This window comes from Leptospira interrogans, assembly GCF_900156205.1.
Lineage (GTDB): Bacteria > Spirochaetota > Leptospiria > Leptospirales > Leptospiraceae > Leptospira > Leptospira interrogans.
The window spans coordinates 1-57,671 of record NZ_FTNA01000013.1 but is presented as its reverse complement, the minus strand read 5'-3'; the positions used below and the strand labels follow the sequence as shown (position 1 = coordinate 57,671).

51 protein-coding genes and 1 pseudogene (1 of these 52 running past the window's edge) are annotated in these 57,671 nt (G+C 35.7%); 9 read left to right on the top strand and 43 right to left on the bottom strand.

Annotated features, from left to right (window positions below; translation table 11 throughout):
- Positions 1 to 2,662 carry the 5' portion of a chromosome segregation SMC family protein gene (locus BW942_RS11915; RefSeq protein ID WP_000281020.1) on the bottom strand. It extends 113 nt beyond the left edge of the window, so 2,662 of the gene's 2,775 nt are visible here — the first part of the coding sequence; it begins with the start codon at positions 2,660 to 2,662; the stop codon falls past the left edge of the window.
- A 90-nt stretch (positions 2,663 to 2,752) separates the two neighbouring features.
- On the opposite strand from BW942_RS11915, the gene BW942_RS11910 reads away from it, so the two are divergent.
- A complete protein-coding gene (locus BW942_RS11910; protein WP_000019139.1) occupies positions 2,753 to 4,582 on the top strand; it encodes a motility associated factor glycosyltransferase family protein in 1,830 nt (609 codons plus the stop codon).
- A 1,556-nt stretch (positions 4,583 to 6,138) separates the two neighbouring features.
- Here the strand turns inward: BW942_RS11910 and BW942_RS11900 are convergent.
- From BW942_RS11900 to smpB, 5 genes are all read right to left on the bottom strand, one after another.
- Complete coding sequence (locus BW942_RS11900) at positions 6,139 to 6,351, bottom strand: hypothetical protein (protein ID WP_000910567.1); 213 nt, start codon at positions 6,349 to 6,351, stop codon at positions 6,139 to 6,141.
- A gap of 88 nt (positions 6,352 to 6,439) precedes the next feature.
- Positions 6,440 to 7,240: a hypothetical protein gene (locus BW942_RS11895; protein ID WP_000615986.1), complete on the bottom strand. Its 801-nt coding sequence runs from the start codon at positions 7,238 to 7,240 to the stop codon at positions 6,440 to 6,442.
- Entirely contained in the window at positions 7,215 to 7,865 is a 651-nt protein-coding gene (plsY, locus tag BW942_RS11890; RefSeq protein ID WP_001010595.1) for a glycerol-3-phosphate 1-O-acyltransferase PlsY, read from the bottom strand. Before plsY ends, BW942_RS11895 begins: the two co-directional genes overlap by 26 nt.
- A complete protein-coding gene (gene der, locus BW942_RS11885) occupies positions 7,862 to 9,331 on the bottom strand; it encodes a ribosome biogenesis GTPase Der (RefSeq protein WP_001029804.1) in 1,470 nt (489 codons plus the stop codon). The genes plsY and der overlap by 4 nt, the downstream gene beginning before the upstream one ends.
- A gap of 24 nt (positions 9,332 to 9,355) precedes the next feature.
- Entirely contained in the window at positions 9,356 to 9,838 is a 483-nt protein-coding gene (gene smpB / locus BW942_RS11880) for an SsrA-binding protein (RefSeq protein ID WP_000239366.1), read from the bottom strand.
- Positions 9,839 to 10,407: 569 nt separating this feature from the next.
- Between smpB and BW942_RS11870 the strand changes: the two genes are divergently transcribed.
- A complete protein-coding gene (locus tag BW942_RS11870) occupies positions 10,408 to 12,846 on the top strand; it encodes an ankyrin repeat domain-containing protein (protein ID WP_000093912.1) in 2,439 nt (812 codons plus the stop codon).
- Between the two features lie 387 nt (positions 12,847 to 13,233).
- Here the strand turns inward: BW942_RS11870 and BW942_RS11860 are convergent, their stop codons facing one another.
- Entirely contained in the window at positions 13,234 to 13,812 is a 579-nt protein-coding gene (locus tag BW942_RS11860) for a DUF1564 domain-containing protein (RefSeq protein WP_000515990.1), read from the bottom strand.
- A 543-nt stretch (positions 13,813 to 14,355) separates the two neighbouring features.
- Positions 14,356 to 17,387 (bottom strand): annotated as a pseudogene (locus BW942_RS11855) (AAA family ATPase).
- Between the two features lie 1,182 nt (positions 17,388 to 18,569).
- On the opposite strand from BW942_RS11855, the gene BW942_RS11850 reads away from it, so the two are divergent.
- The 4 genes from BW942_RS11850 (at position 18,570) to BW942_RS21500 (ending at position 21,998) form a co-directional block, all read left to right on the top strand.
- Positions 18,570 to 19,670: a pyridoxal phosphate-dependent aminotransferase gene (locus BW942_RS11850; RefSeq protein WP_000895444.1), complete on the top strand. Its 1,101-nt coding sequence runs from the start codon at positions 18,570 to 18,572 to the stop codon at positions 19,668 to 19,670.
- A complete protein-coding gene (locus tag BW942_RS11845; RefSeq protein WP_000909040.1) occupies positions 19,654 to 20,505 on the top strand; it encodes an A24 family peptidase in 852 nt (283 codons plus the stop codon). Before BW942_RS11850 ends, BW942_RS11845 begins: the two co-directional genes overlap by 17 nt.
- Before the next feature lie 357 nt (positions 20,506 to 20,862).
- Positions 20,863 to 21,342, top strand: coding sequence for an SWIM zinc finger family protein (locus BW942_RS11840; protein ID WP_002146333.1), 480 nt, complete (start codon positions 20,863 to 20,865; stop codon positions 21,340 to 21,342).
- Complete coding sequence (locus BW942_RS21500) at positions 21,339 to 21,998, top strand: hypothetical protein (protein WP_223809841.1); 660 nt, start codon at positions 21,339 to 21,341, stop codon at positions 21,996 to 21,998. Before BW942_RS11840 ends, BW942_RS21500 begins: the two co-directional genes overlap by 4 nt.
- Before the next feature lie 439 nt (positions 21,999 to 22,437).
- Here the strand turns inward: BW942_RS21500 and BW942_RS21495 are convergent, their stop codons facing one another.
- From BW942_RS21495 to BW942_RS11790, 7 genes are all read right to left on the bottom strand, one after another.
- Positions 22,438 to 22,851 carry a hypothetical protein gene (locus BW942_RS21495; RefSeq protein ID WP_000402055.1) on the bottom strand — a complete coding sequence of 138 codons (414 nt, stop codon included), beginning with the start codon at positions 22,849 to 22,851 and terminating at the stop codon, positions 22,438 to 22,440.
- Between the two features lie 428 nt (positions 22,852 to 23,279).
- Positions 23,280 to 24,497 carry a hypothetical protein gene (locus tag BW942_RS11815; protein ID WP_000118751.1) on the bottom strand — a complete coding sequence of 406 codons (1,218 nt, stop codon included), beginning with the start codon at positions 24,495 to 24,497 and terminating at the stop codon, positions 23,280 to 23,282.
- Between the two features lie 63 nt (positions 24,498 to 24,560).
- Positions 24,561 to 25,274, bottom strand: coding sequence for an ABC transporter ATP-binding protein (locus BW942_RS11810; RefSeq protein WP_001161019.1), 714 nt, complete (start codon positions 25,272 to 25,274; stop codon positions 24,561 to 24,563).
- Between the two features lies 1 nt (position 25,275).
- Positions 25,276 to 26,514 (bottom strand): FtsX-like permease family protein, encoded by a 1,239-nt coding sequence (locus tag BW942_RS11805; protein ID WP_000264232.1) that lies wholly within the window; start codon positions 26,512 to 26,514, stop codon positions 25,276 to 25,278.
- On the bottom strand, positions 26,514 to 27,329 hold the full coding sequence (locus BW942_RS11800) for a hypothetical protein (RefSeq protein WP_001100379.1): 816 nt from the start codon (positions 27,327 to 27,329) through the stop codon (positions 26,514 to 26,516). The genes BW942_RS11805 and BW942_RS11800 overlap by 1 nt, the downstream gene beginning before the upstream one ends.
- A gap of 30 nt (positions 27,330 to 27,359) precedes the next feature.
- On the bottom strand, positions 27,360 to 28,115 hold the full coding sequence (locus tag BW942_RS11795) for a TetR/AcrR family transcriptional regulator (RefSeq protein ID WP_000378131.1): 756 nt from the start codon (positions 28,113 to 28,115) through the stop codon (positions 27,360 to 27,362).
- 233 nt (positions 28,116 to 28,348) lie between these two features.
- The gene (locus BW942_RS11790) at positions 28,349 to 28,576 is read right to left on the bottom strand and encodes a hypothetical protein (protein WP_000376317.1); all 228 of its coding nucleotides are present in this window, start codon (positions 28,574 to 28,576) and stop codon (positions 28,349 to 28,351) included.
- A gap of 159 nt (positions 28,577 to 28,735) precedes the next feature.
- Between BW942_RS11790 and BW942_RS11785 the strand changes: the two genes are divergently transcribed.
- On the top strand, positions 28,736 to 30,724 hold the full coding sequence (locus BW942_RS11785; RefSeq protein ID WP_000487747.1) for an LTA synthase family protein: 1,989 nt from the start codon (positions 28,736 to 28,738) through the stop codon (positions 30,722 to 30,724).
- A 1,128-nt stretch (positions 30,725 to 31,852) separates the two neighbouring features.
- Here the strand turns inward: BW942_RS11785 and BW942_RS11775 are convergent.
- On the bottom strand, positions 31,853 to 33,766 hold the full coding sequence (locus BW942_RS11775; protein ID WP_000231004.1) for a phosphoethanolamine transferase family protein: 1,914 nt from the start codon (positions 33,764 to 33,766) through the stop codon (positions 31,853 to 31,855).
- Positions 33,767 to 34,363: 597 nt separating this feature from the next.
- Between BW942_RS11775 and BW942_RS11765 the strand changes: the two genes are divergently transcribed.
- Together BW942_RS11765 and BW942_RS11760 are read left to right on the top strand one after the other, a co-directional pair.
- The gene (locus tag BW942_RS11765; RefSeq protein WP_001007332.1) at positions 34,364 to 34,864 is read left to right on the top strand and encodes a hypothetical protein; all 501 of its coding nucleotides are present in this window, start codon (positions 34,364 to 34,366) and stop codon (positions 34,862 to 34,864) included.
- Positions 34,865 to 35,885: 1,021 nt separating this feature from the next.
- A complete protein-coding gene (locus BW942_RS11760; protein WP_001284494.1) occupies positions 35,886 to 36,332 on the top strand; it encodes a transcriptional regulator in 447 nt (148 codons plus the stop codon).
- A 135-nt stretch (positions 36,333 to 36,467) separates the two neighbouring features.
- Here the strand turns inward: BW942_RS11760 and BW942_RS11755 are convergent, their stop codons facing one another.
- The 27 genes from BW942_RS11755 to infC form a co-directional block, all read right to left on the bottom strand.
- On the bottom strand, positions 36,468 to 36,734 hold the full coding sequence (locus BW942_RS11755) for a hypothetical protein (RefSeq protein WP_001158645.1): 267 nt from the start codon (positions 36,732 to 36,734) through the stop codon (positions 36,468 to 36,470).
- A 52-nt stretch (positions 36,735 to 36,786) separates the two neighbouring features.
- Positions 36,787 to 36,936: a hypothetical protein gene (locus BW942_RS21490; RefSeq protein ID WP_002079741.1), complete on the bottom strand. Its 150-nt coding sequence runs from the start codon at positions 36,934 to 36,936 to the stop codon at positions 36,787 to 36,789.
- A 94-nt stretch (positions 36,937 to 37,030) separates the two neighbouring features.
- Positions 37,031 to 37,210: a hypothetical protein gene (locus BW942_RS11750; RefSeq protein ID WP_000272228.1), complete on the bottom strand. Its 180-nt coding sequence runs from the start codon at positions 37,208 to 37,210 to the stop codon at positions 37,031 to 37,033.
- Positions 37,211 to 37,431: 221 nt separating this feature from the next.
- A complete protein-coding gene (locus BW942_RS11740; RefSeq protein ID WP_001254329.1) occupies positions 37,432 to 37,710 on the bottom strand; it encodes a hypothetical protein in 279 nt (92 codons plus the stop codon).
- Between the two features lie 147 nt (positions 37,711 to 37,857).
- Positions 37,858 to 38,121 (bottom strand): hypothetical protein, encoded by a 264-nt coding sequence (locus BW942_RS11735; RefSeq protein WP_000706575.1) that lies wholly within the window; start codon positions 38,119 to 38,121, stop codon positions 37,858 to 37,860.
- 457 nt (positions 38,122 to 38,578) lie between these two features.
- Entirely contained in the window at positions 38,579 to 39,586 is a 1,008-nt protein-coding gene (gene plsX / locus BW942_RS11730; protein WP_000990052.1) for a phosphate acyltransferase PlsX, read from the bottom strand.
- Between the two features lie 5 nt (positions 39,587 to 39,591).
- The gene (gene rpmF / locus BW942_RS11725; protein ID WP_000290471.1) at positions 39,592 to 39,792 is read right to left on the bottom strand and encodes a 50S ribosomal protein L32; all 201 of its coding nucleotides are present in this window, start codon (positions 39,790 to 39,792) and stop codon (positions 39,592 to 39,594) included.
- Between the two features lie 26 nt (positions 39,793 to 39,818).
- Positions 39,819 to 40,001, bottom strand: a complete 183-nt coding sequence (locus BW942_RS11720) for a hypothetical protein (RefSeq protein ID WP_000899440.1) — start codon at positions 39,999 to 40,001, stop codon at positions 39,819 to 39,821.
- Positions 40,002 to 40,088: 87 nt separating this feature from the next.
- Complete coding sequence (gene hisG / locus BW942_RS11715; protein ID WP_000956489.1) at positions 40,089 to 40,706, bottom strand: ATP phosphoribosyltransferase; 618 nt, start codon at positions 40,704 to 40,706, stop codon at positions 40,089 to 40,091.
- On the bottom strand, positions 40,706 to 41,449 hold the full coding sequence (locus BW942_RS11710; RefSeq protein ID WP_000833112.1) for a tetratricopeptide repeat protein: 744 nt from the start codon (positions 41,447 to 41,449) through the stop codon (positions 40,706 to 40,708). Before BW942_RS11710 ends, hisG begins: the two co-directional genes overlap by 1 nt.
- A 24-nt stretch (positions 41,450 to 41,473) precedes the next feature.
- Positions 41,474 to 43,156, bottom strand: coding sequence for a 30S ribosomal protein S1 (locus BW942_RS11705; RefSeq protein WP_000182263.1), 1,683 nt, complete (start codon positions 43,154 to 43,156; stop codon positions 41,474 to 41,476).
- A 52-nt stretch (positions 43,157 to 43,208) separates the two neighbouring features.
- Complete coding sequence (cmk, locus tag BW942_RS11700; RefSeq protein WP_001005055.1) at positions 43,209 to 43,898, bottom strand: (d)CMP kinase; 690 nt, start codon at positions 43,896 to 43,898, stop codon at positions 43,209 to 43,211.
- On the bottom strand, positions 43,891 to 45,213 hold the full coding sequence (gene aroA / locus BW942_RS11695; RefSeq protein ID WP_000612432.1) for a 3-phosphoshikimate 1-carboxyvinyltransferase: 1,323 nt from the start codon (positions 45,211 to 45,213) through the stop codon (positions 43,891 to 43,893). Before aroA ends, cmk begins: the two co-directional genes overlap by 8 nt.
- Positions 45,194 to 46,111 (bottom strand): prephenate dehydrogenase, encoded by a 918-nt coding sequence (locus BW942_RS11690; protein WP_000763025.1) that lies wholly within the window; start codon positions 46,109 to 46,111, stop codon positions 45,194 to 45,196. The genes aroA and BW942_RS11690 overlap by 20 nt, the downstream gene beginning before the upstream one ends.
- Positions 46,108 to 47,199 (bottom strand): prephenate dehydratase, encoded by a 1,092-nt coding sequence (pheA, locus tag BW942_RS11685; protein WP_001281293.1) that lies wholly within the window; start codon positions 47,197 to 47,199, stop codon positions 46,108 to 46,110. The genes BW942_RS11690 and pheA overlap by 4 nt, the downstream gene beginning before the upstream one ends.
- Positions 47,192 to 47,755 (bottom strand): SMC-Scp complex subunit ScpB, encoded by a 564-nt coding sequence (gene scpB, locus BW942_RS11680; RefSeq protein WP_000439024.1) that lies wholly within the window; start codon positions 47,753 to 47,755, stop codon positions 47,192 to 47,194. The genes pheA and scpB overlap by 8 nt, the downstream gene beginning before the upstream one ends.
- Entirely contained in the window at positions 47,722 to 48,507 is a 786-nt protein-coding gene (locus tag BW942_RS11675; RefSeq protein WP_000426654.1) for a segregation and condensation protein A, read from the bottom strand. The genes scpB and BW942_RS11675 overlap by 34 nt, the downstream gene beginning before the upstream one ends.
- A 17-nt stretch (positions 48,508 to 48,524) precedes the next feature.
- Positions 48,525 to 48,887, bottom strand: coding sequence for a response regulator (locus BW942_RS11670; RefSeq protein ID WP_000101124.1), 363 nt, complete (start codon positions 48,885 to 48,887; stop codon positions 48,525 to 48,527).
- A 1-nt stretch (position 48,888) separates the two neighbouring features.
- Positions 48,889 to 49,962 (bottom strand): protein-glutamate methylesterase/protein-glutamine glutaminase, encoded by a 1,074-nt coding sequence (locus BW942_RS11665; protein WP_000612786.1) that lies wholly within the window; start codon positions 49,960 to 49,962, stop codon positions 48,889 to 48,891.
- Between the two features lie 5 nt (positions 49,963 to 49,967).
- Complete coding sequence (locus BW942_RS11660) at positions 49,968 to 53,180, bottom strand: chemotaxis protein CheW (protein WP_000907362.1); 3,213 nt, start codon at positions 53,178 to 53,180, stop codon at positions 49,968 to 49,970.
- Entirely contained in the window at positions 53,180 to 53,674 is a 495-nt protein-coding gene (locus BW942_RS11655; protein WP_000200285.1) for a chemotaxis protein CheW, read from the bottom strand. The genes BW942_RS11660 and BW942_RS11655 overlap by 1 nt, the downstream gene beginning before the upstream one ends.
- A 607-nt stretch (positions 53,675 to 54,281) precedes the next feature.
- Positions 54,282 to 54,812 carry a 5-formyltetrahydrofolate cyclo-ligase gene (locus BW942_RS11650; protein WP_000776292.1) on the bottom strand — a complete coding sequence of 177 codons (531 nt, stop codon included), beginning with the start codon at positions 54,810 to 54,812 and terminating at the stop codon, positions 54,282 to 54,284.
- A gap of 29 nt (positions 54,813 to 54,841) precedes the next feature.
- Positions 54,842 to 55,159, bottom strand: a complete 318-nt coding sequence (locus BW942_RS11645; protein ID WP_000365849.1) for a cell division protein ZapA — start codon at positions 55,157 to 55,159, stop codon at positions 54,842 to 54,844.
- Between the two features lie 7 nt (positions 55,160 to 55,166).
- A complete protein-coding gene (locus BW942_RS11640; protein ID WP_000957005.1) occupies positions 55,167 to 55,805 on the bottom strand; it encodes a hypothetical protein in 639 nt (212 codons plus the stop codon).
- 87 nt (positions 55,806 to 55,892) lie between these two features.
- Positions 55,893 to 56,246, bottom strand: a complete 354-nt coding sequence (gene rplT / locus BW942_RS11635) for a 50S ribosomal protein L20 (RefSeq protein ID WP_001136837.1) — start codon at positions 56,244 to 56,246, stop codon at positions 55,893 to 55,895.
- Complete coding sequence (rpmI, locus tag BW942_RS11630; RefSeq protein ID WP_001125262.1) at positions 56,246 to 56,449, bottom strand: 50S ribosomal protein L35; 204 nt, start codon at positions 56,447 to 56,449, stop codon at positions 56,246 to 56,248. The genes rplT and rpmI overlap by 1 nt, the downstream gene beginning before the upstream one ends.
- 32 nt (positions 56,450 to 56,481) lie before the next feature.
- Entirely contained in the window at positions 56,482 to 57,021 is a 540-nt protein-coding gene (gene infC, locus BW942_RS11625; protein WP_001189133.1) for a translation initiation factor IF-3, read from the bottom strand.
- Between the last annotated feature and the right edge of the window lie 650 nt (positions 57,022 to 57,671).

Sequence of the window (57,671 nt, the reverse complement as noted above, 5' to 3'; positions counted from 1 at the left end):
CTCTGTTGATCGTAGACTGAGCGTGAGTAATGACTATAAACTGAGACTTGTCCTTGAACTTATCCAAGATCTGACAAAATCTAAGTTTATTCGCTTCGTCTAATGCAGCGTCTATCTCATCCAAAAAACAAAACGGAGAAGGTTTGACCATATAAATCGCAAAAAGCAATGCGATCGCTGTCATTGATTTTTCACCACCTGATAAAAGTCTCAAATTTTGAACGTGTTTTCCAGGAGGTTCAGCCATAATTTCAATTCCAGCATTGAGACTATCTTCGTTTTCAGTCAGTTCTAAGATCGCTCGCCCTCCGTTGAAAAGTGTGGAAAATGTTTCCTGAAAATTCTCTCGAATCTTTTCAAACGTCTCGCGGAATAATTTTTCTGATTCTTCGTTGATTCGTCCAAGAACCTCTTCTACGTCTGCTTTGGATTTTTCTATATCTTCTTTTTGCACACGATGATGTTCGTAGATTTCTTTTACACTTCTATACTCTTCGATAGAAAGAGGATTGATCGAACCAAGCATTTGAATGTCGGATTTTAATTTTTTTAGTTTTACTTCTTCTTTTGTTCTTTCTAAGTTTCGATTTTGAAATTCAGAAACAAGTTCCTGTTCAGAAATAGAATAATCGTTATAAAGTTCTTCGGTAAAAGAATCGATCTGAACCTTTAAACCGGAAACGGTTCTTTCTTTTTCTGTTAAAACGGGAATTAGATTTTTAAAATCGTCCTGATTTTTTTGAATATCGTGTTTTAGATTTTGAATCTCTTTTAAAATATTTCTAAGAGATTCTTTTTCAGATTCTAAAGCACGACTCATATCTAAAAATTCGTTGTAACTGGACTCGATCTGTTGTTCTAATTCGGAAACTTCCTTTTCAAATTCTTGTTTTTTAGAAATCACATTCTGAATAGAATCTTTTGCATTTTGAATTCTTTTTTCGATCTCTTCTTTTCTAAGTTGAATCGATTTACAAATTTCTAATCTAGAATTTTTTTCGGAACTCAGCTCTAAAACCTTTTTTTCTAAAAATACGGTTTGTTCCTTATTGGCTTCTAAATTTTCTCTCAAGGATTCTATTTTTAAACCGGAATCCTTGATACTTCTGGTCAGATTTTCGTTTTCTAAAATTAAATCTTCAATCTGTTGATCCAAGGTTTCTTTTCTGGATAAAAATCCGTCTCGATCAAAAAGAATGTTTCGAATCATATCTTCTAGATGAACGAACTCTTCTAGTTTAGATTGAACTTCACCTAATTGTAAGGTTTCTAGAACAATGGCTATCTTAGATTTTTCGGAAAATTCTAAATTCCTTCTTAACTCTTCTATTTGAATAGAATATTCAGATATTTTAGAAAGTAAGAATTCTTTTAATTCTTTTCTTCTATTTTCCGTATCGATGGCTTCCTTTTTTCTAGATTCAAGTTGGCTAATGAGTTCAAAGATGACTTCTTTGAGTTTTTCACGAAGTTCATTGTGAGACTTATCGTTGGTTGCAATCCTGGACTCTTTTTCAAGAACGGAAAGGTTTTCGTCCTCGATTTGTTTTTCAAGTCCAGATTTAGAATCTTTTAGTTTTTGAATTTCCTCTTGAAGAAGTTCTATTTCTCCTTCCAACTCGAAACATTCTTTTTGAATTCTTTCTAAATCAATAACGAGTAAACTCAAAGAAGATTCTTCCCCGTTTAAAATCTCAGTCATCTCCGAAATTCTTTCTTCGTATTCTAAAATGATCTGTTTATTTTTTTCTATTTTTTCTTTTTGGATTTTTGTCTGAGACAAATGGTCGTATAACTTTTTATCGATTTCGGAAACTCTTTTTTCAATTTCCGATTTATCTTTTTCTAATATTTCAATTCTACCAGTTTCTTCTCCGATTGTATCGAGTAAAATTTGATTTTTGTCTTTGATACCCTGAAGCTCCTCTTCCGAAGCTTTTAACTTTTTGGTAAGAGTGGAAAATTTAAGATAACGTATTATTTTATCGGTTTCGTCTAACTCAGACTTCAGTTTAAAATAAGCTTCTGCTTTCTCCGCTTGTTTTTCTTTGATTTCCATTTCTTTTTTCATGGAACCCATGATGTCTTGAATGCGGAGTAAATTTTGTTTTGTGTCTTCTAAACGTTTGAGCGCTTCTTGACGTTCTACTTTAAATCTGGAAATTCCAGCGGCTTCTTCAAAAATCAGTCTTCTTTCTTCTGGTTTAGAATGTAAAATTCGATCCACTTTACCTTGTTCCATGATCGAATAAGAAGACTTACCGATCCCAGTATCCATTAGAAGTTTTTCTACGTCCTTTCTTTGAACACGAGAATCGTTGATACAATATTCGTTGTTTCCATCCATATAAAGACGACGAGTCATCTTTACAGTCGGATAATCCATTTTGATGAGTTTGGAAGAATTATCGAAGATAACAGATACTTCCGCGTAACCCGCGGGTTTACGCGCTTCGGAACCGTGAAAAATCACGTCGTCCATTTTATCTCCGCGAAGTCCTTTAGCGGACTTTTCTCCAAAGACCCACTTTACAGCGTCTACGATATTCGACTTACCACTTCCGTTCGGACCTACGACCGCCGTAAACCCAGGATCGAGTAAAATTTCGGTTTCGTCCGCGAACGTTTTGAATCCAACAATATTCAGACTTTTTAAATACATAGTTTTTATGTTTTTTCATTTCCGGATGTTCCGGAAAATGTTTCCAATTGACCAGATTTGGGCAGGGAATAGAATGCACCCTGGGTTATTATGTCTCACAATATCTCTGAAAAGACAAGAGAAATATTCGGGAAAAAGCCGTACTTATCCCTCTATTTCCAGAGACCTGTAGATCCAAGTCGTAACTTCGACCTCAAACCAGCTAAAAATCCAGAAGAATGGTTTTTAGAACTCAACGGACGTGCTCTTTCCAGCACGATCGCTCCTCGAACCCAAGCACAAAGAATTCTACAAACTCAAAAAATTTCTTCAACGGATCTAGTTGTGGTAATTGGTCTAGGAAATCCACATCTCATCTTTGAAGTTCATAAAAGTTTAGAACCAGGACAGGTTCTTCTTCTCGTAGACGAATACCCAGAACTTATCTTTCCTCTTTGGGATGGAATTTTAGAACCAGTAATGGATGTTCCTGGTAGACATTTGTTTTTAGGTCATTCTGCTTTAAATCTTCTTTGGAATTATTTAGAATCACTTCCGGTAGAACGAGTTTCTGGAATTCGGGTTTTTAGAAACACCGCAAGTACCGCGCTCAACGAAACGTATTACAGCGATTTGGAAATTAAAATTCGTAAAATTCTTTCTTCTAAAATGAGTGATCTTTTGACTAAGTTCGAATTCGAAAGAATCTGGGTTCGGAATACTTTCGTTAATACCGCAAATTTTCCAGATTCCAAAAATCCAAGAACTAGAATTGAATCATTAAAAGGAAAATTTTTAGACACTCCTGCAATGCTCGTTTCGGCGGGCCCTTCTCTGAGAAGTCAATGCGAGTGGATTTCTAAAGTGAGAGATAAGGTTTTTTTATTTTCCTGTGATACTTCCTTTAAAGCCCTTTTGAAATTTGGTATTGTTCCGGACGGTGTAATCACTTTAGACGCACAGACTCATTCTTTCTTTCATTTTATGGGAGCGGAATCGTCTAATGTTCCTTTGTTTGCAGATCTAGTAAGTTCTCCTTCCATTTTAAGATCTCAAAAATTTACTAAAATAGTACATTCCTTAAGCGCCAAATACGTCGTAGACGCAAGCGGTGAATTTAAACGGGAAGTGACTGCTGGTTCTAAAACTGCGGAAAAACTTTTAGGTCCAATCGGAGACATCCAATCCGGTGGAAGCGTGGCTACCACTGCGTTTGATCTTTTACGAAATCTTGGATGTAAACCCATTTTTTTAGTGGGTCAAGATCTAGCTTATTCTGGAAGAGAAATTCATTCCACCGGCACTCATCATAACGAAAAATGGCTCACTCTAATTGGAAGAACACAAAGTTTGGAAAAGATAAACGAAGTGATCATTCGAAAAAGAGATACTCGTCTTGTTAGATCCGCAGAAGGTGGTTTAGTTTTAACCGATTACGTTTTAGATCTTTATAGACACTGGTTTGAAGAATCATTTCGATCCTTGGATTTTTCCGTTTACAACGTAAATTCTCGTGGTGCCCAAATTGCAAACTGCAAAAACGTTTCTTTAGAAGAAGCAGATCGGATCCTTTCTTCATTTCCAAGCCATAATTTTTTTTGGAAAGAATGGATTCCCTGGAATGACTACAATTCTTCCGAAATCAGTTTAAAGGCCGCAGAAGACTTTCGTTCTAATCTTTTGATAAAGATCCAAAATATTTTGGAAGAATTTTCAGATCCTTCTATTCGGGACGTTTCCTATAATTCGGTTCTTTCTAAATTTAAAATTGCTATCGATAACTGGGAAGATCTTAACTTTTTAATTCGCAAAACCGAAATTTATATTTTACGCCATAAAGACACATTAGACGAAACAAGAAAAAAAAACCTATTTTTAGGAGCGGTTTTAAAGGAATTTTCCGGTCTAAAACGAAAACTTCTATCTGGAATTCGTTCTTAAAAAAATAATATTAGTAAAGTATAATTAACTTAAATCCTTTTTTTTATAGTTTAATTTTTCTGCAAAAAATGTAGCCTATTTCTATATTAGAATTATTAAAAAGTTAATTTTCTTTTGTTCTTTATCCATTATTAAGTGAACGGATAATACCGTTTGCTGATGTTAGATATAAAATTGAGTTCTCAAATTTTTGTGTTAAACTGCGGATTTGTATCAAAATTGATAATTTCTATTTTTGAAGTTGTCCAAAAATCTTAAAAGAACATGAGTTCTACGTAAAGAACCTATGATTCTGAAAAAAGTTTAAATCTGAACTTTACAGTTCAATTTTTTAAATGTGGGAACTACCACTCATTTCTATTTAGAATTTAAACAATTCCCCAGCCTGAGTTTGAGAAATCACATGATTATCCGAAACAATCTTAAAACGTGGGAACTACTATAAAAATCAAATTCTAAAAAAGATAATTATAAAATGATAAACGGTTTCTAAGCGACGTATTAAGCTATGCAAATCGCGATTTTACGAACAAATTCTTAAATTGTAGGAACTCATACTTTTAGAAAATTTTTTCTTACCCCAAACTCGCGTTAAAAGAAATCAGTTATAATCATTTTAGTAAGTTCATTATAAAACGTAGTAGTTCCCACAGAAATCGTCATATTGGTGGTGTTCGAACAATCTCCATTGTTCTTAAACGTTCATAGGAGTTCCTAGAATCTTATTCTTTTTTTATGTCTATAGATGGCCGATTTTTGTAAAATTTGTGGGAACTCTACACAGAAACTTCAACAGTAAAAGATAAACTCAAAATTCTACCGACAAAGAGACTTAATCTGCGGGAACTACCACATTTGATTTGAAGATTTATGATAAGTTTTTTCAGGCTTTAAAACGAACTCTAAAAACGCAAGTGAGCTACTAAAAATTATCAGATATTGTAATTTAAAAATGAGCTGTTAAAAACAGTAAATTTTTTGAATTTGTAAGAGTTCCCACAATTTAGAAAAAATTCCTGTGTCATTGCTTGGCAAATTCGATAAATAACAAATTCTATTTTACTCTTATTCTTTTTAGAAAGGTTCTTTTCAATTTTCTTATATAGAACTTAGAATAAAATTCTCAAAATATATAGGATCCAAACTACAATTAGGAAAAGCGAAAATAAGATACATAAACCTACAAGAAAAAATGAATGAGCCCTGCGATCCTTGCCATAGAAGACAGAAATTTGATAAGGAAAATGACTACCGTCTCTTCCGCTTTATTTGTTTTGAATAGAGTCTTGATAAAAATTTAAGATACTCAATTTTATAAGGATCAGTGGTAACAAAAGACTAAGGATAAATTTATAAAACTATATAAAATAGTTTTTTTATTTTGTGATACGCCAAACGGCAATTGAATGCAAAAATTTAACTGGAAGAAGATTTTTTGGACAATAAGAGGCCCTATTGTCCTCAGACTAACCACTATAAATATAAGATTACTTTGTTTTTGTTATAAACCTAGTGGCAAATTTCCTTTAACGATTGGATTTGAAAAAATTAACCAATCAAGCATTTAAATCAATCAGATAACCACGACGAACCGCCTGATCATCCGTATTAACCCCTACCTTAGCAATATTTCTTGCTCCCGAGTTTACGTTTTCCAACTCGGAAAGTGGATGTAAACGATCCGGCATGTTCCGAATCGTAAATTCGGACTTTGAAAATTGTCTGGCCCCGGTAGAACTCTGAAGTGCGAAGTTAATTTCTTTAAGCATGACTGCGAATTTCCTTTTTATTCAACTGAACACTAAATTTAAAACCTTGTAAAGCAAAATCGAATATTATTCAAATTCAAATCCATTTCTAAAGTCCATCAAAATTGAAATTTTCCGGAATTACCACCTCTCCCATTTCTTCTTCGCCTATTTCCATTCTATCAAAACGACTATGACGCCCTTCTCGAGCATGTTTTTTCTGAATGATGGGTTCTTCCGATTCAGTTACAAAAGTTTGTTTCTGTTTAGAATCAGACTCGTCGCTTTCTTTTGAGTCCGTCAAAAGCGAAAAACCTTTTGGTTCTTTTACAAACTCCGGAAAATATTCGTAAAATAATTTTGCAGATACAACTCTAAAACTTGCGGGATACGCATTCTTATAAGAGCTAGAAAGTTCCACATCTGGCAATTGCTGAAACCCTATCCGATCTTCAAAATCGTTAAATTCTTGTTTGGTGAAGACTGGCATCCTTTCCGTAATTAAATCCTTAAGTATGATCCAATCCAACTTAAATCTCATCCTATATCCTTGAAACGCGGAGGACCTTTGAATCAAATTGACCAATCGTTTAAGAGGATAATCTCTTTGTGTATAAGGCCTAAGATAGACGAGTAAATATCTCTGCGAAAATCCAAGAGGTTCCCAAATTCTATCCGGATAAGGTTTTCCTTCCTCCAATTTTAAATCATCCAAGATAGATTGTAACTCCGGAACAACTTCAGTTCGATCGGAATAAAATTCCTGTTTTTCTACCTCTCCAAATTCTCCATAATAAAGCCATTTGTATAAATCAGCGATTTCAAATACGGGATGATATTCAAGATACTGTTCTAAAAATTCTATCTTTTCTTCTCTGGTTTTGTTATCGTCGATTTCTCTCTGAATCACCGTCTTGTTCCTCGCCTTTAACCGCGAACAATTCTGATCTATTTAAGATCCGAATGATATTTTCTCTATGAGTCAATATGATCCCGAATGAGATAAACACCATAGTTCCCAAAACCCAATACGAAACTTCTTCGTGTAAGAGTAGGATCGTGGAAAAAGCATAAACGAGTGGAAGTGTAATGGAAGCAAAAATCGATCCTAAGGATACAAATTTAAAAAATTTATACACCACCCAAAAAACCAAAACCGCTCCTAAACAAGCAATCGGAGTCAAAACTAAAAAAACTCCGAACGTAGTTGCAACACCTTTACCTCCTCTAAATCCTAAAAAAGGAGAAAACATATGTCCTAATACGGCACAAACTCCGCAGAGTAATTGAAATGGAATTCCTCCTTCCGGAACGTAAACACTAGAAAGATATACCGGAAGCATTCCTTTTGTTATATCCAAAGCTAAAACTACAAAACCAAATTTCCATCCAATTAAACGACCAACGTTAGTTGCTCCTATATTCTTACTTCCTAATTTACGAATATCTACTCCGGCAAACCGAAGTGCAATCCAATATCCGAAAGGAATCGAACCAGATATAAAACTAAATAATGCAAAAATTGGAAAATTCATTTTCGATCCGATCGAAACTCTAATCGAATCGGAATTCCTTGAAGGTCATAGGTTTCCGTGAGTTTTTTTTTCAGAAAAGAAACTAAATTCGATTTAAAGTATTCTACGTGATTTACAAACAAAATGAGATGAAAAGGAGAAGTGGATACTTGAGTACAATAAAGCATCTTAGGAGGTTGATGTGCAGAAAAAGACCTTCCTGCAAGTCCCATCCAGTTTTTTAGATTTTTATTGAGTTCAGAAGTGCTCACCTTTCTGTGTGAACGCGAGGCGAGATCAAAGGAAAGATCCATGAGTTTTTGAACCCGGAGTCTTTCGGTCGCACTAATCGTGATGATCGGCACTTCGTTTAACAACGGAAAACGACTGTAGAGTTTTTCTTTATATTCTTTAAAAGTTTTATCCGTTTTATCTTCGATCGAATCCCACTTGTTAACTGCAAGCAAAAAGGGTTTTCCTTTTTCTTGAAGAAGTGAGGTAATCTTTTTATCAAAATCCCCAAACCCTTTTTTTGCATCCAAAAGATGAATTACCAAATCGCTAGATTCTATCGCCTTGATAGTTCTTTGATAAGAATAAAACTCCAAAGCTTCTGCGGTTTTACTTTGTTTTCGAATTCCCGCCGTGTCGGTTAGAAGCAATCGTCTATCACCAAATTCTAATAGAGTATCTATAGAATCCCGGGTAGTTCCCGCAACGTCACTTACCACAGCACGTTCGTAACCGCAGATAGCGTTTAAAAGACTAGATTTTCCGGAGTTAGGCTTTCCAACGATCGCAAGACGGAACTCGTAGTCTTCTTCCGCCAGCGGCAACGGCTGCGCTTCCTTCTTTTTAGAAGCCGAAATTTTTTCGATCCAAACCTTACCCGGTTTATCCTTTAAAAAAAATTGAATTTTCTCAAGTAAAAGTCCTAGGTTTTTTCTACCAATTGCAGAAATCGGCAATACTTCCGAAAGTCCCATTCTGTAAAATTCTTCTAGATCAAACTCATCCAGTTCCTTATCCGCTTTATTGACACAATAGATGATAGGTTTGTTTGCCACTTTATCTTCTCTTCTTAAATAATTGAGAAGACCGTGATCTGCCGTAGTGATCAGATTTTTATCTAGTAAAAATACGATCACGTCCGATTCTCTCAATTGTCCATAAGCGGTTTCTAATATAGTTTGAGAAAGTGAATCCGGATTTTCTATGTCGAGTCCGGGAGTATCACAAAGATAAAAATCGAGATCCTTTTCTTCCTGATAGATTCTTGCGGAAAGAACGTCACGCGTCACACCTGGATAGTCTTCTGTAATCGCTAATTTTTTCTTTAAGAGAGAATTGAATAATGTAGACTTACCTACGTTCTGTCTTCCTACGATCGACACGACTGGTATTTTCTTTCCAGGTTCTTTACGAGGGGCTTTGATCGAAACGACTTCTTCCGATTTTGCGATTTCTTTTTTTACGGCTTTAGCCATCTTAATCCTAATTTTTGCGGTCGTTCATTGATAACGATTGGATGATTTCAATGCGCGTGCAATTTCTTGTTGAGCGTCTTTTTTTTGTAAATCGTCCCGTTTATCGTGTAACTTTTTAGGCTTACCTACTGCAATTTCCACTTTGACCCTAAGATTATTTTTAAAATAAACTTTAGTGGCAACTAAAACCAAACCCTTCTCCTTTACTTGACGTTCTAACTTTTCAATTTCCTTCTTATGTAATAAAAGCTTTCTAGGTCTGATTTCTGGATGATTTGCATACCCTCCGTTTTTATAGGGAGCAATAGAAAAATTTTCTAAAAACACTTCTCCATTTTTGATCTTCGCAAATGCGTCTGTTAGATTTCCTTTTTTATCACGTAGACTTTTAACTTCGGATCCGGACAATACGATCCCCGCCTCTAGAAATGAAATTAATTCGAAGTTGAACTTTGCCTTTTTATTGACTAGCGGGGAATGCCCAGATTCTTCTTTTTTCTTTACCATATTTTTTATGAAACCAGCGGTTTAATTTGTATCAATTCAGGAAAAAAATTTTTTCCAAAGCACCGTTATGCAGCCTTTATAAAAACTCTTAAAAAATTGAAGTCTTTTTTAATTCGCCGTTCTCTACCCTTAAACAATCTCGGTTGATTCAATTTTTTTGTTTTCGGTTCCTTATTTCAAATCACTTTGACTCTTCTCTAATAAAACCTTATCGTAGGAGTTCCCACAATCGCATCCTTTTTTTACGTCTACAGACGGCCAATTTCTGTAAAATGTGGGAACTACTACGTTTTAGGGATGAATGGATAAGCTGTTAGAAATTAGGTTTGCAAGAAAGTTTTTCTGTAAGATTTTGAAATGTGGGAACTCATACGAAGTGCAAATTTGCAACGAATGAGTTTTCCATCGCACGCGATAGAACTTCCAAATTGAAATCCACTACAATTTTATTTCATAGAAACGGTTTTGCGCTTGTTTCAGCCAAATGTTTTTCTCGTTTGATAAACGAACATTCCCTTTGTTTTTAAATTTAGATATAATGTTTTATCAATCCTACCGACAACAATATTATGTCATCTTTCATAAGTCTTTTGTATAAAAATAAATTTCTAAATGAAAGTCTATGTTTCCTACTTTCGATCTTTCTAATTTTATTTTCCTCAGAGGTTTTCGGAAAATCCATATCCAAGGCAGATCGAAAGATTCTTTCCGCAGCCATCAGCGGAAATCAAAGACTCGCACAAAAGGCTTTGAAACAAGGAGCGTCCATTCATGCCAAAGATCCAAGACAATTTTTCTTAGGAGAAACACCCCTTCACAAAGCGGTCTTTAACAACGACGTATCCTTTGTACGATTCCTTTTGGGTAAAGGCGCCGATCCGAATCTTTCGGATGATCGGGGAGAAACTCCTCTCATTACCGCAGTCTACGGTTTAAGTTTGGAATCCGTATTAGCATTGTTAGACGCCAAGGCAGACCCGTATTTAGAAACAAAATCCGGAATCAGCCCTGCGGTTTTAGCGGCAGATCTTTGTTCTCTTCCTATCTTAAAATTATTAAAAAACGCCGGAGTGGATTTCAATCGACCTACAAAAAAAGGATTTTTACCGATTTATACCGCAGTGGCAGGGTGCAATCGAGAATTTATAGAATTCTTAGTAAACTCTGGATCTACGATAGAAGCCCCTACCATTAGCGGGGTAACTCCTTTGATGCATGCGATCCGATGTAAAAATTTAGACGCAATTCGATTCTTCATGGAAAAGAATGTTTCCGTTTCTTCCGTAGACAAACACGGAAGAGACGCGTTGTATCATCTTTTAGGTTTTCAACAAGAGCTCGGGACCATAACGTCAGACACATATAGTCGTCATTTAACCTCAAAGGATATCAAAGCAATTACTATCTATTTGATTGAACAAGGAACTCCTCTTGATAGAGAGTATAAAGATGGGAGGACCGCTCTTTTTTTATTGTTAGGCGATTTAAACGATGACAATAATAGTAATGATTTTTCCGAGTTTTTTTTCCAATACTGCAAGACAAACCAAATCGATCTCAACCGCTCGAATCGTTTCGGACTGACTCCTTTTCAATACTATGAACTTCAGAAATTCAAAAAACAAGAAGATTGGAACCAAATCGATCGTTTTCTTTTAAACCTCAATGATAAAAATCCGAGCACCGCTTTCCATGCAATTTTTCTAATAAACTACGAAAACGACAACAGTACTACAATTCGTACGATTTTAGAATCGTTTCTGAACCAACCCACACTACCGGCTTTGGAATGGTTGGAATCAAATCTCTGGTTAACGGTATTTGATTTCGAAAGCGATCCAAAACTGATGAAATCATTAGCGAACCGATATCCGATACCGCCGGTTAGCTATTGGCAATTCGACATATATGATCGTGAAGGGATTCCGAAGGATCCGGAAGAATTGAAACTTTGGCTTCGTTCGATTCAAAAAGGAAAAAAAATCGAGCTGATTGGTTCTTCTTTGAGAACGATAGATAGTCATGTTAAGATCAATTTCGCCTTGAATGAGTGCAGATCGGATTTGCTTGAAAAATTACCCTCTCAACCATCTCTTTGGCAACTCACAGGCCCGAAAGGTTTTTCGAAACATTTTTATAATGTTCGTTGTGAAGATGTAAAAGAGGAACAGAAGCTATATCAGTTACTTCATTCGATTGGTGCAAATCCAGGAAAAGGCGATTGGATTGATTACTCCCCTCTTTGCTCGGAGATACCAGATGAAAGCGAGTCTAAAGATCCCAAAACACGTGAACGAAGTTTAAGAAGAATTTCCATCCTTCTTAAAATGGGGGCCAGTCCCAATTGTTATGTTTACTCGCAACATCGCTGGAGCGACAGTACAACCGCATTGGACGCTACGAGAAAATATGGACTGAAAAATTTAGAAAAACTTCTTCTCTCTTTCGGAGCGAAAGACGAACGAAAAGCCTCGCTCCAAAAAGCAATTTTAGCAAAGAATAAAACTGAAATCCAAAAACTACTCGATCAGGGAGCGGTGATCGATGTGGAAGAGTTAAAACTGGCAAAAGGAGATTCAAAAATTCTTTCGTATCTTTTGGAAGAATACAACTCTCTTCGAAAATCTCCTCTGCTTCGTGAAATCAAGATTGAGAGGTATTTGAACAAGCCCGTCAAAGTAACCTACGATCTATCTTTTTTAGAGATTCTTTTGAAAAAGGGATTTTCTCTCAAAGTTCGTTCTTTAGACGAAGATCACATTGTAGAGAACTCTGGAATGGACGGATATACTTACAGAACCAGTTGTGCAGTCGCAAAGATTATGAACTCCGATTCTAAAAACCTAATATCCTTATTACGATCCCAGAATTTTTCCGACTATTCCTGTAGAGGGTTTTATTTTACGTGGTTCTTTGAAGAAAAGATGCGAGAAAAAATCAAAAAATTAAAATTAGACTCCGTTTTTCCGGAACTGCATGAGGAATCGTATTTATACGAACATGAGTAAAACGTAAGTTCGATGTAAGGACCATGACTCCGAAAAAAGTTGGAGTCTGGATTTTACAGATTGATTCCTTAAATGTGGGAACTACCACAAAACTTAGGTCTGTCCGTAACATGAAGTGGGAACTCATAATTTTAGAAAATTCTTTCTCACCTAACTCACGTTAAAATGGGATTTAAATTTTGATGATGACCGCAAAACAGAGATTTTGTGCAAAAATCGGATGGACAATGATTCTTTTAGTATTTTTTAAATTCCAATAGTACCCAATTCGAAAGATTTTTATTTTTGCCATTTTAAAGATTCTAAAGAATACGAAGAATCGACGTGAATATTTTCATTTTCCCTCGTCAGTTTGATTTCGCAGTCTTTTGAATCGAAGTTTCGAGTTTAGAATCTAAGAATTCGGAAGAATTTCGCTTCGTTCGTTTTAGAAGGAATTTTTAACCACCTTTTTCTTTCGGAAGAGACTAAGATTGGGTTCGGATGGAATCGTAAACTTTTAATGATCCTGTTTTGAGCAAGATCGAGGTGCCAGACATAACTGTACGAACTGTGGAAGGGTGGACATCCCACATTCAAAGCTTTATCGATGGAATCCCCCACCTTCGAATCATCCAACCACAAAAGATAATTCACCATAAAACATCTGGAAACACCATGAGTAGCAGAAATAACGCCCAGAAGAGCCCAAGTTTTACAATCGATTCTCATGTTCATACGAATCATTTTGCCTCGATTTTTTTGATACAAAATCTTCCCGGCCTTACGATTAATCCTTCTCTGAGAAGCCAAAAACTTCTGATATCGTTTCAAAAGAGGAAGAATTCTCTTTGGAAGCGCTTTCTTTTGTTCCAACGTCAATGTTTTCAGATACGATTCCGGAAACAGAATGGTTTCGGTTTCCGTTTTGGATTCTAACAATTTGGATTGGATTTTTTGATCCGTGTCGAAAAAGATTTTTCCCATACCTAAAACGGTTCTTCCGAGTTGTGGAAAAAACCGGCGAAGCGGAAAAAAAATCGATAGAATGGAAAAAAATACAAAAGGTTCCTTCTAAAAGGCATTTGAAATCCCAGATAACGTGAGCAGGACCGTAAAAAATCCTACTTGGTAAAAACTAATTTTTTTTAGGAAGAACTGTAAAATGTAGGAACTCTTACAAAGTTCAAGATCTTCCACAAAACGCGGGAACTCACAGTAAATTCATAATCATTTAGAAATCTGATCTAAAAAAACGTGAGTTCGGCGTAAGAATATTTGGGCGAATCGCTCGCGTTACAAGTTGCTAGGGATTAGTGGCGAGTGGTTAAAACTTTACGAAGTTCGCTAATCCCTAGCTCCTAACCACTCGTTACTTGAAATGCTCGCGACCGCGCTTTCCGCTGCAATTTCTTCGAAATTTTCGCTACAATCGCTTTCGCATTCGTTATACCGAACTCGCGTTAAAAAAACAAAAACCCTAAGAAAAAATTCCCAAGAATGCAGTAAAATCGCCGAATCAATGTCCGATTAATTCCTCATACTATGATGAGTCAAAATCAATCTGCCCAGCTCCGTTCCGATCAGATTTGGCATATTGTAAAAATTATCCGAAGTAATCTGGACGGAATCCTGAAATAAATGTTCCGCAATGTATCTTCTTCCGAGCCCTACTCCTAAAAATACATAGTTGCGATTTTGATTTTTTAGAATTTCTGCATGTAGTTTGCGGTTATCCCTGGAATTGATTTCATCGGAAACTTCCGCCTTACCTCTTTGTCCTCTAAAATCGGAAATCATCACTACAATTTTAGTTTGTGCTTCCGGAGAAAAATACGATTCCACTTTTTCAAGAAGTTGATATTCCTCCACCGAATCTCCCTGCCAGTCGGTTCTCAGATAATTGAACATCTCTTCTTCCTTGGTTTCGTCGTAAACTTCGTCTAAACGTTTAATTGGAATTAGGTCAATTCTATCTTTTTTATTGTTTCGATCCGAATACGCATGGATCGAAAAATCTACTTCATGTTCTTTTAAAATATAGGCTGAAGAAAGCATCGCAGAAATTACCGCGACCGCATATTCAAAGTTAAAGATTCTTCTGGACTTAGAAACAAGAAATGCAACTTCCACACCTTTTAGTTTTTCTTCGTTCTTGTCTATGATCGTACGATCAAATACTTTTGAATCCCCTCTTCCGGATAAAAAGGAAATATATTTCCTAGTATCGATTCGATTTCCTTCATTACGATACATTCTAGTAATATCTATCTCCGGATCAAAAAGCCTATCTAAGTTGAGTTCTATTTCTTCGAGACTCTGACCAAATACTTCTTTAAACTCTTTTAAAGAAACTTGAATTGTGTATTCCCAAAGAATTTTACGTTTGGCAAGAAATTGTTTATAAAGTTCTTCCGTACGATAACCCCAGGCCCCACCTCCGCCCGCAGGTTCGCCTTGACCCTTGTTGCCTCGAGTATCTTGGCCATACCAAGCGTCTGCGCCTTCTTTGATTTGTCCCCCGGTTTCAGGAGTATCAATTTCGATTCCTCTTTTGAGAGGATTACCGGAGTTGAGAAGTTTTGCCTTTCCGGTTAAGGCTTCTCTTTTATGAAGTTCAGGATCCCACCAACGTTTTTTTTCAATGTCTGAGACCGTCGTCAGAGTTTTTTTTTCTTATCCTCAAGAACCTTGAAGAAATCGGATTCTACCTCGATTCCAGAAATTTGAAAATCCAGAATTTTTTCGAGTTCCATTCTTTCCTTTGGGTCTGCGATCTGATTCGTATAAGCGATCTTTCCACCTCGAACCGCGGTTTCTTTCAGACCGGCTTCTCCACCTTTCTCTTCCGCATAACGTAGAATATGATCTTTCCAAAAAAGGAGATTAGAAAGTCCGAATAGATACGGCAATAAATTAGCCGAACCGATCGTTCTTTTTTTAGCGAGATCTCGTATTTTCGTATGAAAGTTCACCATCTTCAAGATCAAACTATTTCCTGGAAGATAAAAGGATAATATTTCGGTTAACGTTTTTTCGTCTTCAAGATCCGGAAACAACACACTCGTAAAACGATTTCTAAACGCTCTGGAAATAGTAGGATTAGATTTAGATTTTCGAAAAAGTTTAAGTGCGAAAATTCTGGAACTTTCCGTCAGTTGAATCGGTTCACTGTTTCCACTTTCCGGAGGAAGAGTAAGAGAACGAGCGTCATCAGTTAACATATTCAATTTTTCTACTAGCTCCGCACCTGCTGCTTCTAAATTGGTAATAAGTATATTTCCACCTTCTCGAATCCCACGAGTGAGTGGACCGTCTACCCAATCTACTTTGGAACCGTCAATAGGCTTCAAAGCTCCTATGATGTCAGAAGTATGAATTCCTTTACAAAGACTTACCGTTTCTAAAGGCAGTCCTGAAATTTCAGTAAATAGAGGGAGAAGAATCTGAGGATCCTGTTCTTCCGAATATTCGATCAATACGTTTTCTTGAAATTGAATTGCGGCAAAAATTTTCTCGGAAAACTCTCTGAGTTTTAAAGGAAGCGGAACTTCGCTTAACAATTTTTTTGCCTTGTTTTCATCGGCGACAGGAATCATTTTATCGTTACAATAAAAAAATCCTTTATGAACTTGAAAACTAGGTTCTGGAAGTTCTGGAATCATTTTTAAACCGGATTCGCCTAACAATAATTCAATCTGAAAATCCCTATCTTCCTTCTTCCGAAAAGGTTCCACGTAAAAATTCCAAAATTCCCTAAATTGAAGTTCGCTTGTGTCCGCTTTTAAACCAATCAGACGGTTACAAAGTTTTTTTAAATTTCGAATATTAAAATGATATTTTTCGAGATCACCTTTTCCGAGTTTACCAGTTACAACCCTACTTTCCGTTTCTAATGAAATTCTAATACAAGATCGAAGTAAAGATTCGCTCAAAGCCGGATACAATTTTTTCAAGATAAATAAAATTTCATCAGGAGTATGAGGATCTATAAAAATAACCGAGAAAAAACGAGTAATGTCAAACGGAAGTGGTTTTCTTCCTTCAAAACCTTCCGATGGATTTTGTGTTCCTATAAAATTAAAACCTTCCTTACAGTAAATTTTAGAACCGTCCCCTTCGATTAACTCTAAATAGGCGGACTCATAAACTGTAGAAAACCGTTTGATGATATGGGGAGGACAAAGATTCATTTCGTCGGCTACAAAACTATGACCCGAACGAATCGCAGAAGTAAGAGGTCCGTCCGACCAGACAAATCCTCTTCCATCCATCAAAATTCGATACGAACCGATCAGATCTTCTGGAAGAGTATCTTCGTTAAAACTAAATCTTGCAGTCGTGTGTTTTCTTTTGTGATTAATATAATAAATAAGAGCATTTTTTCCGACTCCTGCGTCTCCAACGAGAAGGATCGGCTTTCCTTCTAACAAAGGATAAAGAATATTAGATAGATTACGAACGGTAGAATCGGTTTCGACTAGATCTGATCCGAGATTGGTTACTTTGATTCCGGATTTTGAAACTGGAATATTCAGTCCGGCGATTTTTACGGTTTCCATAACTCAAGTATTCTCCTACAGGAGTCTATGGCAACCTGAATTCTTAGTAATTAAAAATTCAAATCTAAAGAACAGATGAGAAAGTTACTCTCTATCATCAATTGAGTTAAACAATCCAAAGAGGAAATCTAACTCCACAAAAAGACTTTTCTCAAAAATACTTTCAAAAAACACTCTATAATTTTTTAAATAAAAATTGAGTATTTTTAAAACGACTTCTAATCGTAGATTCTTACAAATCACAAATAATAAAAATATATTCTAATTTTATGATATACTACTCGTTTCTATAAAATCGAGTATCTATAAATATTGTGATAAATCGTAGAGGAACGCGTATTCGGTAAAATACAATGCGAAAGCAATTGAGGTGTAGAACGCTCTCTCGAACTCAGCGTCTCGCTTTTCTATGGGCGCTCGAAGTAACTCAGCGTCTCGCTTCTATGGGCGCTCGACAGATCGTGTTCTAAATTGAAACTAAGAACGTTTCCGAAAACTTCAAAAATTTTTATACAATAATTCTTTAGAAATTTTTAATAAACTACAGTATTCCTACAAATTAAATCGCATTTTGCAACTTGTAAACTTTCAAGTAGTTTTAATCTCATTAAATTTTCGTAGTAGTTCCTTCATGGGACGGTTTTGGAGCACACTCAAAAATGATAGATTGCATAACGTTTATTTTATACAATTTATTGAATGGAGCAGAAAGTGCGGTCTGGCAGAGCCGAATTCGCCCCGGTTTTCTTACACTGAATTTACATTAGAATTGTTGAAAAATTAATTCTCCATTTGTTTCTATTTTATGGAAACGAACAATTAAAGCGGTTTTGTTAATCTGAACTATGGAATTTTTCAACAACTCTATTATTGAAGTGTAAACTATTGGATTGTGTATTCTATTATATAATTCCGAGTAATACAATTTGATTGTAAAAAAAAATAAAACTACGTTCTAAATAGAAGTTTTATTTTATGATTTGCGAAAGTGTATTTTCCAAGTTCCAGAATAAATTAAAATCCCAATAAATTATTTTATAAATTTGAGTATAATCTAGGCTTCTACAAAAATCTAAAACCAGAGTCCAACTGTCAAAAAGTGTATCGTTAAAGTATAGTTAGATCTTTAATTTTGTATAAAACATTGACTACCAGACCTATCTTCTGTTATCAGTTATTCGTATGTTAGAATATGTTTTAGCCAATCGTATCCAAGGTTTGGATACTTCTGCAATTCGCAAAGCTTTTGAACTTGCAGGAACACTTAAAAACCCAATCAATCTTTCGATAGGACAACCCCATTTTCCTTGTCCTTCAAATATCATAGAAGCCGGATCAAAAGCTTTGAAAGAAGGTAAAACCGCCTACACTCTTACCGGAGGAATTCCTGAATTAAAAAGCGCACTCTCTGAAAAATACAAAAATGAAAATGAAATTTCTTATGCAAAACCAGAAAGAATTTTAGTTACATCCGGAATCAGTTCTGCATTTCTTCTTTTATTCAACGCATTGTTAAACGAAGGTGACGAATGTTTGGTAATAACTCCTCACTTTTTGATGTATCCAGCCTACATCAAAATTTACGGAGGTAAGATGAATTCAATTCACGAGTCTTTCGAACCGGAAGAGTTAAAAGAATTTGCAAATAAAAAACTCAAGATCATTATTTATTCCTCCCCTTCTAATCCTACTGGAAAAATTCTTTCTAAAAAACAACTGGAAGCTCTCGCAGAACTTGCAGAAAAAACAGGAGCTTATCTAATCTCGGACGAAATTTACGAAAAATTCGATTACGATAAAAAATTTATTTCGGTCGGTTCTTTTTATGAAAAGGCGATCACACTTTCGGGTTTTTCTAAAACATATAGTATGACGGGACTTCGTTTGGCATCTATACTGGCCCCAGAATCCATTACAAAAACCTTAACTACTTTGCAACAATATACTCTTGTATGTGCCCCTTCCATAACTCAATGGATGGGGATCGAAGCACTTAAAACCGATATGAGTCCCTACATAGCAGATTATAAAGAAAAGAGAGACTTTGTTTTTGAATCTTTGAAAGATCATTACGAAATTACAAAAAGTGAAGGTGCGTTCTACTTTTTTATTAAAATCAAAGAAAAGGACGAAGACTTTATCCTAAAAGCGGTTAAAGAGAAAGAATTGATTTTGGTACCTGGATATATTTTTACCAGTTCTAAAAATTACATCCGAATCAGTTTTGCATCCGAATGGGAAAATCTAAAACGGGGAATCTCGGCGCTTGTTGATCTCGCCTGATTCTTTTCCTTTTTGGATAATCCTCGGTTTCGGAAGTTTAGGAGCAGCTTCCTTAGGAAGTTTTTACGTTACTTTAGGTTTTAGAATATTAGAAACCTATTATGGAAAACAAAGAAAGTCATTAACTTTTTTTCAAAAATGGAAACGGATTTTCACATTTCCCAGCTCCTGTGACCATTGTGGAAAAAAAATACGTTATCCGGAATTACTTCCAATCATCGGTTTTTTTATCTCTAAAGGTACATGTAAATATTGTAATAAAAAGATTTATATTCTGTTTCCTTTGGTCGAATTTTTATTCGTTTGTATTTTTGTCTTTTGTTTTACCATAACAAAAAATCTTTCATTTAGTTTTACATTTTTATTTTTATGTGGCCACCTTCTGATCTCTTGTTTAACAGACGCATTCCACTTTTCTTTGGACTACGAAAATCTTCCTTGGATTTTATGTTTTGGAGTTATATCCATTTTTCTTTTGGACGGCAAACTTCCGAGCCTAAACGATTTATTTGTGTTAGGTGGTTTTTTTTTCACTTTCTTGGTTTTATTTTTTTTCTTTCCGGGCGGGATTGGATTCGGGGACGTTTTATTCGCCCCAATTTATGCTTTTATAGCAGGCCATCCCTGGTGGATGTTTTTTTTAAACGCTTCTTATATTCCTGCCGTTTTATTTACAATCATTCTCAGAGAAAGAGGGAAAAGTATTCGTAAAACTCCAATTCCAATGGGTTTGTATTTTGGGATCGGATTGTTTTTTACTTTTTTGAGCAGAATTTTTTTTGAATCGGACTTGGCCCCATTTACCTTATTTTCAGAATATTCAAATTCTGATTGATTTTTTATTCTGATATATATTAAAAATATATAATATTTTACTCCGAAATAAAAATAGAATTTTGTGTCAAATATTTATGGCGCTCAATTTTATAGAGTCTAATAGTATATAAAATTTTTATAAATTATCTTTTATGTCTTTCGAGGTTTTAAAATAAACTCTTAAATTTTATGATCTACCGTAAGTACTCAATTTGTAAGAGTTCCCACAAATTTCAAAGTTGAACTGATAAATCCGTAATTTATAAGAGCTCAGTGTATACTTATAATAAACTCTTGTCTCTGAATTATAGTTATTCGATAAAAGAATCAAAAAATTTGTTGTAAACCTAATCAAATACGAAACATCAGAAAACGTATGCTAAGTCTCAAAAAAGCAAAAGAAGCCTTAAGTCAAGTAACCAAATCACTACCATCAGACACGATCATAAAAAGAGGAATCGAACTTTTTAACTTTGGAGAAGTTCACGACCTATTAGAAACGAAACAGAATCATTATTATATGAAAGTATCCGGAACTAGCGCTGTGTATGAATTAGAAATTCAAATTTCTTCACCCAAAAAAACGAAGGTGATATGTAATTGTCCATATGATATGGATGTCTATTGTAAACACGCAGTCGCCGCCATTTTACAAATTGTATTTTCCGGTTTTATCAATCGTAAAGATAAAACAAAACAACCAGAACTTTCAAAAATTCTTCCGAGTGTATCCCAAAAGGATCTCGTAAAATTTCTTTTAGAAAAAGCGGGCTCAGATCCTCGTTTTTATAAAGAATTGACAATTTTTTTTCACAATCCGATTCTAAATCAAGAGCTTCTTATTTGGAAGAAGTGACGAAAATGTATCATTCTTTTTTAGATGAATTTGATTTCATCGATTATCAAACCAGCTTTGAATTCCAAAAAGAAATGAATCGTTTTCTAGATCAGGCAAAAAGACTTTATCCAATAAAACCAAAAGAAGCCCTTTATCTCGCTTCCGCCTGCGCAGAAATAGCATTGGAGGCGTCCATGAATATGGACGATACCAACCATTATACCATGGATGATCTGGTAAAGGATGTTTTAGAAATGATTCGAAAGTCAGTTCGAAAACATCCAACACTATGCGATGAAATTTTCGAAATTTGTCTTCATCTATATCAGAACAAAGCCACACAAGATTTCGGTCGTTCAGATGACTATTATGATATTATAATATGTCTAGATTTAAATTCCAAACAACTAAAACGTCTTCAAAAGGTTTTGGAACAAGAACTAAATTATGCAAAAGACAATCCGTATCGTATGGAAAGAATTATTATTGAAATTTATAAACTTTTTAAAAAGTTTGGGCAAAGTAAAAAAGGAATCGATTACTTCAAAAAAGAAGCCATTTATGCTAATTCCAGAAATCAATACAAGAGACTCATACAAATAATGAAACAAATCGCCTCCTCTTCTAAGGGAAAAAATTCGGTTTCGTCCCTGGTTAAACGCCTTTTCCCATAAATCGGTCATATTAGCAGAACTAAAAAAAGAAAAACTTATTTAGTAACCTTAAAATCTCACATGTGATTTTTTACGGCAAATTCTATTGATCATTATAAAATTGATTACCGTAAATTTTAATTACAAGATCCTGTTTCAAAACAAAATATTGGGTAACACGTTATATAATTATGAGTAGTTACAAAATGAACTCAATTTAAATCGTCCAAAACCAACGTTGTTTTTAATTTACACACAAAGAAATCAATTCTCTAGATTCAAATATTTTACTTTTCGCAAATATAAGCTTAAACGAACCATCCGTTAAAATGTCGAACAGAAGCATCAAACTTCCATAATAATTTAAAGTTCTAACCCGAATCTTCTCTTTGATATTTTAAATTTCGAAAATATCTCAAGGAATGTGTACAAAAACGAAAAACATTAATTTTTTATAAATTCACGCTAAACTAGAAATCCAATCTCTATAAAATTTTTCTTGTTCATCCACGGTCACAAACTCCAAATGATTGTCACAATCGAATATATCAACTATATCCTTTGATTTCGCCTGTTCTCCCAAATACAATTGATAGGCCGTCCTTCCAGTCCCCATCGAACGTTGCATACTAGAAGGATAAATATTTCTAGCAGCACCATTACAGTAAATCTGAATATTCATGGTTTCTAATTTTCTTCTAACCTCTACCAAGGTCGAAAAATAATCATGGTTCGTAAAATGGAAATTTTGATTGTCGATTACAAATTTTATATCGACCAAATCCGTATCATCCAACTCAGTCAATGTCATTTCACATTCAAAAATACGATCTTTGTTTATTTTAAATTTTACCGTTCTTTTTTCGATTTCCATAAAAGTCTATTTTAAGCGAATCCTATCTGGATTTACATCTTTTGAAAGTTTTACCTCCGATCATACTCAAAGTTTGAATCTCGTTACTTACGACTCGATACATAAAAATAATACTAAGACGAACTTGCTCCAAAAGTTAGAATGTAGAATCCACTTCAAACAATCAAAGTTAGACGCAATTTTTGAGGACTTCCACATCTTTGTAAAATCAACCGTTAATTTTCAGCACTATTTTTATACGTCTGATTCGTAAAATTTTCACTACAAAAATATATTCTAACTTTTCTTGGATAAATTGATAACATCGTCTACGTTAGTAAAACGACATTATTCGTTCACTTTCAATGGATAAGAAACAAAAAAAATTAATTTTCAACAACTATAATATTCATTTACTTAGAGATTCTTTTTATAATAAACCAAGGCCTTTAAAAATAAACGACTCTAAGATCCAAACCCCCATGGGTTACATGAATCGTATCCGTCTTAACTCCCATATTACGAATCAGAACAGACCAACAATCTTCGTCAGGACAAAGTATCAAACCACTCAGTTCACAGGGAAGTCCCCACCAATGTTTGAGTCTTTCTCCCAATTTTTTATAAAACCCAATCGAAGAACCCCTTTCTAATCTAAGTCCGTAAGGAGGGTTGAGTAACATCCAGACTCGTTCGCACCTTCCAGAAGCATTCCAAATATCTTCGGCAGAAAAATGAAAAAAGTCGCCTTTATCCTGGATAAAACGAAAAGAACCAGAAAATCCTAAGTTATTTAAAAAATCTTGATATAAGTTTATTCTATTTTTAGAATATTCAAAAATTTCATCTTCCAGTTCATTCCACCAGACTCTAATTTGGTTTTCCAAAGAATTTTTTAGAATTTTCTTTTTTAAAAAATCCCAAGTTGTATTGGGAAATTCCTCCATGTCCTGAAATAAATAATTTCTTGTATAATGAGTAAAACCAATTCCTAAAATAGAATCTACAGCCTCACGGACAAAAGTCCCGGTTCCGGCAAATGGAACAAAAATTCCATCCGGGTCCGGGAGAATATGATGCATTTTTTGTATTATAAATCTGGCAAGATCCTCCCGAATCGGAGCCGATTTAGAAAGAGGTATAAAATTTCCTCTTTGATTGAGAGGTTCTCCAGAAAGACTGAGATTCAAAATGATTTCGTTTTCTACAAGAAGCGCACTGAGTTCAGTGGTTTTGATTCTGGAAGACAGTGGAATACTTGATTCCCAAAGCGTCTGTAAATTACCAGAGTTCCATTGGTTTTGCCCTTTAACTTGTGAACGAAAACGAAGTCCCCACTCTTCCGGAAGAATATTAGATTTTCTTAAAGCATTTTCAAATCCTTCAAAAGTAAAAGATTTTTTGAATGGAAACATTCCCAAGTTTAATCGAAAATCTCTCACCCAAGGAATTCTTACTAAAAGTTCAAGTGCTTGTCTGAAATTAGCGTTCTCGAGTAAAATTTTGCCATGTTGAATTTTCAAAAATGGAATCTGAGTTTTTGGAAGATACGATTCGGAAACAACCTTTCTTGCGATCCGTTCCGTTTCGTTAACAGACCCGGTAGGAAGTAAATATTCCCATCTTCTATGTAGACTTGCCTTAAACTTTGGAAAGTTCCAACTCATAAAACATAGGATCAAAACTTAGACTTAGAAAGCCTATCTGAAAATTTCTTCTATCTCAGTATTCTAACGAGCCGTTTTCGCACTTTTTTTGATCGCTTCAAACTCTTTTAAAGAAACAACCCTTCCGTCCACGAGATGAATTTGTCTTTTTGTTTTAGAAGCAAAATCGGGATCGTGAGTTACCACAAGGATGGTGGTTTTGGTTTCCCGATTTACCTTTTCTAAAATATTCATAACTACTTTTGTATTTGTGGAATCCAAAGCGCCGGTTGGTTCATCCGCAAAAATATATTTAGGATTCATCACAAGCGCACGTGCAATCGCCACTCTCTGCGCCTGACCTCCAGACAAACGATTGATTCTATAGTTCATCCGATCTTTTAAATCAAATTCTTCTAAAAGATGTTCCGCATAACTCTGATATTCTTTTAAAAGCCCCGCTTTTCTTGCAGGCATCAATACATTTTCAATTGCAGTAAACTCAGGCAATAGATAATGAAATTGGAATATAAAACCCATTCTTTTATTTCTAAACTCGTGGATTTCCTCTTCATTCATTCTATAAATATCTTTTTTGTCTATTTTAATCGTTCCAGAACTAGGAGGATCTAAAGAACTGATCATATACAATAGAGTACTCTTTCCGGAACCGGACTTACCGGTAAGAGAAACGTAATCTCCGTCCTCTATATCCAGCGTAACACCTTTGATAATTTCGGAATTACCAAAAGTTTTTCTAAGATCGGTTACGGAAATTCCGGAATTTACGAATTGCATCTTATTCTCCACGTATGATTTCGATTGGAGAAAGTTTTCCGGCAGATCTTGCGGGAATCCAACTAGCGATCAAAGTAGCTGCCATAGATTGTATAAACGCCTGCATATAAATCGCCGGAGCAAAAGAAATCACCATATTTCCGGCACCTGCCGAAAAAAGAGGATTTGTAAAAGGAAGAGATTCAATTCTTAAACAAACTAAAAAACCTAACAACAATCCGATTAAACCGCCGGAAATTCCAAGAATCAACCCTTGTAAAAGGAAAATAGTCAAAACTTCATTTGGTCTATAACCTATTGAACGAAGAATCGCAATTTCCCTCTTTTTCTGATTTATAATTACATTTAAAATATTGTATATTCCAAATCCAGCAACCGTCAAAATGGCCGCTGTCATAGAATAACGGATCGCATCTTGTAATTTAAAAATCGCAAAAAAATTGGAATTTGCTTCTTCCCAACTTAAAATTTTATCGTCGCTGATACTTTTCCATTCTCCCGCTTTTTGTAGAGAACGGTTTACGTCTTTGAGACGAACGGCTATATCGGTAATCATCCCAGACTGAGCCGTCAAAAGTTGAACTTCAGATAACAGCCCGTAGGCGATTCCATCGTCCAAAGCCTTATTCCCGGAACGAAAAATTCCAGAAATCCGAAACGGAGTTTTTTCCTGCAACCCCGAAGTCAACCAGATAGTTTTATTCAATCCAAGTCCGAGAAGTTTTGCAAGTCCGTCTCCTAAAACGATTCTATTTCCCGCCGAAAGAGATTCAACACTTCCTTCGATGATATAATCTGCAAGAGGAGTAATCAAGGTTTGTCTGGATGGAATGATTCCTATAATTTTTCCCGCTTCTTGATTGGAACCGGAAAAAAGAAAAATTCTTCCGCTCACTTGAGGAGAGTACGCCTCCACTTCTTTATCTTGTTCCAATCTTTCATACCAAAGACTTGCGTTGTTTAAATGGTTGGAGCCTCGTTTTCCAGAAGGGGGAGAAATCCAAAATACGTTTTCCCCTGGAAATAAATCATCCATAGCATTAGGTTGAATAATTTCCTGTCTAGAGCTAATCCGAATGTGACAATCGGAATTGATTAACTGATCGACTAGATAACCTCTAAATCCTAAAAGAACTCCGGATATGATGATAAAAGCTGCCGTCCCCAAAACAATCCCCGAGAGTGTAGTCAGAGTTTGTTTTCCTCTGACTAACATTTGTCTGATCGCGATAAACCACATTACGGGACCTCCGAAAGTTTATCCCCAGCTTGTATGTCTCCGTCCTTTACCTCTACAAACTGTTCCGATTTTAACCCCGGCTTAAAGGAGACCGAAACCGATTTACCATTTCTGAATATTATAACTTTCTGTTTCTTTTCGTATTTCCTAGGAATCAAAACCACATTTTCTTTTTTGCCAATTTCTATCGCCACGTCAGCGGTCATTCCGGCCAAAACTCCTTCGGGAAAATGAGTCACTTCGATTCTTGCAAAAAATTGTCCCGCGTGAGAAAAAGTCCCTCGAACTCGTCCTTGAATTACTTCGTTCGGTTTTCCTTCAAAACGAATCAACGCATTTTGATCTTTACGAATCGAAAGAAGAATTTGTTCGTCAAGAGCAACGATTAAATATTTAGAACCAATTCCTAAAACTTCAATCGCTAGAAAATTTTGAAACGCGACTTCTCCTTCGTGATAACCGACTTCGGAGACGATCCCGTGAATCGGAGAACGAACGATAGTCGATCCTTCCAACTGAAGCAACCCCTGGCCAGGAACAACTTCATCCCCTTCTAAAACAAATACCTTTGTAATTTTAGTAGGAACTCCGACTCTAAATCGAAACGTATCCAAAGAATGAACGGTTCCGAGTCCGTAAGCTTTTTCCGCAATCGGACCGATAACCGCTAAATCCTCCACCTTCTTTTTACCTTTCATAGATAAAAATAAAAACAAAATTAAAAACGGAATCAGGGGCAAAAGAATCCGAAACACAAGACGTAGAGATCTATAGACCGCAAACCAATATTTTATTTTATCGATGAAAACATTCATAAAAACTCCCGATCAAAATCGACTGCGATTTTAAGATCTCTTCTTTTTCTTTTTCACCTTCGTCGCAGTTTTACGAACGGTTGGTTTTTTCTTAGGTTTTAAAACGGGAGCCGGAACTTCTTGTATTTTAGGAGCCAGCCCTCTTGCAATAAACTCGATCGTTCTTTTTAATTCTGTTTCTTGATCCCAGCCGTCTTCGGGTTTAGGTGGATAAAAAATTTCTGTAAGTAAAACAAATCCCGCAAGATTGACCGCAACCAAACGAAATGCACTACTGATTGAAATTTCTTTAGAAATCATTCCTGCATCTTGAAATTTTTTAAGATGTTCTTGAACCAAAGGAACCACTCTTTGTCTAAAGACTCGTTCTAAAAGACTTCGAACCTCCAAAGTGACAAAAGCTTCTTGAAGAATGATTCGCATCAAATTTTTATTACTTCGAACAAACCCGATTCTCTCTTCAAAAATGGCCGTTAAAAATTGTTCGAGAGAAGTGAACTTCTGTGAAAAGACCATTGTCTGTAGTCTTCTAAGAGTAAGTGGGGCAAAAAACTTTTCTAAAATAGGAGAAACTAATCTTAAAAGAAGTTCCTTTTTACTTTTAAAGTGTTTAAAAATCAGTCCTTCCGCAACGCCTGCTTTTTTAGAAATTTCTATCGTGGTTGCTGCGGAAAAACCTTTTTGGGCAAAAATTTCAATCGCCGCCAAAAAGATTTTCTTTTGTCCTTCGGGCCATTTTGAATCCAGCTCGATACTTTCATGCATTTCTTGATTTGGTGAGTCCATGGTGAGTAATCACTCACTTATAATTTTGCACAAGGAAATTTGTCAAGACTCAAATTTTTTAAATTTTTAGACAACGTGAGCCGTCACGAATCCTAAAAAGGTATCATTTTACATCATTGGATTTTTGAGAACAGATCACTTTTGAGAACCAACCAGTCGACAACAGAAATCTCAAATTAACAATCGGATCAAAAATCTTTAGAGAACCTTCTAATTGGATATAACAAACTCACTTAAATCATACGATTCATAATAAAATAGAGTTGTTGAAAAATGAATTCTCCATCTGTTTCTGTTTTATGAAGTGAATGATTGAAGTAGTTTTGTTCAACGCCTCTATCGAATTTTTTAACAACTCTAATACTCGCAGAGCTTAGAGTAGTTGAATTGCAAAACCTAAATTTTGCTTTTACTTTATATTGAGAATTTTCAATCCAGAACAAAATGATAACTCTATCCAACTAAACCTGAATAAAAACATTCATTTAGATCTCAGAGTTTTACTTCTGTGATAACTATTTTTTAATTATTTTTGACTTGAGCCTTCGGCTTCCTTTCAGCCTAGTATACGTTTTGAGAGTTTAAATTTTCAATTCCTATTCCATTAAAAAAGAGTCAGAATGTTTCAACGTTTACCATCCCACTTTAAACTTATCTTAGGTTATGTTCTCTACTTCGCTCTTATACTTCTAGTTTATAAGATCTCGTTTCTTTTGGTCTATTCTTATAGACTTCAAGGAGTTCCTTTCCAAGAGTTGGCATACGCGTTTTTATTAGGTTTTCGTTTTGATCTAGTAGTAATCGGAATGACACTCGGATTATTTGCATTTCTCTCCGTCTTACCTTATTTTAATCAATTCAAGTTGTATCGTTTTTTCTGGGGCTATACTCCTTTGCTTTTAGGAATTTGGATGATAGCACATCTAATCGCAGACATCATCTATTTTGAAAACGCAAATAAACATATAGGTTATGAAGGATTTGTATTTCTCGGAAAAGATCTAGGTGTGATTCTTAAATCCGCATTAGAACAAAACACGATCACTTTTTTAATAGGAGTTATATTTTTACTCATCTTTCTTCCGTTATCTACTTGGTTATTTCTTAAATACAATCCATATCGTTATCAAAAAGAATCTTGGAAATCCACAACCATTCAAATTGTACTCGTATCGATCATAACGATCATTGCAATTCGAGGAGGAATCCAAGAATCACCTATAAGAGCGACTAACGCTATTGTTTCCGGAAACAATTTTGTTAACAACATTGCATTAAACGGCGTTTTTACTTCCATCATGGATTTAAAAAGCCAATCCATTCCTAAATTCCTCAAGTTAGAAACGCAAGAAGCAATCACAATTGTACGAAAAGAAACCGCCTACGCAGGCGCAGAATTTATCAGCGATAAATATCCAATTTTACGAGTTCAAAAAGAAACCAATCCAGGGACACCACCTAACGTAGTATTAATTATGTTGGAAAACTGGACCGGAAAATTTATCAGCCCCATTTCGAACGGACTTGTAGAAGGGAAGGAAATCACTCCGTATTTCAACCAACTTTTAAAAAAGGGAAGATTCTATAATCGTTTTATCGCTTCAGGAGGGAGAACGACTAATGGAATGATGTCGATACTTACTGGAATTCCAGATCGTCCAGGGCTAACCGTTGTAAGAACACATCAGGTTCTAGGAAATTTTTCCGGAATCGGAAACATATTCAAAAGAATGGGTTATGATACGTATTTTGTGACGGGAGGTGATTTGAGTTTTGATAATAAAAGCACTCTAATGCCTCATTGGGGTTTCGATACAGTACTCGGAGAAAAGGAAATTACAAAATTAGGAAGATTTAAACTAGGAGCTTGGGGATACGACGATGCAGACGTATTACAATTATTGCATGAACGAATTTCCACCTCTAAAAAACCAATTTTAGGTTTGGCTCTAACACTAACCACTCACTATCCTTACAGAACTCCTTCGGAAAAATTTAGGATTTTTGATCCTTCTACAAGAGACTACGATTTCTTAAACGTTTACAACTACGCAGATTGGGCCGTTCACAACTTTATCACTCAGGCAGAAAAATCCGGATATTTCAAAAATACAATTTTCGTTTTTGTGGCAGACCATACGCATCACAGATATTTAGATTACTACGAAGATAGAAATGTGCCTTTTCTAATATATGCTCCTGGAAAAGTAGAACCAGCGTTAGACGAAACTATAGCTTCCCAATTAGATATTATCCCGACAATTTTAGGGCTTGTAGGAAAAAAAGCCTATTTTTCTGCAATGGGCAGAAACCTATTGGCTCCAGAAAGAACTAAAACCGCCTACTTTGCATACGGAAATCTATTTGGGTGGATAGAAAAAGAACTTTTTTACTTAAGATTTTTTGACGGAAAAGAAGATCTTTCTTACAACATCAATCCACCACGCGAAAAAAATAATTTTTGTAGTAAGGATCCTTTCGTATGTGAAGAAATGAGTAAAAAAGCAAAAGCTTATTTAAACCTAAGCTACGATTTATTAAATCGAAATATAGTTTTTCCTTCGGACGCGGAATTACAAAAAATAATGTCACCGAATACGACTCCATAAACAAAAACCTAAATCGATCTTGTAAAATTCATTCTGTATCAACGGACGAGAATCGAAATATTCTCGTTTTGAAAATACGGATTTGGTTTGGTAAATTAATTTTCAAAAAATCAACTGGTAAATCCACGATTTGTGAGAGTTCCCACAGCTAAAACCAGTTCGTTCGTATGTTGAGTAATATGAGAACTACTATAAAATACAAAAAGAATCATCTTCCAGTCAGATTTCTGCACAAAATCTATATTTGGCGAGCCACTACAAAAAATAAAAAACATTTTATTAGAGGTTTCTAAAACCCAATCAAAACTACACAACAAAGCGCTAATATTTCAACTCGAACAGAGATTTATAATAGAGTTTTTGAAAAATTCCATAGTACAGATTAACAAAACAGCTTCAATTGTCCGTTTCCATAAAATAGAAACAAATGGAGAATTAATTTTTCAACAATTCCAATATAAATTCATAGTATTTAATTTTATAGAATTCAATATGTCGCTTAAGACCATAAAACCTATTTATTACATCAAATTTTTAGAATATACTATTTCTAAAATTCCTTCTAAACAAAGCGGCAGGGATCGACGCGGGGTCAATAAATTGGTAAAAAAGAAAATGCCAACATTTCTCCACATTTTTCAATTTATTGACCGAAGCCGAGAGCCCGGTTTCGGAGAAACAATTACAAAAATATAAAAACAGAATATAAAAAAAAACATAAACTAACAAAGTTATTTCTCCGAAAGCCGCCACACAAAAATCTAAATATCAAAAGACAGTTTTTACACAGACAAATCCAAGCCATTTGTGCAAAAATAAATCTACATACACATTTAAAATGAATATTGATACGTTTTACTTACTTAATACATTCAGTTTTTTAAATACAATATTTTCAAAATGGTTATAAGTTCGTGATATTAGAGTTTCTGAAAAATTAATTTTTTATCGGGTTCAGTTGTATAAAAACGGTCGATTGAAACAATTTTATTAGTCTCTACTATCAAATTTTCAACAACTCTATTAAAAAAAGTATATTAGTATTGTATTATATTTTACAAGATGTAAATTTACAATTCCATCTTCCGCAAGAACTGACAGAGTAACTTATGGATGCACTTTCAATCTTCAAAGTTTAATTCCGGAAGCAGAATACAAATCGTGGCAAAGACTACATTCATCTAACTGTTTACGAATTTCTCTTCTTTTTTCTAAATTCAAAACAGGCCAGAGATTCTCTTTTTCATAGGGATCAATTTGAATATCATAGGCTTCTTCGTCCGGAGGGAACGAATTAAGACGAAGCATATAGTGCAAATTCCCTTTAATATAACTCATCCCAACTCGATAAAGAGAAGTTTCGTTGTTATTTGCGATAAAAATACGACGATCCTCAGTCAAATCGGAAAAAAGAGAACGTCCTTCCAATTTGGAAAGATACCCCTTTACATCTGGTTGATTGGAAACACCTAACAATTCCGCAACGGTCGGGATTAAATCCGCGTTGGAAACGTTCTTATTCATATTCTTTTTTAAACGATCTCCGAAATGATTTTTTAAAGAGTTAGGCACGAAAAAAAACATAGGAATCGCCAAAGTTTCGATATGATTACTTTCTATATGACCAATATAATCGTGTTCAAAAAGGGCTTCCCCATGATCAGAAGTAAAAATCACAAGAGTATTTTCCATTAAGTTTTCTTGATTCAAAAAATTGAATATTTCTTTCAAAAGAAAATCTAGATAACGAACAGAATTGTCATAGGGAGCCTGTGTATCCTTACCAATCGGAAAATGAACAAATTCCTCTGGAACGATATACGGAAAGTGATTCGTATTTAAATGTAAAACTCCGGCAAATCTGGAATTTTTGTTTTTAAGAGACCTGACGTGATTTTGAAATTCAGCAATCGTTTTACGATCATCAATTCCAATATCATTAAAAACCCTGAGTCCGCTAATCTCCTTATTCCATAAAAAATCGATTCCAGCGTTTCTAAAAAAACCAGAAAAATTATTCCAACGAAAACTGTGACTCGAAATATAAAACGTAGAAAGACTAGCAGCTTTACCATATTCCCAAAATAAAGGAAAACTATGAGTCATAGAAATGGGTTGAATCGGGGAAACGCCAGATAACAAACTCGGAACGGAAATTAAAGTAGAACTCGAATTCGAAAAAGCTTTTTGAAAAACTACAACAGAACCTTTCGAAACATTTCGAGTCCAATGATTTAAAAACGGAGTAGTATCTTTATGATAACCATAAAGAGCCATACTCTTTCTACGAAGACTTTCACTTAAAACGATCAAAACGTTTTTTCGAAAAGGAATCGATCCCCTTTTCAAATTAGGTCTATTTCTAGACTGCAGTCCCGCAGAACCGAGCCGATCTCCCGTGATTAAGTTGTATAAATTTCGATTGATAAATGAAATCGAATTCACATCCGAAACATAAATCTGATCGTTAAAACGAGTATTGTTATGAAAAAAAGCAGCGAGAATAAGAATCCCAAAAACCAAACTGAAATAAATACTTTTTGCAAATCGAACCGGTTTAAAATTTTGTGAAGCAACTCTTAAACTCACGAACACCAGAATCAAAAGAAAAAAGAAAAAGATCCAAACCCAAACCGTAAGCCCGGCGCTAAGGAGCGTCCAGCTATTAAAAGGTTCTTGAAAAATATAGGAAAAAACAAAAAAATTTGGCATGATTCCGGTATATATAAAATAACCATAAGAACCAATCATACAAACAGAATAGCTCAGAGAAGAGAATATTAAAAGAACCCAATATACCTTTTTGTTCGAAATAGAATCTAGTAAAGAAAGAGAAAAAAGGAGCAGAAAATAGATCAAAATCGAATAAAGGAAAGAAAGAAGGTAATAATAAACCTGCAAAGTTTCCATGTGGCTCAAAATCTTCCAACGCAGCCCTATATCTAAAAATAGAATCAAAGACGGCACAAAAAAAAGAGGGAAAAATCTAAATCCAAAATTGGAAACGAAAGAATTTAAGTTTTGTCGAAAGAAAAAAACCAAAAAAACGCTCCATATTTGCTGGAAATAAATAGAATTTTGACTCGGAAGAAGATTTAATTTTTCATTCAGATCATAAATCGAAAGGAAAGAAAACCTCCATAGTAAGCAACAACTTACATGTTTATTAAAAAAATGTATTAGAAATCAAGTTTTTTTCGGAAGGAATTTAGAAAAATCCATTTTTTGATCCATAGAAATTTGAGCATTTTGAAAATGATTTAAAGAAATTTGATATTCTAAAACTGAGTCCGAAATACCCAATGTTCAGAATTTATTAGAGTTATTGAAAAATTTCATAGTGGCGACTAACAAAACTGCTTCAATCGAAAATTTCATGAAACAGAAATAAGATGGAAAATTCATTTTTCAACAATTCTATTCTATTGAAAACTAATATAATAAAGTATCGAAATTCTGTCACTAAAGCTGAAATTCGATTCAAAATTTATGGTATTCTAGTTCTATAAAAAATAGTAAGCGGAAAAAATATCAATAAACTACATTCTAATTTTAACTTTGGATAAATCCAGAAAACTTATATCATCCAAATAGAAACAAGAATAATCAAGATTCAGACCGATTCTTGGAGAAATAGATTTGGCAATTCAAGCCTTACTTACTGAAATGGGAATTGTAATGAATATTGAACTCACCCGGGACCAATACCAAGCTCTATTAAAATCTTTAGCGATCACAAGATTTTTATATCATTCCATTCTGGATGAAGAGGAACCAGCCGCGGATAGATTGGATTCTTACGATACATTCGAAGATATGGAACAGCAAATTCTATCTTATGCAAAAGCAGTGGAAGCTTCTCATCTAGTAGCGTATGATAAGGAAGAAGAGCTTCATTATCTTACCAGGGAATTCGAAGAAAAAACGGATATTTCCGATCTCATTACAGAATATCAAGATAGTATCTTTTGGGATGAACTCATTCAAAGACTCGCCGCAAGAGACTTTTTACGAATCTACGACGAATCCGAAATTAAAGGAATGGCGATTGAGGAAAGAATCGAAAAAGAAGCCCCTTTCATTTCAAAGTATGAGGAAATTTTTACAGAATCTGGAATTGAAAACCTAGAAATTAAATAAAAAAGTTCATCCTCAAATCAGATTATTTTCAGGAAAAAATCTTTTACTGCTCCTGATTGATTAAGTATTTTGAATTTTTATCGCAAAACATTGTTTCAGCGCAAAACACTGGACACTTTTATATTAGTTATAAGGGTAAAAACGTAACGAAATCATCACTTTAAATTTTCTTCAAGCCCATCATTCTAGCAACATTTCACCAATTCAGATCAAAATATGCCCAACCGAATGTTCTGAAACAAAACAAGATCTATTTATTCTAAATGAATTCGGTCTAAAAAATTAGAAAAATTTTTTCAGGCTCCTATCGTTTTTCTAAAATACTTAGGTAAAAGAATCGGTATCTATTCCAGAACAGTAGAGTAACATTCAAAATCGATTTAAATACCAAACATTGTAATAACCTCAATGGATGTACGTAATAAACACAAATCAAAACCTATAATATTTGATATTTATAATCCTCTTTTGCCTAAAAACATTGTATTTAAAATCAGCTATAAATTTCTATTTTATCGTTTTGTTATCAAATATTTTGAAAATAGAACTAAATCATAGAAATAAGAATAGATCGCGGAAAAAAGAACGGTTCCGTTTGTTATATTACTTCATCGTTGGTTGATCTAACTTTTATTTTTAAAATTTAGAGATAATCTCTTTAGTATTTCTATGTGTTTATTTTCTAAAAAATCTAACATTTTGCCTAAAAATACGTTTCTTTAGATATATTTTGTTGGAGGAATTACGACTATCGTATTGAATTCACATTTAACCTCATTTATAGAAAGCAAAACAACGCTTAGTTAGGTGAAAGATTTGTATACGTATCATTTTATCCGGTGATCAATTACTATCCGATATTAAAATTCAAAAATGTTAGAACTTACTAAAATTTTCCAAAAAATGTATATTTCTAATGACCAAATCTATTTTTAAGGTTGTAATAAAAAGGGCGTTCATTACATATTTTAGTAAATTTATAAAAAAGGATCTCTATTTAAAAATTGAGTCAACGTTGAGTATGGCAAATAAAATTATCACAATCCCTTTAGAAAATATAGATTTTTCTTCGCCGGGAAAACGACTCCGCTACGCTATAAAAAATATATTAGCGATGAATGATGAAGATTTTGCAACTTCGATTGGCAAATCTCAAAATTACATCAGTTATATTTGTAACGATAAACGTCCCTTATTGGATAAACTCGCGGCTGATATTGAAACTACACATGGTATTTCGGGTTTATGGTTGATCAAAGGACAAGGAAGTCCCGAAGTAAATTCTTCCCTAAACGAAAATTCAGGCACAGTTAAAAAAATGAAAAAAAGGGACTATCTTTGGAATAAAATATCTAACGATAAAGCGGAAGATATTTTGATCTCTTTCTATGATGACATTCCAAATGAAACTCGTAGTTTAATTTATCAGATGATCGTTGCGGTTTCCAAAAATAGTCGATATAGCTAAGATTTTTTTGAATTAAAAAAATAAACTAGAATCCGAAAACGTGTATCGTATACTTACTTGGAAAATCTTTCTACAGTATTTTACAAATTATAACTTTGTATCAAAAATTCCTTCATCCTTAAATCTAAAAGGAAATTAGAATTTTTTAAGTACCTTTTTTCTATCATCCCAAATTTTGCGTTTGCGCTGCATAATCATCGGCGAGACGAAATAGCCCCTTGCAAAAACATCAGTAGGATAATATAAATATTCTTTTCCATTTTCATCATATCGCCTAACGCCTAAATCCATATCAGCTCCATATTTCAATAAAACCCGAAACGATTCGATCGAAGTATCCTCATTTTTAGCATCTTTGATAGAAAGAATAAGAAGCGATTCCTGTTCTAAAACCTCCTGCAACCTACCATTTACCTTTATGTTTCTTTTAAATTCGAAAATCAGATTTGGACCCTCAAATATGAAACACCTGAATCATAATATCCATATCAGAAGCGAACTCATTAGATTCTTGGATGTTTTTTTCAATAAGATCCATCGCAGAAGATGTATCACTATTAGAAGCCTTCCAAAATAGATTCCGAATCGATTTTTTAGTCTCCAACGGAAACTCTTGAAAAGTCATTTCTAAAGCAGGAGAATAATAAGAGACTAATCCAGAAGAAATTGCTTTTTTCCAAAAATTATTTTTAAACTTCTCAACTAAATGCGGCTGATCTCCTATAAAGTTCTAATAAAAAAGCAATTCTATCACGCCAAAATCTAGGATCCTTAGTTATTGAGTTTTCTTCGAAAAACCGATGATCCAATAAATCGTAAATTTTTTCCCTATCTGAAAACGTATGCAAAACTTTTTTAAAAACTAAAGGATCGTACATGATAATCTCAGTAGAAAAACAAAGTTTCCAAACCTTATTATAGAATTATTTTTCTAAAACTGGATCTTTTCGAAATTCGTTATAAAGTATATTTAAAACTTGTCCCAAAACTTCAAAGAATCTTAGGCATCATTCTTTAGAAATTTTTAATAAAATATAGTAGTTTCCACAGATTAGATTGCATTTGGCAATTTACGAACTTTCGAGCAACTCTAATGTCGTTAAATTTTCGTTTTAGTTCCCACATTGGACGGTTTGGGACAAACTCTTAAAATTTCAAATCGATCGGATTGTAATTTCATATTTGATTCACTGCTGTAAAAAAGTGCAGGCAAATATTCTAATATACTAATTTTATTCCAGGAATAAACCCATCTCTCCTTTGGATACGTCCAATATTTGAATTCTTTTAAATCAGCTTCGATATGTGCATGTTCATAAGGAAGAAAATCCTCTTTTTGTAATTGTTGAATTTTTTTTCCAAAGCCACGACGTCGCAAGACTCTAAAAATTTTCGTAAAACAATTGGGTTTTTTTTCGGACGATTGATCTTAAAACATCATAGGAAGAGTTTTGTGTTCTAAAAATATATATGTTCTCGTTTCTTTTTTCGTAGTACCAATCTTCCGATCTCGGCCTACCAGACTTTACATATATGTAATAAGGGAGAGTTCCTGGCAATAAAATGGTGTCCAATACAAAAGACGATCAAGAATCGCCAAAATCCATCCGCCAAAACTACCAAGTTGGCCAAAAATTGTCCAACTTGGTCCTAATACAATTAGAGCGAAGTCATAAAAAGTTCCTTCATAAGGGAAATACTCTTTTTTCTCCTGAACGGAATAAACGATACTTCGGGTTGTCGTACAGCTTAAATTCAAAAAAATTAAAATCGAAATGACAATCTTCATTCAAATTATACTCGTTGCTCCAATTGAAAAACTGAGTAAAATCTTTTCTTAAAAAAGAAAAGATTATATATATTGAAGTTTACTATCCGTAATCTAACTTACCCTTTTAGTTTATAAATTATATCCAAACGTCCTCTTGTGCATATTACAGTAAAAATTTCTTATAAAAATTCCTATAAATTTTGAAACTACTTATATTTATCCTTATAAAGATAAACATACAAAAGCAATATTAGATAAACTGACTCAATTAGAGACGATAAAAATATACTAAAAAAGTTGGCGAGAGGATTTAAAAGAAATTCATTCTATAAATCAACAACTCTAATATAGTTGTTGAAAAATTTTATAGTGGAGATGAGTAAAATTGCTTCCACTGTCCATATTTTAATGCAACGGAAATAGATGGAGAATTAATTTTTCAACAACTTTAATATTTGATCCTTTTATTATGAAATCAAATATTATACTTTTTGAGATCAGCAGCAATTCGATCGTTAATCTGATGTTGTGCACATTCAACCGCAACCCGAATTGCACTCTGAACCGCAAGCGCATTGGATGAACCATGTCCGATCAGACAAATTCCGTCCACTCCTAATAAAAGCGCACCACCGTATTCGGCGTAGTCCAAACGTTTCTTAATAGCACCTAACGTAGGTTTCAAGAGTAAGGCTCCGGTTTGTGCAAGACTAGATTGTTTAATACTTTCACGTAAAACGTTAAAGATAGATTTAGAAAGGCCTTCGGTTGCCTTCAAAACGATATTTCCGATAAAACCGTCACAAACGACTACATCCACGTCCTTGCCACTTCCGTATAAATCTCTTCCTTCCACGTTGCCTACAAAGTTAATAGGAAGTTTTTTGATCATTTCAAAAGCCTTTAAGGAAACTGTATTTCCCTTTTTATCTTCTTCTCCGTTGGAAAGAATACCGACTTTTGGATTCAAAATATTGAATATTAGCTTTGAATAAATTTCACCCATCACCGCAAACTGCGCCAAATAATCTGGTTTACAATCTACATTTGCGCCCGCATCCACAAGCAACATAGGTGGACCATTTTCCTGAGGAATTGGTGCCGCGATAGGGGGGCGCAAAACCCCCGGAATTCTTCCTAAATACAAAAGAGCAGAAGCCATAGTAGCTCCTGTATTTCCGGGAGAAAACATTCCTACACAGGTTTTATCAGCTACAATTTGTGTTGCTTGAACAATGGAAGAATCCTGAAGAGTGCGCACAGCGATAGAAGGAGAATCATTCATATCGATGATCTCCGAAGCGTGTTGGATTCTTACTTTATTTGTGTCGTATTCGAATTTGAGGAGTATTTCCCCGATTTCTTCTTCTTTGCCGACTAAGACTACATTGGCACCATCTTGGTTTACGGCATTTACGGCGCCTTCAATGATTTTTTCCGGCCCGTAATCGCCGCTCATTACATCGACGGCGACCCACATCATAGAAATTAATTTTCTTCTTTAGGCTTCTTAACTTTCGGTTCTAAAACGATTCCGGTTTTATAAAATCCGCAAGTAGGGCAAATTCTGTGGGGAAGTCTATACGAATTACAATTGGGACAAGGTACCAAATTCGGTTTTCCGATGGCATGATGAGCGCGTTTTGTTCTAACTTTTGATTTCGATTTTCGTCTTTTAGGAACTGCCATTACTTTCCTCTTGGGAAATTGAATTGTTAGACTATCCTTTTTAGAGGTCTGTAATCCTCAACAATTATTTCGATCCAATACAAATAAGAATCCTTTTTGGAATCGAAAACAAGAAACTCCAAAAACGCAGACCACTTATAGACTACTACAAAAGCGATCAGAAGGCTCTGGCGACATCCAAGAGCGTGATTGGCACTTGAGAAAAGCATTCGTTAGTCTTCAATCCGCAATTTGTTAAATTTCTTCTGGGTTGCCTTAAACACAACTCAAACAAACACTTCTTATGGGTTCCGTTTTTAGATTTTAGAAAGAGAATCCATAAATTCAACCGCTTCTTTTCGTTTCCCGTAAAGAGAAGAACGATTGAAAACAAGACGAGCAGAGGATTCCAAAATTATGTCCAGCTCCTTGAGTCCGTTTGCCTTGAGAGTTCCTCCAGTAGAAACCAAGTCTACAATACAATCGGAAAGACCGACGAGAGGTGCGAGTTCTATACTTCCATAAAGTTTAAAAATTTCACAGGAAAGTCCTTTCAGAAAGAAAAACTCTCTCGCCAAATTTGGATATTTGGTGGCCACTCGAATCTTACGGTGATGCGCTTCTAAAGTAAAACCATTCGGGGCTGCAAGAGAAAGCCTACACTTCCCGATTTTTAAATCCAAAGGAGTCGCTAAATCATAACCACCTTCTTTTAAAACATCCCATCCGCTAATTCCTGCATCCGCTGCACATTGTTCCACATAAGTAGCAACATCTTGAGAACGTACAAGTAGAATTCGAATTTTTCCCTTTGGGTCGTTGTAAATCAATTCTTTGGAATTAGGATCGGGTTTAGAAGAAAGCCAACCCTTGGAGATCATCAAATCGATGCTCTCCTCAGCCAATCTTCCTTTAGGCAAAGCCAGAGTTAACATCAACCCTTCTGGTTGAGTTGTATTAGTAAAAACGTAGCGTATTGTTTTACAGTATTATAATCCGTAGCAGGAGTTTTAATCTCTTGATCCAAAACCTTTTTTAGAGATTCGGTCGCTTCCGCCTTTTTACCATTCTTCGCTTGAAGTCTACCAGTTTGATATAAACTCCAAGCTAAAAATCCATTGGCTTCTCTTGTGTTTGCAAGAAGATTTGCAGAGACACTAAAGTCTGTTTCGGCTAACGCTAAATTTCCTTCTCTTTCTCGGAGATTGCCCGCAAGATAAAAATAATACGCCTTTACTTCCGTGGGTTCTTCGATTTTTTTACCAGCCCACTCCAATTTATCTGCGGCTTTTTGAAATTCTCCGTTACGGGAATACAAATCGGAAAGAGTTTTTGCAAGCCTAAGTTCTAATTTTTTAGAAGAATACTGAGCGGAAATTTCTTCGTAAGCTTTGATTTTTTCTTTCAAATCAGTTGCTGGATTAGCACGAAATTTTTTTTCCAGAATTTCTAAAGCGATTGTTCCCTTTTCAAATTGAGAATCCTGATATTGAACATAGATGACTACAGCAAGAATAACTACTACTATCACTCCTGCGCCAATCAATACTTCCTTGATTCGAAAAGAAATTGCTCTGAAAAATTTAGTCAGAGCCAATTCTATTTTACTTCCTTGAAAATCCGTGTATGGATCGACTTTTACTTCTTTGGCTGTTTGACCAATCCCGTACCGTTTCATATCAATCCTTCATTCTAAGATTTTTTATCTGAGAGAAGTATTTAAGAAACTTCCTAAACTTTCTCGAGAAGGTGCATCCGAGGTTTTCAGATATTTAGACATTTCCTCTCTTTCCAAGGCCTTGTCAAAGTCCTTGATAGAAAGCGAAATCTTTTTGTTCTTCACATCCACCTTAATCACCGCAGTTTTTACGATTTCATCTGATTTGTATAATTCTGTCAGATTCACTTCTTTTCCATTTGGTACTTCAGAAATATGCACTAGTCCTTCGATTCCTGGAGCTACTTCCACAAAAATCCCAAATTCCTTAATGGACTTTACTTTCCCTTCTACGATCGTACCAACCGGATGTTCATTTCTAAAAATCTCGTATGGATTTTCCATTAACTGCTTGAGACCACAAGAAATTCTCTGAGCATCCAAGTTCACGTCTAAAATCATATATCTTACGGTATCACCTTTTTTAAGTTGAGAAGTAGGATTAGCCACCTTTTCATCCCAGGTAATATCGCTGATGTGTATAAGACCTTCAATTCCGTTTTCCACTTCCACAAAGGCACCGTATTTAGTGATACCGGTAATCACACCTTCTAAAACATTTCCTCTGCGGATTTCAGGACCAAGTTGATCCCAAGGATTCGGCTGTAATTGTTTCAGTCCTAAAGAAAGTCTTCTGTTTTTGAAATCTATATCTAAAACCAGAGCCTCTACTTCTTGACCTTTTTTTAATATATCTTTTGGTTGTGGTGGTTTTTTAGACCAAGCAAGTTCAGAAGTATGAATCAAACCTTCCAAACCTTCTTTCAATTCTACAAATGCTCCAAATTTAGTGAGGGAGGTAACAGTTCCTCGGATCACCATTTCTTTTTCCAAAGAACGTTCTGCCCAAACCCAAGGATCTTCGTAGAGTTGTTTTAAACCTAACGCGAGTTTGTTGTTTTCCTTATCAAGTTCAAGAATTACAAGTTCTACTTCTTGACCGACCTGAAAGTATTGTTTAAAAGGAGCATATTTTTTATAAGAAATATCTCTTTGGCGAAGAAGTCCGGTAACGCCGTCTACTTCACAAAAAACTCCAAAAGAAGCAATTTTACTTACGATCGCTTTTACTTTGTCTCCTACTTTCAGTTTTAAAAGAAGAGCATCCCATTTCTCTTCATTTACTTCGTCTAAAAGTTTTTTTCTGGAAACGACTCCGGAACGAGTACGGTCGTTGAGTTCTATAATCTTAAATTCAAGTTCTTTGTTTTTGAAGGTTTCCCCTTCTTTAAATTTATAACTGAGTTGAGAAGCCGGAAGAAAAAGTTCCACACCTTCCACGTTTACGATATAACCTTTACCTTTGATTTCGTTTACTAAACGACCGGTAACCTGATAACCGTTTTTAAAAGCTTCTTTTACAATTTCCCAACCTTTTCTTTGATCGGCTTCTTTTTTAGAAAGAATACAACCAGAATCCTGAGATTCTTTTCTTTTTACAATTGCGGAAACGTAATTCCCTCTTTCTGGGGCTTCGTCGAAATCTCCCCTGGGAATACGACCTTCTTGTTTGAGCCCTTCTATCGCCACATAAACGTAGTCGTTATCTACGGAGACGATTTTTCCTTCAACGACTTGATCTTTCCGGAGTTCCGGTTCTTCGTGTATTGATTGTTCCCACTGTTTGAATACTTCTGCAAAAGTGGACTTCTCTTCCTTGTTTGTCATGGGGCGTAGGCTACTCGGCTAATGGTATTGGATCCGTCTGGAAAATTAGGGGTCATTGATCCAGAATTTCGAGGATCTTGCTGATTACACTATTTTTAGAGAGAATATCAGTGTCAATTAGGATTGCATCCTTTGCTTGATAAAGAGGAGCAATTTCTCGCTCCATATCCGATTTATCTCTGAGAATAATCTCTTTTTCAATCTCATTCCGATCGGCAAAGATTCCCTGTTCTTGCAATTGTAAAAATCTACGCTCCGCTCTTACTTTCGAAGAAGCAGTCAGATAAAATTTAAATTTTGCATCTGGAAATACTTCAGTTCCAATATCTCTCCCATCCATAATCAATTTATGAAGTTTTGCGAGGGAATGTAGTTCTTTATTTACAAAATCTCTGTAAATTCTGCGGTTTGCTATATGTTTGATTTCTCTTGTAATTTCCGGAGTTCGTATTGCCAAAGAAACGTCCTCTCCGTCCAGTAAAATTCTGTTTTCATTTCCAGCCGAAAACTCGCATACAATTCGAATTTGTGATAAACTACGTTCCGCTTCCGATGTTTTTACCCATTCTTCAAAACGATTGTTAGGCGAAGTTTGATATAACCGAAAAAGGTATAAGGTCAAGGCCCTATAAAAAGCGCCCGTATCTAAATAATTAAATCCTATCTTTTCGGCGATTTGTCTTGCTACCGTACTTTTGCCAGAACCCGCCGGACCATCCAAAGCGATTACGTTTTCATTCATTGATACAACTCTCGAGTAACTTTTCAAAACCAGGAAAAGAAGTCTCAATCCAAGAAGTTTCGTCAATTTGGAGATCTAAACCGGAAAGCGTTTTAAAAATCAAAAAACTCATTGCAATTCTATGATCCATATATGATTGAATTGGAATTTTTTTTACAGTGGAAAGTCGAGTCCATACTTCCGAGGATTTTTTAGAAGTCCCATCAAACGAATATCCGTCCGTATATTCTTCTACTTCGATACCGAGTTCGCGAAAATTGGAAACCATCGTATGAATTCGATCCGATTCTTTGGCTCTGAGTTCTTCCGCATGACGAATTTCAAAACCACCTTCCGCAAAAAAACCCGCAACGGAAAGGATTGGTATTTCGTCTATAATCGAAGGAATTAAAGATTCTGGAATATTTGATTTTTTTAAATTAGAAGGATACGTTTTTAAATCCCCTACAGGCTCACCACATTCTATACGTTTGTTTTGGATTTCTATTTTTGCTCCCATCGATTGGAGCGCCGTTAAAATCCCCGTCCGAGCCGGATTGAGTCCTATGTTTTTAATGAGTAAATTTCCTTCTTTTGCCAAAACTCCGAGCACAAGAAAAAAAGCCGCAGATGAAATATCTCCTGGCACCCTAAATTCTCCACCGTTCAAAACGTAAGGAGGTTTAATTTTAAAATGCAAAGGGGAAATTTGTTCGATCTTGTTTCCTAAAAAACGAAACATGTTTTCGGTATGATCTCTGGATAATATATTTTCCGAATATTCCAAATCTGTTTCAGACGAAATCGCAGCCAGCATCAGACAGGATTTGACTTGTGCGCTCGCAATCGGGCTTTCATAACGAAATCCTTTTAATTTTTTTCCTTCGATTTTTAAAGGAGCGGTTTCTTTTTCCCCAAGCCCTACGATCGAAGCCCCCATAGAACTTAAGGGTTTTATAATTCTTCCCATAGGACGTTTTTTAAGCGAATTGTCTCCGGTTAAAGTAGCGTTTATACCGGGTAGTCCACAAATAAGTCCTGCGGACAATCGAATTCCAGTTCCTGCGTTTCCGAAATCCAAATCTACATTAGGCGAAACAAGTTTGTTTTTTCCAGGACTTTCAAATTCGTATTCTCCCGGTTTAACCTTTTGGACCTTTAATCCTAGTTTGGCGAATGCGGACATTGTATTCAAAGGGTCTTCTGCTTCTAAAAATCCGGTTACTTTGGATTTGCCTTTGGAAAGCGCCGCAAACAAAACGGAACGGTGAGAAAGTGATTTATCTCCCGGAACTTCTATTTCCCTGGATTTGAGTTTAGTTTTTTTTGGAATCATCCTGGTTCTTCAAAATAAAATCTCTAGATCTACGAGAAATTTCCATAAATCGTTCCCATTCTTCCGGATCTAGAGTATTTTTTGGATTCAATTTTTCTAATATAATATCAAGTCGATCCCTAAAGTCGGATAACGAACGAAAAATTTCGTCCTGATTAGAACCAAAAATAGCTGCCCACATTTTTGGGTTGGAACCTGCAATTCGAGTCATATCTCGAAACCCTCCTCCATTTAAAGGGATTGGGGAAAGATCCGTATAACGTTTTATCGTTTTTTGATTAGCTGCCCAATCCGCCATAATCGAAGAAAGTATATGAGGAGAATGTGATAGATACGATAGAATAGAATCGTGTTCCTCTGCAGAAATTTCTATCGTTGTAGTCCCGACAAATTTCCAAAAGTTTTTTAAACGATCCTGAATTCCCAGTTTTACATTTTTTGGAGAAGTCAAAATACAAAGTCGTCCTTCATATAACGACGAGTTTGCGAATTCAAGTCCAGATTCCTCTGAACCACACATCGGATGAGAAGAAATATAATTGTGTCCAGATGAAAAATGGGTCTCCACCGCATGAATGATTTCTTTTTTAGTGGAGCCTAAATCAGTGATAATTCCTGAAAAATCGGTGGGCAACTCGGAAATCAATTTTACCGTAAGATCTACTGGAACTCCAAATATAATAAAATCGTAATCTTTCCAACTTTGTGTAGAGCGAAATTCTTCCGAAGTTAAAATTTGATCCGCGGATTTTAAGGATTGTCCCTTTATTTTACTTTTAGTAGAACCTACAACCCCAGTGATAGATGCTGAAATCCCCTTTTGTTTAAGCGCCAAAGAAAGCGAAGCGCCCATCAGCCCCAATCCGTAAATTAAAATATTAGAAAATTCTAATTTCACAGGTTTTGCGGAGACATCGGATAAGAACCGAGTACTCTCAAAAAAATAGTATTTTCTTTCAGACCGGCGAGAACGTTTTGGATCGATGGATCCTTTTGATGACCGTGAAAGTCTATAAAAAAGTTATATTCCCAGGAGTTTCTTCTTGTGGGTCTGGATTCTATTTTGCTCAAATTGAGTTGATAATCAAAAAAAGGTTTTAGTACACGATAAAGTGCACCCGGTTTATCGGGGCAGGAAAAAACGATCGAAGTTTTATCATTCCCCGTAGGAGGACATTGATTTTTTCCTATGATCAAAAAGCGGGTAGTATTATCAGGAAGATCTTCGATAGATTCGCGAATCAGACTGAGCCCATAGATTTCCGCAGCGATGGAAGAAGCAACTGCGGCACAGGCGTCTTTTTTTTCCGCTACGATTTGAGCCGCTTTGGCAGTAGAAGAAGTTTCTACGATTTCTACGTGAGGAAGATTGGCGGCGATCCAATTTTTACACTGAGAATTGGCGATTTTGATTCCGTATAACGTTTTAATCTTAGAAAGATCATGTTCCAATCCAAGTAGGCTGATATTGATTCTTAAATAGTGTTCCGAGTAAATCAGAAGATCGGAAACTAAAAATTGGTCTAAGGTGGAGTTGACCAAACCTTCGCTGGAATTTTCCACAGGCACAACTCCGTAATCGATTTTATCGGTTTCTACGGCGCGAAAAACGTCTGGAATCGAATTGAACTCTAAAGCGTTGATCGAAGCTCCAAAACGAGAACGAACCGCCTGATTGGAAAAAGAACCTGCCGGTCCTAAATAACCAATCTCTAATCCTTTTTCTACGGAAATAGAACCGGACATGATTTCACGGTAAATTGCAAGCAACACTTTGTCTGGAAGTGGACCGGGGCTAAAAGACTTTATCTTTTCGTAAACTTCCTTTTCTCTATCTGGTCGGAAGACCGGCTCGTTTCTTTCTCTTTTAATCTCTCCGATCTTAGACGCAAACTCTGCACGAGTCTGGATAGACTTTACGATTTCTCGATCCAAAGAATCGATCTGATCTCTAAAGATTTTTAATTGCTGATCTAAATCACTCATCTTCGAGTAGATCATCCAAATTTTCGAATTTCAATTCTTTTACTTCCACAGGAGCAGGAAGATCCGATAGTTTATTCAATCCAAAATGAATCAAGAACTCTTTCGTAGTTCCATACAAGGCGGGTCTTCCAGGAACTTCTTTGTTTCCGACCGGTTTGATTAGCTTTTTAGAAATAAGAGACGTGACCATAGCCCGGGAAGAAACTCCTCGGATTTCGTCTATTTCTGGAAGTGTAATCGGTTGTTTGTAAGCAATGATAGCAAGTGTATCTAAACTAGACTTGGAAAGTTGTTCTCTTCTTTTTTCTTTAAAAATATTTCCGAGTAGTTCCGCAAAACCTTCGTTAGTTACAAACTGGTAAGCCCCGGCGATTTCTTTCAGTAAAAATCCACCGTTCTTTTCAGAATAATCTAAAATGAGTTCGTCTAAAATTTCACGAGCTTCTGTTTTTTCGATTTCCGCAGATTTGGCAATGCTAGCCAACTTTAGAGGTTCACCGGAAACGAATAATAAGGCCTCGATCAATCCTTTGATTGCTGTTCTGTCCCGTTCCAATGTCCCTCTACCAGAAATAAACGGATCTCTCCAAACAGTTTGTGTTGTTTGGCGCGTAAAATCCTCTGCTTACTTAGTTCCAGCAATGCCAGAAAAGTGGCAACGATTTCTGCTTTTTCCGGTTTTTCTCGTTCGAATAATTCCGGAAAAGAGATTTCTTTTTTTTCCCTAAGAGTGAAAAGTATTTTTTCCATTTTTTCTTCTACGGTAAAACGATGAGGCGCGGTAAGTAAGGTAGGAATTTCCGCCTCTACCGATTGAGATTCTAAAATTTCATGAAATGCAGAAATCAGATCTAAAAGAGAAACATCCAGCCAATTGTCTTCTTCATCCAAGGTAACGTTAGATTCTCTTCTAAAAACTCCTGTCTGAGTCTGATCCATTTCCGAAAGTTTTTTGGCAGTAAGTTGAAACTTTTTATGTTCTAAAAGTTTTTCTACAAGTTCAGGGGGAAGCGGAGGTTCATAGTCTTCCTCTTCAAATCCTGGGTCTGGTAATAAAGCTTTAGATTTTAGATAGATTAAATTAGCGGCCATTAAGGCGTATTCTGCGCTGAGTTCCAAAGAAAGAGTTTCTGAAATTCTAAGAAAACTTAAAAAATCCCGGGTGATGCGAGAGAGAGAAACATCAAAGATGTCTACCTTGTAACTTTCAATCAAACTCCAAAGGACGGATAAAGGACCTTCTGATAAACCTCCTTCCGAATTGTTCCATTGAACTACAAAGGACTTACCGGATTCTTCATTCTCCATTCAAAAGAAATCTACCTTTACGAGTTGAGCGCCTTATCCGCAGCTTGTTGCAATCTTTCTGGAGAAAAAGGTTTTACTACAAAATCCTTAACGCCCATTTTGATCGCTTTTGCGAGTAGATCCTCCTGGCCGAGCGCAGTTACCATGATGATTCTAGCCTTCGAGTCCATTTTAAAAATTTCCTGAGCGGCTTCGATCCCATCTTTTTCTCTCATGGTAATATCCATAGTAACCAGATCCGGTTTTAGAGTTTTATATTGTTCTACAGCAATATTTCCGTTTTCTGCTTCTCCCACGATTTCGTGACCGGTTTGGGTCAGTGCATCTTTTACCATGGTTCTCATAAATTTTGCGTCATCCACAACGAGAATTCTGGCCATATTAAATTCCTCTCTCTTTCAAAATGATTTGGATCCTATTGATGATTTCTGTAACAGGCTCAATATATTCGACGCCTCCCATCTCCACAGCTTGACGATTCATCCCATAAATAACAGAAGTTTGTTCGTCTTGTGCAATCGTAGAACCACCTATTTCTCTAACTCTTACGATCGCTGCAGAACCGTCTTTACCCATCCCAGTCATAATCACACCGATAATTCCGCTTTTATATTCTTCAATCGCGCTATCTAGAAGAACCTCGATGGAAGGTCTGTGTCCATTTACAGGGGCTTCCCTGTTCAGGGCAATCCATTTCCTCCCTCCTTTGGATTGAATGGAAAGATGTGCGTCACCCGGTGCCACATAACCAGTGTTCGGTTCTATCGGCTCACCATCCTCTGCTTCTTTTACTTTGATTTTTGCGTGATCGTTCAGCCTAGTCGCAAACGCTTTTGTAAAACCCGCGGGCATATGTTGAACGACTAAAATCGGTAAAGAAATGTCCGCTGGAATTCTGGAAAACACTTCTTGAAGGGCTCTAGGTCCTCCAGTGGAAGTACCTATACAAATGGCTTGAATCGGGGATTTTTTTAAATGCGATCCAGCTGGAACCTTTGAATAAGCCGGAGCCTTTTTTAAAAGATTTTGGGAAGGAATTTGTATTTTACTTTCGAAGTAAGCTAAAATTTTAGATTTTAAAATATTACCAATTTCTTCCGGATCGAATTGAAACACACTGGAAGGTTTCGGTACAAAATCAATGGCTCCATATTCCAAAGCCTTGAAAGTTGCTTCGGCTCCATTCTGAGTCAAAACGGAAAGCATAATGACAGGAATTCCTAATTTCTTTTTTTGAAGTTCATGAAGTGCCGTAAGGCCGTCCATAACCGGCATTTCTACGTCGAGTATAATCACGTCCGGATTCATCTTCTGAGCAAGATCAATACAATCCATTCCGGTTTTGCCGGTTGCGACAACATGGATCTTAGAATCTTTTTGGATCTGATCAGAGATGATATTTCTGACTAATAGAGAATCATCGATAATAACCGCACGAACCGGATTTGGAATCATCGAAATTAAAACCTCGGAATCAATTGAAGCAGTTCGTCAAAATCCGGAAGGAATAATAACACACCTAATAAATCGTTACCCTCGTGATTGAATTCAGTAAGCATACTTAAAAACTTGGTCCGCTCTGGTTTGACTACGTCCAAAACCTGCATAAAAGTTCCTTCCAAAAATTCTGGAACAGAAGGTGTAACGCTAGCCTTCGCCTTATTCGATATAGAGTTCATCACGGAAGAACAAACTATATTTGAAATTTCGCTTAACACAGATTTGGCGTCTTCGGTCAGTTTTTCCCCTGGAGAAGTTTCAGAACCCAAAAGTTCTTTGGCAAGATTTGCGGCATTTTCGCGGGAGAACATCATCAAGAGGTTTCCGTTCAGATCTCCGTTCATTCGAATTCTTAAACCGTAAAAATGATTTTCCGAAAAACGAATCTCTTCCGCGAGGCCATCTCTGTCGTTCATAATGATTTCCGGAATAAACAGATCAATATTCTTTTTCAAAAGTTGAGAAAGAACCATACCGGCGTTCATCATACCTGTATTGACCACGTTTTCTAATTTTTTAAGTTCTTCTTTAGATAAGGCGCCTTTAAAATCTTTAGAAGGAGCTACGGACATAGTTCTTTCTTTTTTTTGAGTTAAAAAACTTTCTATAATGGCCTTTGCTCGTTTTTGCTCGTCTTCGCTCGCGCTCTGATCTAATGCAATTTCTGTAATATGAGAACGATATTCTTCTTCTGAAGAAACGAACGGCTTTTTAGGATCTTCGGAAGAATACGATGTAATCGTAGGTGGCATTTGCGGATCTTGAGTTTCGGATTCGACAGGAAGAGGAAGTTGTTTTTCTTGAGGAGCTTTCATTTCAACACTAAGAGCCACAGCGGCGGCTAGTTCTTGTTCTCTGAAAACCTCTTCTTTTTCCGCGACGATCCGTTTTAGATCTCTAGACTTTTCAGTCTTTTTCTTTTTCAGACGTTCTCGATTTGTGATGTCGTGTAACTTGTGATTGTAGACGTTTGTAGGATTTGTAGTTTTTTGAATATAACGTTCTTCTTCTCTTTCCGCAGAATGAATCGAACCGATTCTTCTCATCGTTTCCAAATGATAGTGAACTACTGTGTCTACATCCTCCAACTCAGAAGCAATTTCTACGATCCCAGGAATATCCAAAACCATGATGATGGTTCCGTCTCCCATAATAGAAGCTCCGGTAAGCCCTCGAATATTTCTGAAATTTTTTTCCAAAGACTTAATCACTGTTTCGTGTTTACCTACAAGCTCATCCACCATAAATCCGATCTTACGACCTTTATATTGAACGATGACAACTGGAAATTCCTCACGATCTGTTTTATCTTGAAGACCTATGATCCGATTGAGTCTATAAATCGGAAGCACTTCGCCACGTAGGTTGATGATTTCGTTTCCTTCGAGAGTTGTAATCTGATCGTTGTGAATTTTAATTGTCTCATTAACTTCGGAAAGTGGAAAGGCATATACTTCTTCTTCCATGAGAACCAGAATAGAAGGAATGATCGCAAGAGCTTGTGGAAAGGAAAGTACAAAAGAAGTGCCCTGTCCTCGAACACTGTTGATAATGATTTTTCCTTTAAATTCCTGGATAAGATTATTTACTACATTCATCCCAACACCTCGACCAGAGATGTCTGTGATTTTTTCTGCAGTAGAAAATCCAGCTTGAAAGATAAATTGAAAGATTTCTTGTTCGGAAAGATTAGAAGCCTCTGTTGGGTTTACGAGTCCTTTTTCAATTGCCTTAGAGAGAATTTTTTCCGAGTCAAGACCACGCCCGTCATCTCGGATTTCCACCATAATATTACTTCCGCCCTGATAAGAATTCAGTTCCAAAGTTCCGGTTTCCGGTTTTCCTGCGCTCAATCTTTCTGCAGGAGTCTCAATTCCATGATCTACAGAATTACGAATGAGATGAAGTAGAGGTTCACCTAACGCATCTATGACTTTTTTATCGAGTTCAGTAGATTCTCCCGAAAGGACTAAATTTACTTTTTTGCCAGTTTCTAACGAAAGATCTCTTACAAGCCTAGAGAATCTTCTAAACACAGTAGAAATTTGGACCATCCGTATATTCATAATTCCGGATTGAAGTTCCTTAGAAATACGATTGATAAGATCGATTCTGGATTTGAGATCGTTGAATAGTTGATCTTCTCCAAAAATACGAATCAGGTCGTCATAGATTCTTTGAAAACCGGAATTTGTGATGATAAGCTCTCCTACGTTGTTCATCAACTGATCTAGTTTATCAGAAGATACTTTAATACTTTTTAATGTAACCTTAGACTCCGAAGCGGCCATATCGTCTTCGATCTTAAAATTTGCCGCGGCCGTTTCCTGAACAACTGGAACGTATTCTTGCACATCCAAAAATTCCACCATATCCACGTTAGCTGCGGTTTTGATTTGTTCGAAAGACTCAGAAGAAAGAAATAAAAATACAACGGAAGAAACATCTGATCCTTTTTCCAATTCTTCTAAATCTGGAATCGATTTATAAACTATTCCTAAATTCTTCAAGTTCTGAACGATTAAAGAAAAACGAAGTCCTTTCATCGGAGAATCTTTTCCAAGAGTCACCGAAATTTTCCAACACTTACCAGACTTACGGATTTCTTCCTCTAACTCTTTCACTTCTTCCGCTTCGAGACGAATTTCCAATCCACTGTAAGCCAAACTCGTAGCTTCCACAGATTTAACTACAGGAGGAGCCGCCTGACTTGAAGTTTCAGCAGGTTTAGATACAACAGCCGGTTGTGTAGAAACAGATGGAGCTGAGACATCCGAAAAGGAAGAAGGATCTTTTTCGTAGGAGTCCAACTTTTGAATCATGTCCATAAAAGGAGTATCAATCTTTTTGCCTTGGCTTACGTTAGCGATAACGTATTTGATCAGGTCAAAACATTGAAATAGAAGATTCACTAGAGGAAGTTTAACATCCAGTTTACCGTCTCGGATCAATTGAAGAAGGTTCTCCATTTTATGAGCAAGATCCGAAAGATTGTATAAACCAACAAATGCCGCCGAACTTTTTAAAGAATGTGCCGCGCGAAAAATATCGTTAATGATAGAAAGATTTTTATGATCCGCTTCTAGCTTAAGTAAGTTTGCATTTAGTTCCTCGATCTGATCTTCAGATTCTTCTAAAAATAATTCGGTATATTCTCCTAAAATTCCAGCCATTAGATAACCTCCTGTTCAAAGTTGATCAGGACAGATAAATTTAAATTGAGTATCAAAGTTTCGTCTGCCTGGCTGACAGATTCTATCAAAGAACTATAATTTAGAGAAAGATCATCCGTAGCTTTACTGACTTTGTCGAATTGAATTTTTACCACTTGTCTTACCGTATCGACTAAAATTCCGGCTCGTTTATCCTCGTGCACTACTACGATAATTCGAGTAGAAGGCATAATGTCGCTATATCCGATTCCAAAAACCTGCTTTAAATCTAAGATCGGAATGATCTCCCCCCTAAGATTAATCACACCTAAAATATAATCGTCTCCGTTTGGAATTCTAGTGATCGGGACCGGTTTTAGAATTTCGTGGATTTTTAGAATATCGATTCCGAAAATCTCCTCTTCTACGTTGAAAGTTAAATATTCCTTTTGAGATTCCGTAGTTTTATCCGCTTCTAAGGATTCAAGGTATTGTCTATTATCGAATGAGGTCATAATGTTACCTAGCGGCTCTCCATAAAAATCCAGAATCAATCTATAAAACGGATCGTAATTTGTTTTTCAAGAACAATCGAAAGAAAGAGTTTACTAAACCTAAAAATTCTTACATTTTTCCAAAAGCGAAACTTTTTTTCAATAGAACTTGAGTCACACAACACCCAATCGGTTAACATAACCCGAAAATCGATCTTATGTCCAACGGTTCTAAAAACTTTAACGGATGTTCATAAAATCTGTCGTTAGCACTTAAAGTATCAAAACTTAAGAGATAACATAAGATGTAAATCTTTTGGGAATCGTACTTTCACGTTTTTAGTTCATCCTAAAGATTTATCAAAAAGAAGCAATCTTTAAGACGAAGAAATCCGACTCAACCAAAGTAAACATCAGATTTCATCCTACTATTTTTTTAATCTTAAAAAAGAATAAACCAAAGAAAGGGAATCGTAAAACTCCAAAAATGAAAAGATAGATCCAATTCTTTTTACCTAGAAATCTTTCGAACACCATTCTCGGTCAAATTCAACTTAAGTTTCACACTCGACTGACATTTTGTTACTGAACTGCCGCAGATATAAATAGACAAGATTTTAGCGTTTTTTCAGACGATTTGATAAATTTTTTTCTCTGTAACTATAGTACCTACTCTTATGTCATGATCTTCCTTTGCAAAACTTGCCGGAAAAAGTTCTTCATAAGTAAGTCCAATCAACTTTGTAAAATCCATTTCGAAAAGGGTTCTATCATAAAAACCTCCACCACGTCCTAAACGATAACCAAGTTGATCATAACCTAAGGCAGGAACTATGATCCATTCTGCATCTTTAAAATTCAGAGTTTTAGTTCCTTTAGGTTCCAAAATTCCAAAGGGGCCGCTTTCCCAAGCTTCCGGAAGAATAAACTCCAATTTTTCGTCTTGGATCCTTGGGAAATAAATTTCTTTTCCAGAATGCTCCCAACCTAAAACTTTTGGATCCACCTTTACTTCCCATTTATCAGGAGAGTAAGCTATGATCTTTCGAGCATCGAATGTAATTTCTTTTAAAAATTCGAGAATAGCGAGGTCTTTTTTTTCCCTTTCTTCTAATAGGGTAAGTAAAGTTCGAAGTGCGTTTCTAGACTGAAGTTTCAAAGAGGATTACTTTTTAAACAAAAGAAAAATCAAAGATCTCCAATGATTCCTTCTTCTAACATCATAATGAGTTTACGAGTTTTTTCTTCTAGTTCTACCTCTCCGATTTTGGTAGAAACAGAATTAGGTTCGTCTTTGATTTCTTTTGCTTGGTGCAATTCATCTGCAAAATTGAGTGCAGCCAAAATAGCAAGTTTCTGTTTAGAAGCGCCAGGCATTCCAGCCCCAAGTTCTCTGAGTTTACGATCTACTTCTTCCGATAGAGAATAAATATAATCTTCTTCGGCTTCGCTGAGGATCGTATATTCCTCTCCGAGGATTCTGACTTTTGCCCTACGGAGGTCCATTACAAACTCAAGCTTTAGGATCATCCTCGATGATTAGAAAATCATCGTCTTCATCCGCATCAAATACGCTGATTGAATCTTCATCGTCCTCGATAATAATATCCTCATCTTCATCCAAGGCCAATTCAGATTCCTGATCATCGGAAATTTCAATGATTTCGTCGTCTTTTTCAGGCACTTCTGTAATAAGCGAAATATCATCATCATCTTCATCGAGAAGAATGATTTCATCGTCTTCTCCAAATTCATCTTCGGCAGAAGCGGTTTCTTTTACTACATTGGAGGTGGAGGAAGCTGGTGTAGTTGCAGCAGCAGGACCAGAGACACCATATTGAGGTGAAGCAGGAGTATGAGAAGTTGCAGGTAAGGAATCCAATCTTCCTAGGAGTTGATTGATTTTTCCTTCTAGTTTTCGTTCTCTTTCTTTGAGATCATTCAATTCGTTTGTAGTTTTTTGTAATTGTTCTCTCAGAGATGAAAGTTCTTTTTCTTTCTCCTCCATCGCCAGTTTCATCTGGTCGTTTTCCGCTCGGAGGGTTTCGTTTTCGGATTCTAATCTACCATTTTCAGCGCGAAGATCAGCGATGAGTTCGAGGGCTTTTACGACCTTGCTTTCTAATTCTTCAATGGTCTCCATAGTAAGCATAACCTGATTCTCCCTTAAAAAACATTCTCTGAAAACGAAAAAAGGCCCTGTAAATTACAGAGCCGTCGATTTTAGTAAAGCTGCTTGTTATCCAGCTACTTTAATTTTTTCAACCAAGGAATTAAATACTTCTCTATCGTTGAAAGCCAGTTCTGCCAAAGACTTACGATCCATATGAATCCCCAATTTCTTAAGGGAATTCATAAATACAGAATAAGACAAACCATTTTCTCTCGCAGCGGCGTTAATTCTGATAATCCAAAGTTTACGAAAATCTCTTTTTTTTGCTCTGCGATCTCTGTAGGCCCACTGCCCCGCTTTCATCACAGCGCTTTTGGCCGTTCTATAAAGTTTAGAACGAGCACCGCGGAATCCTTTTGCGTCTTTTAAGATTCTTCTTCTTCTATTTTTGTGGATAGTTCCATTGACCGCTCTAGGCATTATCTTACTCCATAAGGCATTAATCTGACAATAGATTTCCAGTCAGAGTTATGAACCAAAGTCAAACCACGAAGACGTCTTCTTCTTTTGGGTCCTTTTTTGGTCAAGATGTGACGGGTATTCATACTTTTACGTTTGATTTTGTTGTTTTTTGTGAACTTGAAACGTTTTGCAGCGGCTCTGTTCGTTTTCAACTTTGGCATCTTATCTACCTTTGAATTCCTTTTTTCGGAAATTATTTCGGATTAATGATTACTACGATCTGTTTTCCGTCCTGAATCGGATCCCTTTCGGCGGTTCCGTGTTCTTTCAGGTCTTCTATCATTCTATAAACTACTTTCATTCCGAGGTCAGAATGCATCATTTCTCTACCTCGAAACCGGAGACTGACTTTTACTTTGTCTCCTTTTCCCAGAAACTCCTGCGCGTGTTTCTTTTTAATTTCGTAATCATGGCTTTCAATTCGAGGGCGAATCTTAATTTCTTTTACATTGATTACGTGTTGTTTTTTCTTTGCTTCTTTACTCTTTTTAAGTAACTCGAATTTATACTTTCCGTAGTCTATAATCTTACAAACGTGAAGTTCCTGATCCGCTGATACTTCTACTAGATCTAAATTTTCCTCTTTTGCTTTTCTGAGTGCTTCTTCAAAAGATACGATCGCTACGCCGTCATCCGACACTAAGCGAACCCTGGAAACGCCTGTTATTTTCTCATTGACTCTATGATTAAAAAGCTTATCGGTTGCTGATTTTTGACTCGGTTTCCTCTGCATTCATTCTCCGGCTAGATTTCCAAGGTTTTATCCTTAAGCGCGTTTTCAAGCGATTTTTGACTCCATTTCGGTGAAAGGAAGCTTTATTGCAAGTCGATTTTACGTTACTACTTTAGTGAATGAGCTTTTGAATTTTCTAAAACACATAAAGTTCTTTATCTCAGTTATTAGATTTGGAAGTTGAATGGGAATTGATTTGGCTGTTGTTACGACCAATATAATTTAACTTGAGTTTGTAGAAGAATCCATGATTCATTTTTTTAAAAAAAGTTGGAATCTGAGCTTTGTAAATCATTTTTAAAATGTGGGAACTACCACAAATCACAATTTTATGATCCAATTGTAAAATTGTAGGAACTCATACTTTTAGAAAATTCTTTCTTATTTTCTGATACCAAACTCACGTTAAAATCTAGTTCAAAGAACTACTATAAAATAGATTTTTCATTTTTATCATGACTACAAAATGGAAATCTTATGCAAAAATTTGCTTGGACAACAATTCTTTTTGGATTTTATAGAGATCTCCTAAATGTTTTTCATTTCTAAATGTTAATTCTATTCTGAAAAACTTCCTTTAAAAATAGGCGAATATAATTATTTCCTAATTTCGCTTGTGTTTTAAATATGAAACTCGTTTTTATAATACT

Bases quoted from the DNA above. Each gene is read 5' to 3' on its own strand.
- BW942_RS11910 (WP_000019139.1), top strand. From the start codon at position 2,753: ATGTCTCACAATATCTCTGAAAAGACAAGAGAAATATTCGGGAAAAAG.
- BW942_RS11900 (WP_000910567.1), bottom strand. From the start codon at position 6,351: ATGCTTAAAGAAATTAACTTCGCACTTCAGAGTTCTACCGGGGCCAGA.
- plsY (WP_001010595.1), bottom strand. From the start codon at position 7,865: ATGAATTTTCCAATTTTTGCATTATTTAGTTTTATATCTGGTTCGATT.
- der (WP_001029804.1), bottom strand. From the start codon at position 9,331: ATGGCTAAAGCCGTAAAAAAAGAAATCGCAAAATCGGAAGAAGTCGTT.
- smpB (WP_000239366.1), bottom strand. From the start codon at position 9,838: ATGGTAAAGAAAAAAGAAGAATCTGGGCATTCCCCGCTAGTCAATAAA.
- BW942_RS11870 (WP_000093912.1), top strand. From the start codon at position 10,408: ATGTCATCTTTCATAAGTCTTTTGTATAAAAATAAATTTCTAAATGAA.
- BW942_RS11860 (WP_000515990.1), bottom strand. From the start codon at position 13,812: ATGGGAAAAATCTTTTTCGACACGGATCAAAAAATCCAATCCAAATTG.
- BW942_RS11850 (WP_000895444.1), top strand. From the start codon at position 18,570: ATGTTAGAATATGTTTTAGCCAATCGTATCCAAGGTTTGGATACTTCT.
- BW942_RS11840 (WP_002146333.1), top strand. From the start codon at position 20,863: ATGCTAAGTCTCAAAAAAGCAAAAGAAGCCTTAAGTCAAGTAACCAAA.
- BW942_RS21495 (WP_000402055.1), bottom strand. From the start codon at position 22,851: ATGGAAATCGAAAAAAGAACGGTAAAATTTAAAATAAACAAAGATCGT.
- BW942_RS11815 (WP_000118751.1), bottom strand. From the start codon at position 24,497: ATGAGTTGGAACTTTCCAAAGTTTAAGGCAAGTCTACATAGAAGATGG.
- BW942_RS11810 (WP_001161019.1), bottom strand. From the start codon at position 25,274: ATGCAATTCGTAAATTCCGGAATTTCCGTAACCGATCTTAGAAAAACT.
- BW942_RS11805 (WP_000264232.1), bottom strand. From the start codon at position 26,514: ATGTGGTTTATCGCGATCAGACAAATGTTAGTCAGAGGAAAACAAACT.
- BW942_RS11800 (WP_001100379.1), bottom strand. From the start codon at position 27,329: ATGAATGTTTTCATCGATAAAATAAAATATTGGTTTGCGGTCTATAGA.
- BW942_RS11795 (WP_000378131.1), bottom strand. From the start codon at position 28,115: ATGGACTCACCAAATCAAGAAATGCATGAAAGTATCGAGCTGGATTCA.
- BW942_RS11785 (WP_000487747.1), top strand. From the start codon at position 28,736: ATGTTTCAACGTTTACCATCCCACTTTAAACTTATCTTAGGTTATGTT.
- BW942_RS11760 (WP_001284494.1), top strand. From the start codon at position 35,886: ATGGCAAATAAAATTATCACAATCCCTTTAGAAAATATAGATTTTTCT.
- BW942_RS11750 (WP_000272228.1), bottom strand. From the start codon at position 37,210: ATGTACGATCCTTTAGTTTTTAAAAAAGTTTTGCATACGTTTTCAGAT.
- BW942_RS11735 (WP_000706575.1), bottom strand. From the start codon at position 38,121: ATGAAGATTGTCATTTCGATTTTAATTTTTTTGAATTTAAGCTGTACG.
- plsX (WP_000990052.1), bottom strand. From the start codon at position 39,586: ATGATGTGGGTCGCCGTCGATGTAATGAGCGGCGATTACGGGCCGGAA.
- rpmF (WP_000290471.1), bottom strand. From the start codon at position 39,792: ATGGCAGTTCCTAAAAGACGAAAATCGAAATCAAAAGTTAGAACAAAA.
- BW942_RS11720 (WP_000899440.1), bottom strand. From the start codon at position 40,001: ATGCTTTTCTCAAGTGCCAATCACGCTCTTGGATGTCGCCAGAGCCTT.
- hisG (WP_000956489.1), bottom strand. From the start codon at position 40,706: ATGTTAACTCTGGCTTTGCCTAAAGGAAGATTGGCTGAGGAGAGCATC.
- BW942_RS11710 (WP_000833112.1), bottom strand. From the start codon at position 41,449: ATGAAACGGTACGGGATTGGTCAAACAGCCAAAGAAGTAAAAGTCGAT.
- BW942_RS11705 (WP_000182263.1), bottom strand. From the start codon at position 43,156: ATGACAAACAAGGAAGAGAAGTCCACTTTTGCAGAAGTATTCAAACAG.
- cmk (WP_001005055.1), bottom strand. From the start codon at position 43,898: ATGAATGAAAACGTAATCGCTTTGGATGGTCCGGCGGGTTCTGGCAAA.
- aroA (WP_000612432.1), bottom strand. From the start codon at position 45,213: ATGATTCCAAAAAAAACTAAACTCAAATCCAGGGAAATAGAAGTTCCG.
- pheA (WP_001281293.1), bottom strand. From the start codon at position 47,199: ATGAGTGATTTAGATCAGCAATTAAAAATCTTTAGAGATCAGATCGAT.
- BW942_RS11675 (WP_000426654.1), bottom strand. From the start codon at position 48,507: ATGGAGAATGAAGAATCCGGTAAGTCCTTTGTAGTTCAATGGAACAAT.
- BW942_RS11670 (WP_000101124.1), bottom strand. From the start codon at position 48,887: ATGGCCAGAATTCTCGTTGTGGATGACGCAAAATTTATGAGAACCATG.
- BW942_RS11665 (WP_000612786.1), bottom strand. From the start codon at position 49,962: ATGATTCCAAATCCGGTTCGTGCGGTTATTATCGATGATTCTCTATTA.
- BW942_RS11660 (WP_000907362.1), bottom strand. From the start codon at position 53,180: ATGGCTGGAATTTTAGGAGAATATACCGAATTATTTTTAGAAGAATCT.
- BW942_RS11655 (WP_000200285.1), bottom strand. From the start codon at position 53,674: ATGACCTCATTCGATAATAGACAATACCTTGAATCCTTAGAAGCGGAT.
- BW942_RS11645 (WP_000365849.1), bottom strand. From the start codon at position 55,159: ATGGACCTCCGTAGGGCAAAAGTCAGAATCCTCGGAGAGGAATATACG.
- BW942_RS11640 (WP_000957005.1), bottom strand. From the start codon at position 55,805: ATGCTTACTATGGAGACCATTGAAGAATTAGAAAGCAAGGTCGTAAAA.
- rplT (WP_001136837.1), bottom strand. From the start codon at position 56,246: ATGCCTAGAGCGGTCAATGGAACTATCCACAAAAATAGAAGAAGAAGA.
- rpmI (WP_001125262.1), bottom strand. From the start codon at position 56,449: ATGCCAAAGTTGAAAACGAACAGAGCCGCTGCAAAACGTTTCAAGTTC.
- infC (WP_001189133.1), bottom strand. From the start codon at position 57,021: ATGCAGAGGAAACCGAGTCAAAAATCAGCAACCGATAAGCTTTTTAAT.